49 protein-coding genes (1 of these 49 cut by a window edge) are annotated in these 57,671 nt (G+C 58.2%); 21 read left to right on the top strand and 28 right to left on the bottom strand.

All coding sequences use genetic code 11. The features are described from left to right. On the top strand, positions 1 to 1,405 hold the 3' portion of the coding sequence (locus tag ACQR3R_RS15870) for a LuxR C-terminal-related transcriptional regulator (RefSeq protein ID WP_428273225.1). It extends 1,151 nt beyond the left edge of the window; 1,405 of the gene's 2,556 nt are visible here — the last part of the coding sequence; the start codon falls outside the window, past its left edge; the stop codon is at positions 1,403 to 1,405. On the opposite strand, the gene ACQR3R_RS15865 is transcribed toward ACQR3R_RS15870, so the two are convergent. Further along, a complete protein-coding gene (locus ACQR3R_RS15865; RefSeq protein ID WP_428273224.1) occupies positions 1,394 to 2,206 on the bottom strand; it encodes an IclR family transcriptional regulator domain-containing protein in 813 nt (270 codons plus the stop codon). The genes ACQR3R_RS15870 and ACQR3R_RS15865 overlap by 12 nt on opposite strands. Positions 2,207 to 2,371: 165 nt before the next feature. On the opposite strand from ACQR3R_RS15865, the gene hmgA reads away from it, so the two are divergent. The 4 genes from hmgA to ACQR3R_RS15845 are packed head-to-tail and all read left to right on the top strand — an operon-like array spanning position 2,372 to position 7,042. Beyond that, complete coding sequence (gene hmgA / locus ACQR3R_RS15860; protein WP_428273223.1) at positions 2,372 to 3,676, top strand: homogentisate 1,2-dioxygenase; 1,305 nt, start codon at positions 2,372 to 2,374, stop codon at positions 3,674 to 3,676. 3 nt (positions 3,677 to 3,679) lie between these two features. After that, entirely contained in the window at positions 3,680 to 4,984 is a 1,305-nt protein-coding gene (fahA, locus tag ACQR3R_RS15855; RefSeq protein WP_428273222.1) for a fumarylacetoacetase, read from the top strand. A gap of 12 nt (positions 4,985 to 4,996) precedes the next feature. Continuing rightward, entirely contained in the window at positions 4,997 to 5,632 is a 636-nt protein-coding gene (maiA, locus tag ACQR3R_RS15850) for a maleylacetoacetate isomerase (RefSeq protein WP_428273221.1), read from the top strand. Positions 5,633 to 5,686: 54 nt separating this feature from the next. Beyond that, on the top strand, positions 5,687 to 7,042 hold the full coding sequence (locus ACQR3R_RS15845) for an MFS transporter (protein WP_428273220.1): 1,356 nt from the start codon (positions 5,687 to 5,689) through the stop codon (positions 7,040 to 7,042). Between the two features lie 9 nt (positions 7,043 to 7,051). Here ACQR3R_RS15845 and ACQR3R_RS15840 read toward each other — a convergent pair whose 3' ends face one another. After that, positions 7,052 to 7,855 carry a transglutaminase family protein gene (locus ACQR3R_RS15840; protein ID WP_428273219.1) on the bottom strand — a complete coding sequence of 268 codons (804 nt, stop codon included), beginning with the start codon at positions 7,853 to 7,855 and terminating at the stop codon, positions 7,052 to 7,054. Between the two features lie 183 nt (positions 7,856 to 8,038). On the opposite strand from ACQR3R_RS15840, the gene ACQR3R_RS15835 reads away from it, so the two are divergent. Next, positions 8,039 to 9,058 carry a Glu/Leu/Phe/Val dehydrogenase dimerization domain-containing protein gene (locus tag ACQR3R_RS15835; protein WP_428273218.1) on the top strand — a complete coding sequence of 340 codons (1,020 nt, stop codon included), beginning with the start codon at positions 8,039 to 8,041 and terminating at the stop codon, positions 9,056 to 9,058. Positions 9,059 to 9,130: 72 nt separating this feature from the next. On the opposite strand, the gene ACQR3R_RS15830 is transcribed toward ACQR3R_RS15835, so the two are convergent. Then, positions 9,131 to 9,478, bottom strand: a complete 348-nt coding sequence (locus tag ACQR3R_RS15830) for a YebG family protein (protein ID WP_428273217.1) — start codon at positions 9,476 to 9,478, stop codon at positions 9,131 to 9,133. Between the two features lie 277 nt (positions 9,479 to 9,755). Between ACQR3R_RS15830 and ACQR3R_RS15825 the strand changes: the two genes are divergently transcribed. Then, the gene (locus ACQR3R_RS15825) at positions 9,756 to 10,256 is read left to right on the top strand and encodes a phosphate-starvation-inducible PsiE family protein (protein ID WP_428273216.1); all 501 of its coding nucleotides are present in this window, start codon (positions 9,756 to 9,758) and stop codon (positions 10,254 to 10,256) included. Here ACQR3R_RS15825 and ACQR3R_RS15820 read toward each other — a convergent pair. Next, the gene (locus tag ACQR3R_RS15820; RefSeq protein ID WP_428273215.1) at positions 10,253 to 10,570 is read right to left on the bottom strand and encodes a DUF3509 domain-containing protein; all 318 of its coding nucleotides are present in this window, start codon (positions 10,568 to 10,570) and stop codon (positions 10,253 to 10,255) included. The genes ACQR3R_RS15825 and ACQR3R_RS15820 overlap by 4 nt on opposite strands. Before the next feature lie 506 nt (positions 10,571 to 11,076). On the opposite strand from ACQR3R_RS15820, the gene ACQR3R_RS15815 reads away from it, so the two are divergent. After that, complete coding sequence (locus ACQR3R_RS15815) at positions 11,077 to 11,484, top strand: HPF/RaiA family ribosome-associated protein (RefSeq protein WP_054049780.1); 408 nt, start codon at positions 11,077 to 11,079, stop codon at positions 11,482 to 11,484. A 121-nt stretch (positions 11,485 to 11,605) separates the two neighbouring features. Here the strand turns inward: ACQR3R_RS15815 and fecA are convergent, their stop codons facing one another. From fecA to ACQR3R_RS15800, 3 genes are all read right to left on the bottom strand, one after another. After that, entirely contained in the window at positions 11,606 to 13,939 is a 2,334-nt protein-coding gene (gene fecA, locus ACQR3R_RS15810) for a TonB-dependent Fe(3+) dicitrate receptor FecA (protein WP_428273214.1), read from the bottom strand. Positions 13,940 to 14,029: 90 nt separating this feature from the next. Next, complete coding sequence (locus tag ACQR3R_RS15805; RefSeq protein ID WP_428273213.1) at positions 14,030 to 14,968, bottom strand: FecR domain-containing protein; 939 nt, start codon at positions 14,966 to 14,968, stop codon at positions 14,030 to 14,032. Next, positions 14,965 to 15,453 carry a sigma-70 family RNA polymerase sigma factor gene (locus ACQR3R_RS15800; RefSeq protein ID WP_428273212.1) on the bottom strand — a complete coding sequence of 163 codons (489 nt, stop codon included), beginning with the start codon at positions 15,451 to 15,453 and terminating at the stop codon, positions 14,965 to 14,967. The genes ACQR3R_RS15805 and ACQR3R_RS15800 overlap by 4 nt, the downstream gene beginning before the upstream one ends. Positions 15,454 to 15,640: 187 nt before the next feature. On the opposite strand from ACQR3R_RS15800, the gene ACQR3R_RS15795 reads away from it, so the two are divergent. From ACQR3R_RS15795 to ACQR3R_RS15770, 6 genes are all read left to right on the top strand, one after another. Further along, positions 15,641 to 15,946, top strand: coding sequence for a DUF3649 domain-containing protein (locus tag ACQR3R_RS15795; protein ID WP_428273211.1), 306 nt, complete (start codon positions 15,641 to 15,643; stop codon positions 15,944 to 15,946). Continuing rightward, positions 15,943 to 17,523, top strand: a complete 1,581-nt coding sequence (locus ACQR3R_RS15790; RefSeq protein WP_428273210.1) for a PepSY domain-containing protein — start codon at positions 15,943 to 15,945, stop codon at positions 17,521 to 17,523. The genes ACQR3R_RS15795 and ACQR3R_RS15790 overlap by 4 nt, the downstream gene beginning before the upstream one ends. Further along, positions 17,524 to 17,850, top strand: a complete 327-nt coding sequence (locus ACQR3R_RS15785) for a DUF3325 family protein (RefSeq protein WP_428273209.1) — start codon at positions 17,524 to 17,526, stop codon at positions 17,848 to 17,850. A 1-nt stretch (position 17,851) separates the two neighbouring features. Next, positions 17,852 to 18,418: a sigma-70 family RNA polymerase sigma factor gene (locus ACQR3R_RS15780; RefSeq protein WP_428273208.1), complete on the top strand. Its 567-nt coding sequence runs from the start codon at positions 17,852 to 17,854 to the stop codon at positions 18,416 to 18,418. After that, complete coding sequence (locus ACQR3R_RS15775; RefSeq protein ID WP_428273207.1) at positions 18,415 to 19,404, top strand: FecR domain-containing protein; 990 nt, start codon at positions 18,415 to 18,417, stop codon at positions 19,402 to 19,404. Before ACQR3R_RS15780 ends, ACQR3R_RS15775 begins: the two co-directional genes overlap by 4 nt. Before the next feature lie 114 nt (positions 19,405 to 19,518). Then, a complete protein-coding gene (locus ACQR3R_RS15770) occupies positions 19,519 to 21,948 on the top strand; it encodes a TonB-dependent siderophore receptor (protein WP_428273206.1) in 2,430 nt (809 codons plus the stop codon). A gap of 55 nt (positions 21,949 to 22,003) precedes the next feature. Here ACQR3R_RS15770 and ACQR3R_RS15765 read toward each other — a convergent pair whose 3' ends face one another. After that, positions 22,004 to 22,879, bottom strand: a complete 876-nt coding sequence (locus tag ACQR3R_RS15765) for a helix-turn-helix domain-containing protein (protein WP_428273205.1) — start codon at positions 22,877 to 22,879, stop codon at positions 22,004 to 22,006. Between the two features lie 138 nt (positions 22,880 to 23,017). Between ACQR3R_RS15765 and ACQR3R_RS15760 the strand changes: the two genes are divergently transcribed. After that, positions 23,018 to 23,920 carry an EamA family transporter gene (locus ACQR3R_RS15760; RefSeq protein WP_428273204.1) on the top strand — a complete coding sequence of 301 codons (903 nt, stop codon included), beginning with the start codon at positions 23,018 to 23,020 and terminating at the stop codon, positions 23,918 to 23,920. Between the two features lie 39 nt (positions 23,921 to 23,959). Here the strand turns inward: ACQR3R_RS15760 and ACQR3R_RS15755 are convergent, their stop codons facing one another. Together ACQR3R_RS15755 and ACQR3R_RS15750 are read right to left on the bottom strand one after the other, a co-directional pair. Next, positions 23,960 to 24,934 carry an NAD(P)-dependent oxidoreductase gene (locus tag ACQR3R_RS15755; protein WP_428273203.1) on the bottom strand — a complete coding sequence of 325 codons (975 nt, stop codon included), beginning with the start codon at positions 24,932 to 24,934 and terminating at the stop codon, positions 23,960 to 23,962. A gap of 512 nt (positions 24,935 to 25,446) precedes the next feature. Then, positions 25,447 to 26,415 carry a LysR substrate-binding domain-containing protein gene (locus ACQR3R_RS15750; RefSeq protein ID WP_428273202.1) on the bottom strand — a complete coding sequence of 323 codons (969 nt, stop codon included), beginning with the start codon at positions 26,413 to 26,415 and terminating at the stop codon, positions 25,447 to 25,449. Between the two features lie 182 nt (positions 26,416 to 26,597). Here ACQR3R_RS15750 and ACQR3R_RS15745 point away from each other — a divergent pair, with 182 nt between their 5' ends. The 4 genes from ACQR3R_RS15745 (at position 26,598) to ACQR3R_RS15730 (ending at position 31,553) form a co-directional block, all read left to right on the top strand. Beyond that, on the top strand, positions 26,598 to 28,097 hold the full coding sequence (locus tag ACQR3R_RS15745) for an efflux transporter outer membrane subunit (RefSeq protein ID WP_428273201.1): 1,500 nt from the start codon (positions 26,598 to 26,600) through the stop codon (positions 28,095 to 28,097). Positions 28,098 to 28,281: 184 nt separating this feature from the next. Continuing rightward, positions 28,282 to 30,474 (top strand): FUSC family protein, encoded by a 2,193-nt coding sequence (locus ACQR3R_RS15740; protein ID WP_428273200.1) that lies wholly within the window; start codon positions 28,282 to 28,284, stop codon positions 30,472 to 30,474. Further along, a complete protein-coding gene (locus ACQR3R_RS15735) occupies positions 30,464 to 30,664 on the top strand; it encodes a DUF1656 domain-containing protein (protein ID WP_007896379.1) in 201 nt (66 codons plus the stop codon). The genes ACQR3R_RS15740 and ACQR3R_RS15735 overlap by 11 nt, the downstream gene beginning before the upstream one ends. 25 nt (positions 30,665 to 30,689) lie before the next feature. Then, positions 30,690 to 31,553: an efflux RND transporter periplasmic adaptor subunit gene (locus ACQR3R_RS15730; RefSeq protein ID WP_428273199.1), complete on the top strand. Its 864-nt coding sequence runs from the start codon at positions 30,690 to 30,692 to the stop codon at positions 31,551 to 31,553. 130 nt (positions 31,554 to 31,683) lie between these two features. On the opposite strand, the gene ACQR3R_RS15725 is transcribed toward ACQR3R_RS15730, so the two are convergent. The 18 genes from ACQR3R_RS15725 to yaaA all read right to left on the bottom strand — a co-directional run bounded on the left by ACQR3R_RS15725 (position 31,684) and on the right by yaaA (position 53,985). Next, on the bottom strand, positions 31,684 to 32,082 hold the full coding sequence (locus tag ACQR3R_RS15725) for a hypothetical protein (RefSeq protein ID WP_428273198.1): 399 nt from the start codon (positions 32,080 to 32,082) through the stop codon (positions 31,684 to 31,686). Next, positions 32,083 to 32,733, bottom strand: coding sequence for a retron system putative HNH endonuclease (locus ACQR3R_RS15720; RefSeq protein ID WP_428273197.1), 651 nt, complete (start codon positions 32,731 to 32,733; stop codon positions 32,083 to 32,085). It lies immediately after the preceding gene. Continuing rightward, positions 32,726 to 34,081: an AAA family ATPase gene (locus ACQR3R_RS15715; protein WP_428273196.1), complete on the bottom strand. Its 1,356-nt coding sequence runs from the start codon at positions 34,079 to 34,081 to the stop codon at positions 32,726 to 32,728. The genes ACQR3R_RS15720 and ACQR3R_RS15715 overlap by 8 nt, the downstream gene beginning before the upstream one ends. 87 nt (positions 34,082 to 34,168) lie before the next feature. Then, positions 34,169 to 34,993, bottom strand: coding sequence for an SDR family oxidoreductase (locus tag ACQR3R_RS15710; protein WP_428273195.1), 825 nt, complete (start codon positions 34,991 to 34,993; stop codon positions 34,169 to 34,171). Positions 34,994 to 35,026: 33 nt separating this feature from the next. Continuing rightward, entirely contained in the window at positions 35,027 to 35,491 is a 465-nt protein-coding gene (locus ACQR3R_RS15705) for a hypothetical protein (RefSeq protein WP_428273194.1), read from the bottom strand. Positions 35,492 to 35,741: 250 nt separating this feature from the next. Next, positions 35,742 to 37,193 carry a mannose-1-phosphate guanylyltransferase/mannose-6-phosphate isomerase gene (locus ACQR3R_RS15700; RefSeq protein ID WP_428273193.1) on the bottom strand — a complete coding sequence of 484 codons (1,452 nt, stop codon included), beginning with the start codon at positions 37,191 to 37,193 and terminating at the stop codon, positions 35,742 to 35,744. 189 nt (positions 37,194 to 37,382) lie between these two features. Beyond that, positions 37,383 to 38,039, bottom strand: coding sequence for an alginate O-acetyltransferase AlgF (locus ACQR3R_RS15695; RefSeq protein ID WP_428273192.1), 657 nt, complete (start codon positions 38,037 to 38,039; stop codon positions 37,383 to 37,385). Positions 38,040 to 38,053: 14 nt separating this feature from the next. Next, a complete protein-coding gene (locus ACQR3R_RS15690; protein ID WP_428273191.1) occupies positions 38,054 to 39,229 on the bottom strand; it encodes an alginate O-acetyltransferase AlgX-related protein in 1,176 nt (391 codons plus the stop codon). Between the two features lie 11 nt (positions 39,230 to 39,240). Next, positions 39,241 to 40,806 carry an MBOAT family O-acyltransferase gene (locus tag ACQR3R_RS15685; protein ID WP_428273190.1) on the bottom strand — a complete coding sequence of 522 codons (1,566 nt, stop codon included), beginning with the start codon at positions 40,804 to 40,806 and terminating at the stop codon, positions 39,241 to 39,243. A 211-nt stretch (positions 40,807 to 41,017) separates the two neighbouring features. Beyond that, positions 41,018 to 42,142 carry a mannuronate-specific alginate lyase gene (locus ACQR3R_RS15680; protein ID WP_428273189.1) on the bottom strand — a complete coding sequence of 375 codons (1,125 nt, stop codon included), beginning with the start codon at positions 42,140 to 42,142 and terminating at the stop codon, positions 41,018 to 41,020. A 20-nt stretch (positions 42,143 to 42,162) separates the two neighbouring features. Beyond that, complete coding sequence (locus ACQR3R_RS15675) at positions 42,163 to 43,611, bottom strand: alginate O-acetyltransferase AlgX-related protein (protein ID WP_428273188.1); 1,449 nt, start codon at positions 43,609 to 43,611, stop codon at positions 42,163 to 42,165. 10 nt (positions 43,612 to 43,621) lie between these two features. Beyond that, entirely contained in the window at positions 43,622 to 45,199 is a 1,578-nt protein-coding gene (algG, locus tag ACQR3R_RS15670) for a mannuronan 5-epimerase AlgG (protein ID WP_428273187.1), read from the bottom strand. A 26-nt stretch (positions 45,200 to 45,225) separates the two neighbouring features. Continuing rightward, positions 45,226 to 46,713 carry an alginate export family protein gene (locus tag ACQR3R_RS15665; RefSeq protein WP_428273186.1) on the bottom strand — a complete coding sequence of 496 codons (1,488 nt, stop codon included), beginning with the start codon at positions 46,711 to 46,713 and terminating at the stop codon, positions 45,226 to 45,228. Further along, positions 46,710 to 48,227, bottom strand: a complete 1,518-nt coding sequence (gene algK, locus ACQR3R_RS15660; protein ID WP_428273185.1) for an alginate biosynthesis TPR repeat lipoprotein AlgK — start codon at positions 48,225 to 48,227, stop codon at positions 46,710 to 46,712. Before algK ends, ACQR3R_RS15665 begins: the two co-directional genes overlap by 4 nt. 9 nt (positions 48,228 to 48,236) lie before the next feature. After that, positions 48,237 to 49,406: a PilZ domain-containing protein gene (locus ACQR3R_RS15655; protein ID WP_428273184.1), complete on the bottom strand. Its 1,170-nt coding sequence runs from the start codon at positions 49,404 to 49,406 to the stop codon at positions 48,237 to 48,239. A gap of 36 nt (positions 49,407 to 49,442) precedes the next feature. Then, positions 49,443 to 50,924 carry a mannuronan synthase gene (alg8, locus tag ACQR3R_RS15650; RefSeq protein WP_428273183.1) on the bottom strand — a complete coding sequence of 494 codons (1,482 nt, stop codon included), beginning with the start codon at positions 50,922 to 50,924 and terminating at the stop codon, positions 49,443 to 49,445. Positions 50,925 to 51,075: 151 nt separating this feature from the next. After that, positions 51,076 to 52,392, bottom strand: a complete 1,317-nt coding sequence (locus ACQR3R_RS15645) for a nucleotide sugar dehydrogenase (RefSeq protein ID WP_428273182.1) — start codon at positions 52,390 to 52,392, stop codon at positions 51,076 to 51,078. Positions 52,393 to 53,205: 813 nt separating this feature from the next. Continuing rightward, the gene (gene yaaA / locus ACQR3R_RS15640) at positions 53,206 to 53,985 is read right to left on the bottom strand and encodes a peroxide stress protein YaaA (protein ID WP_428273181.1); all 780 of its coding nucleotides are present in this window, start codon (positions 53,983 to 53,985) and stop codon (positions 53,206 to 53,208) included. Positions 53,986 to 54,246: 261 nt separating this feature from the next. Here yaaA and ACQR3R_RS15635 point away from each other — a divergent pair, with 261 nt between their 5' ends. Both ACQR3R_RS15635 and ACQR3R_RS15630 read left to right on the top strand, forming a co-directional pair. Continuing rightward, complete coding sequence (locus tag ACQR3R_RS15635; protein ID WP_428273180.1) at positions 54,247 to 55,371, top strand: polysaccharide deacetylase family protein; 1,125 nt, start codon at positions 54,247 to 54,249, stop codon at positions 55,369 to 55,371. Positions 55,372 to 55,708: 337 nt separating this feature from the next. Next, a complete protein-coding gene (locus tag ACQR3R_RS15630; RefSeq protein WP_428273179.1) occupies positions 55,709 to 57,103 on the top strand; it encodes a PhoH family protein in 1,395 nt (464 codons plus the stop codon). Positions 57,104 to 57,671: the final 568 nt, after the last annotated feature.

Here is a 57,671-nt window from a genome sequence, read left to right as displayed (position 1 = left end):
CTCGCCGCAGTTAGTCGGATTGATCACGGGAGCATTGTTGTTTGCCGGCCGGTTCGAGCAGGCGGGCGATTGCATCAAACATTTGTCGCGCTTCATGCCTCAGCCATCGGCGTTTCTGCAACGGCAACTGATCGCACGTTGGCAAGCGCAACAAGGTTGGCTGTTGCATTTGCAGGGCAGAATGGAGGCTTCACGGGCACTCTTTCTGGAGGCGCTTGGCGAACTCGGGCAGGCATGTTGGACCGCGCGCCTGATGTGTTTGTCAGGGCTGACGCAACAAGCGTTGCTTGTAGGTGAACTCGATGTTGCGCAAGGCACAAATCGCGAAGCCTTGTGCCTGGCGCGGGCACAAGGCTCGTTGGTTTTTGAGAGCCTGATGGAGCTTGATCACGCGCAATTGCTGGAGCAGCGTGGGGCATCCGCCAGGGCTGAATATCTACTGGCCAATATGCATGAGTTGCTTGCCCTACAAAAAAATATCGCTCAGCCGCTGATGGGGCGGATCGCCTTGCACCGTGGCCGCCTTAGCGTGTGCATGGGCAACGAAACGCAAGCGACCGCGCATTTCGAGTATGGCCTGCAGGTATGCCTGCGCAATCACGACAAACGCGTGCTGTATGGCTATCTCGGTCTGGCGCAACTGGCGGCCAATCGGCGCGATTACGCTCAAGCGTTTGTCCTGCTGCGTGACGCCGAGCGTTTGATGCAGCAACGGCGTATTCCAGACACGGTCTACCGTGGAGTCTTGCTGCACATCAGCAGTCATTTCTGGCTACAGCAAGGTCGCCCGGAGTTGGCGCACGAAGCACTGAGCCGAGTGTTGCGCCATTACCATGGGCCGCATGCGCGGCAGGCACCGCCAGCAACACTGGAACTGATCCCCAGCCTGGAATATCTGTTGGTGTTGGCCGAGGTCCAACTGGGGCGGGCGCAATCACCGATAGCGCAACTTGAAAGTCGCCTGCAATGGAGCCGGGAGCGGGGCATGACCAGGCTGCAAACGCAATTGCTGTTGGCGTTGGCAGAAGTCGCCTGGTTGGCGGGTGACGTTGCACAGGCCCGGCAGAGGTTGCAGGAGGGATTGATTCTGGTGGAGCGCAGCAGCCTGCAGCAGATACTGCGCGAACTTCAGTTGCGCCAGCCGCGTTTACTGGAGGCTATCGGGTCGGGCAAAGCCTCGGGCGATACAGCGCTGAGCACCGGCACTCAACATTGCCTGAGCCTGCGTGAAATAGAAGTACTGACGTTGGTGGCTCATGGCAACTCAAACCAGCAAATTGCCGACCTGCTGTTTATCTCGCTGCATACCGTGAAAACCCACGCCAGACGTATTAACGGCAAATTGGGGGTTGAGCGAAGAACCCAAGCGGTCGCGCATGCGAAGTTGCTGGGTTTATTGGGTTGAGGTACTGGTCGCTGGCTCAAACCCCATCCGCCAGCTGACGGCCCGCGTTGCCGCCAGCAATCGCTGCGCTGCCGGGCCATTTTCGTCGGCATGAAACAACGAGGTCGGCCCGACAATCGTCATCACCGCCGCCACGTGCCCGACAGCGTTGAACACCGGTGCCGACAGGGCATCAACGCCGGGCATCAGCAAACCATGCACATGGTGCAGGCCGCGTTCGCGGATCTGCTCACACAAGGTCACATAGGCCTGATCGTCCGCCAGGGCATGGGCATTGCTCGAGTGCAGTTCGTGAGCGCGCAGGTCCACGGTTTCACGGTTGGGCAGGAAGGCGCCGAACACCAGGCCGGTGGACGAGCTGAGCAATGGCAATACCGAACCCAATTGGGTGACTACGGTCACAGCGCGCACCGCCGGTTCGATGTGCACCACGGTCGCGCCCTGATTGCCCCACACCGCCAAAAAACAGGTCTCGTTCAGTTCATCGCGTAATTCCGCCAAGGGCAGGGCAGCCACCTTCAGCACGTCCATACTGTTGAGTGCCGCCAAGCCCACGCGCAAGGCTTCGCGGCCCAGGCCGTAATGGTTAGTGACGGTGTTTTGTTCGGCAAAACCACTGGCGATCAATGCCTGAAGATAGCGGTGCACCTTGCTGGCCGGCATCTGCACGTGTTCGGCCAGACGCGACAGTGAGGTCGAGGGCGACAACTGGGCCAGCGCCTTGAGTATGTCGGTGCCGACCTCGGCTGAGCGGACTTTCTGCTTACCGTTGCTTTCTGCGGTGCTGCGCGGCTTTTCCATGGAGGCGATGTGATCCCGGGATGAATGGCGGTCTTTATAGCTTGACGGTCGGTACCAATCAAATTACGTTATGCGTAATTGAATTACGATAAAAATAACCCCGGCGTGCCAAGACCTCTTAAACAGAGTGACAGGCCATTGCCTACTCCCTGTTCAGGAGGCTCCATGAACCTCGATTCGACGTCGCCAGCGTTGGCTTATCAGTCAGGCTTTGGCAACGAATTCAGCAGCGAAGCACTGCCTGGCGCGCTGCCCATCGGCCAGAACTCCCCGCAAAAAGCCCCGTACGGCCTCTACACCGAATTGTTCTCCGGCACCGCGTTTACCATGGTCCGCAGCGAAGCGCGCCGTACCTGGATGTACCGGATTCAGCCGTCGGCCAATCACCCGGCGTTCGTCAAACTGGATCGACAACTCGATGGCGGTCCGCTGGGTGAAGTGACCCCCAACCGCCTGCGCTGGAACCCTTTGGATATCCCTGCCGAGCCCACCGATTTCATCGACGGCCTGGTCAGCATGGCCGCCAATTCGAGTGCGGAAAAACCGTCCGGGATCAGCATTTACAACTATCGCGCCAACCGTTCCATGGAGCGTGTGTTCTTCAACGCTGACGGTGAACTGCTGCTGGTGCCGGAGTTGGGTCGCCTGCGCATCGTCACTGAGTTGGGTGTGCTGGAAATCGAACCACTGGAAATCGCCGTCCTGCCGCGCGGGTTGAAATTTCGGGTTGAGTTGCTTGATCCACAAGCGCGCGGCTACGTTGCCGAAAATCATGGCGCGCCGCTGCGGCTACCGGATCTTGGGCCGATTGGCAGTAATGGCCTGGCCAATCCGCGAGACTTCCTGACCCCGGTTGCGCACTACGAAAACCTCAAGCAAGCCACAACGCTGGTGCAAAAATTCCTCGGCCAGTTGTGGGCCTGCGAGCTGGATCATTCGCCGCTGAACGTGGTGGCCTGGCACGGCAATAACGTGCCGTACAAATATGACCTGCGCCGCTTCAACACGATTGGTACGGTCAGTTTCGATCACCCGGACCCCTCGATTTTCACCGTACTGACCTCGCCGACGAGTGTGCATGGGTTGGCCAACCTCGACTTCGTGATCTTCCCGCCACGCTGGATGGTGGCGGAGAACACCTTCCGGCCGCCGTGGTTTCACCGCAATTTGATGAACGAGTTCATGGGCCTGATCCAGGGCGCGTACGACGCCAAGGCAGAAGGGTTCGTGCCCGGCGGTGCTTCGCTGCACAGCTGCATGAGCGCCCACGGGCCGGACGGCGACACCTGCACCAAGGCGATCAACGCGCAGCTTGCGCCGGCGAAAATCGACAACACCATGGCCTTTATGTTCGAAACCAGCCAAGTGTTGCGACCCAGTCGTTTCGCGCTGGACTGCCCTCAACTGCAAAACAATTACGACGCTTGCTGGGCCACGCTGCCAGCCACTTTCGACCCGACCCGGAGATAACCCATGACTCAGACTTCCATCACTCGTAGCTGGGTCGCCTCCGCCAATGGCCATACCGATTTCCCGCTGCAAAACCTGCCGCTGGGTATCTTCAGCGTCAACGGGAGCCTGCCGCGCAGTGGCGTTGCCATTGGTGAACATATTTTCGATCTGCAAGCCGCACTCGACGCCGGGCTGTTTGACGGTGCTGCGCGTGTTGCCGTGGAGGCCACGCGTGGCGGTCAGTTGAATGCTTATTTCGAACTCGGCCGCGATGCGCGCATAGCGTTACGTGAGCGCCTGTTGGCGCTGTTCGCCGAAGGCAGCACGCTGCACGGTAAGATCGAAGCTCAGGGCGCAAAATTGCTGCCATTGGCGGCAGATTGCGATCTGCACCTGCCCGCAAAGATCAACGATTACACCGACTTCTACGTCGGCATAGAACACGCGCAAAACGTTGGGAAACTGTTCCGTCCCGATAATCCGCTATTGCCAAACTACAAGTACGTGCCCATCGGTTATCACGGCCGTGCTTCGACGATTCGTCCGTCTGGCACCGAGGTTCGTCGCCCGAAAGGCCAAACCCTGCCGGCCGGCCAGACTGAACCGACTTTCGGCCCTTGTGCGCGCCTGGATTACGAACTGGAACTGGGCATCTGGATTGGCCAGGGCAACGCGATGGGCGATTCGATCGCCATCGGCGATGCCGCTGATCACATCGCCGGTTTTTGCCTGCTGAATGACTGGTCTGCCCGCGACATCCAGGCCTGGGAATACCAGCCTCTGGGCCCGTTTTTGTCGAAGAGTTTCATCACCAGCATTTCGCCGTGGGTGGTGACGGCCGAAGCACTGGAGCCGTTCCGTCGCGCTCAACCGGCTCGGCCTGAAGGCGATCCGCAGCCGCTTGCGTACCTGTTCGACAAGCGCGACCAGGCCGCGGGTGCCTTTGACATCGAACTGGAGGTGCTGCTGACCACCGAGACCATGCGCGAGCAGAACCTGCCGGCTCATCGCCTGACCCTCAGCAACACCCAGCACATGTACTGGACCGTGGCGCAAATGGTCGCGCACCACAGCGTCAATGGCTGCCAGTTGCAGGCCGGTGACCTGTTTGGCTCGGGCACCTTGTCGGGCCCTGAAAGCGGCCAGTTTGGCAGCCTGCTGGAAATCACCGAAGGCGGCAAAAAGCCCATTGAACTGGCTTCGGGCGAGGTGCGTAAATTCCTGGAGGACGGTGATGAAATTATCCTGCGCGCACGTTGCGTCCGCGAAGGTTTTGCCTCGATCGGCTTCGGTGAATGCCGCGGTAAAGTCCTGGCCGCGCGTTAAGAGGATCGGGTGATGGAACTCTATACCTACTACCGTTCGACATCGTCTTATCGGGTGCGGATCGCGTTGGCGCTCAAGGGGCTGGATTACCGGGCGTTGCCGATCAATCTGATCGCACCGCCAGGTGGCGAGCACCGACAGCCAGCGTATTTGAGCATCAACCCACAGGGACGAGTGCCTGCGTTACGCACAGACGATGGGGATGTGCTGGTGCAGTCACCGGCCATCATCGAGTACCTCGAAGAACGTTACCCGCAGGTGCCGTTGCTGTCCCAAGACCTGATTGTGCGTGCTCAAGAGCGCGGTGTGGCGGCGGTGATCGGCTGCGACGTGCATCCGCTGCACAACGTCAGCGTGCTCAATAAACTGCGACAGTTGGGCCACGATGAACCGCAAGTGATGGCGTGGATAGGGCACTGGATCAGCCAGGGGCTGGCGACGGTGGAGCAGTTGATTGGCAATGAGGGGTATTGCTTTGGCGCCGAGCCGGGGCTGGCGGATACTTACCTGATCCCGCAGCTGTATGCAGCCGAGCGCTTCAATATTTCGCTGCAAGAATATCCACGCATTCGTCGTGTGGCGGCGCTTGCCGCAACGCATCCAGCCTTCATCACGGCACATCCGGCCAACCAGCCCGATACACCCTGAAAAAACTGAAACCTTGTTCCTATAAAAACTAAAAAATAAAGCAGGTACCTTGCGATGCACAATCAGATTGCCAGCTTTCGGACGGCACTCGACGCCCGTCCTGTGTCCCGATATCAGTGGCTGGTCCTTTTATTGTTGGCTTTGCTGCTAGTCACCGATGGTTACGATGCGCAAGTACTGGGTTACGTAGTGCCTGCTCTCGCCCAGGATTGGGGGTTGGAAAAAGCCGCTTTTGGTCCGGTGTTCAGCGCCAACCTGTTGGGCCTGACGCTGGGTTCCCTGGCGGTTACGCCGCTGGCGGACCGCTTTGGTGTCAGGCGAATTCTGCTTGGCTGCGTATTGATCTACGCGACGCTGACGGTGTTGATGGTGTTCGCCAACTCCCTGAACACACTGATGGCCGCACGCTTCATCTGTGGGATCGGCATGGGCGGCGCGATGCCCAGCGCCATGGCGTTGATGTCGGAATATTCGCCACCACGTCTGCGCACGTTGATGGTGACCCTGGCGGCTTGTGGGTTCTCATTGGGGGGGGCCGCGGGCGGGTTCGTGGCGGCAGGCTTCATCGACAGTTTTGGTTGGCAAGCGGTGTTCCTCGCCGGCGGTGTGACGCCATTGTTGCTGTTCCCATTCCTGGTTTTGTTTCTCCCTGAATCCCTGCCGCGCCTGCTTCGCGATGCACCGCCCTATGCACGTCTGCGCAAAGTCACGGCGCGCATGCTGCCGGATTGGCAGCCGCCTGCCGCGTCGGTTGCACAAAACGAGCGGGAGCAGGGCAGCAAACTGACGGTCGTCGAGTTGTTTCGCAATGGCTATGCGCGTCCGACCTTGCTGATTTGGGCCACGTTTTTCGTCAGCCTGATCCTGCTGTATTTCATGATCAGCTGGTTGCCTTCCCTGTTGCTGGAAAGCGGTTTGGCACTTAGCGAAGCTAACCTCGTGACGTCGATGTTCTTGTTCGCTGGCACGATTGGCGCCATTGGTATGGCCTGGTTTGCCGATCGGCTGAAAAGCAAAGTTCGTCTGTTGTCGGGTGTGCTGGCAGCGGCCGCGGTGTGCACGATTCTGCTGGGGCTGAACCATGACAACCCGCGCTATCTGGTCGCCAGCGTGTTTGCCGCCGGGTTCTGCATCATCGGTGGGCAACTGACACTGAATGCGTTCGCCAGTAACTTCTATCCTGCTCACGTGCGCGCCACGGGCACCGGTTGGGCTCTGGGCGTAGGTCGCTTCGGGTCTATTCTGGGGCCGTTGTTTGGCAGCATGTTGCTGGCCATGCACATTCCGGTGCAGCAAATTTTCTTCTTCTGCGCGATACCGGCAGTGATTGCGGCGTTGCTCATCATCCAGGTGCGTTCACCCGCAGGTCCAACCCCGAACCCTCAAGGCGTGAAGCTTGTTCGCGATTAACGCCGCCAGTCAGTGAACAACGGAGTTAGGCGGCAGATGCCCCAGCCGCTCCGTTAACCGCAGCCGCTGGATAGGGTCGTCACTGAGCAGCAGTGCGTGCTCCAGGTCGAAACGCTCGGCGTTTGGACAATCCAGGCGCTGATAAAGGCTGGCCCGGGCCAGATAATCGGCGGCGCTGGCGTTACCCAGTTCCAACACACGTTCGGCGTCGATCAAGGCGCCGATGTAATCGTCGTGGGAAAGGTGTAACTGGCGCAGGTTGCGCGACAGTCGTTGCAGCATGTTTACCGGCGTTGCGGTGACAAGGTGCTCTGCGGCAAGTTTCAGGTTCGGACCGTATTGCCGGTGCAGCAGCTCGCGGCAATCGTTGGGGTACAGGCGCCGACCGCCACAAGGGTCCAGCAAGTGATCGGCGCCCGGTACACGCAGCAGGAAGTGCCCGGGGAAATTGACTCCGACCAGCGGGATCTCGAGTTTTCTGGCCAACTCCAGCGCTATCAAACCAAGGGCCAGCGGTTGCCCACGGCGCTGCTCCAGCACCTTGTGCAGCAACGCCGCTTGTGGGCGTAACGGTGTGAAGTCGTCCTGGGCGAACCCCATATCGTTCATGCGGCGCAACAACGGTTGCGCGAGTTCGGCCACCGGCAACATCGGCAGTCCTGCGCTGACCCGTTGCTGCAGGTCGATGAAGTCTGCCAGCACGGTTTCGGGGCTTAATTCCTTATCGTGTTCTGCACCGATCCACAGCGCGGCTTCGAACAGCGCAGGCGGGGATCGTTGCAGGCATTCGAAGAAGCGTTGGCGCGGGGTCATTAAAATCTCCGTTCAATGCCCTGTTTTATCCCCGTCGTCATCATTCGTCCAGTGCCGCGCGGCCCATCGACAGGTTATTTCTTAATGTAAGAAAAGCGACGGCGCTTATGCCGGTGCGCTTCAGCAATTTTTGGGCGCACGCCTATACTGGCGACTACAAGAAGTGATTTCGGGAGCCTTACGATGTTCGCTCTCATGCAAAGCACACGCCTTGAATCGCTGCACCTCAGCGTCGACCCGGTCACCGGGTTGAAGGCGGTCATTGCCATTCATAACAGCCGTCTCGGTCCCGCTCTGGGTGGCTGTCGTTACCTTGCCTACCCCAGCGACGAATCTGCCGTCGAGGATGCGGTGCGCCTGGCCCAAGGCATGAGCTACAAGGCTGCGTTGGCCGGGCTGGCACAAGGAGGAGGTGTGGCCGTCATCGTTCGGCCGGTGCACGTGGAAAACCGCGCCGCGTTGTTCGAAGCCTTCGGCCGTTGCATCAATCAACTGGACGGTCGCTACATCACCGCCATCGACAGCGGTACCTCCGTGGCGGACATGGACTGTATCGCGCAACAAACCCGGCATGTCACCAGCACCACGTCGGCGGGCGATCCTGCGCCACATGCGGCGATGGGGGTTTTTGCCGGCATACGCAGCACCGCCATGGCGCGGTTGGGTAGCGACAATCTCGAAGGCCTGCGAGTGGCCATTCAAGGCTTGGGCAACGTCGGTTACGCGTTGGCTGAGCAGCTGCATGCCGTTGGCGCCGAACTGCTGGTAAGCGATATCGACCACGGCAAAGTGCAACTGGCGATGGAGCAGCTCGGTGCTCACCCGATTGCCAACGATGCATTGCTCAGCACCCCGTGCGACATACTCGCACCCTGCGGCTTGGGCGGCGTGCTCAATAGTCACAGCGTGACGCAACTGCGCTGCGCGGCCGTGGCCGGCTCGGCGAACAATCAATTGACCCATTTGGAAGTAGCCGATCAGCTTGAGCGGCGCGGCATTTTGTACGCGCCGGACTACGTGATCAATTCCGGCGGGTTGATCTATGTTTCGCTCAAACACCGGGGCGAAGAGTTGTCGACCATTACCGCGTACCTGTCGAAAATCAGCTCACGGCTGACCGAAGTGTTCGGTCATGCCCAGGCAGAAAAACGTTCGCCGGCTCGGGTCGCCGACGAGTTGGCGGAAAAAACACTTTATCGCTGAGCATCACTTTTTCCCGGACATGAAAAAGGCCCTGAGTCGTTGGACTCAGGGCCTATTCAATTCGATCGCTGCTTACTTGGGTGTTTTAGACGCTTTGGCAGGCTTCGCCACCGGCGCAACTTCAACCTCGTCCGCTTCTACGGATGCAGGCTTTTCCACGACTTCAGCGGGCGCATTGATCAGCTCGGACAACGCGTCCGGCTGGCTCTTGAACGCCTTGGCAAACACATCGCGGTTTTTCGCCATGTAGATGCCGGCTTCTTCCACTTGCTGTTCGCTCAGCGACGGAACAGCTTTTTGCAACACTTCGGCCAGCAATTCGGCCAGTTCGAGCATTTTGTCATGACGGTCAGCTTCGGCTTTATCCATGAACAAGCGCTCCAGATCTCGGCTGCTGCGGTATACCACTTCGACGGCCATTCACCACCTCACATGCCTTCACAATAGTTGTCTGTTTCGACCACTGTATTTATATACAGCGAAAAGGATAAGCGAATCCCTGCGCTTTGGGTAGTGGCTTTTTAATGTAGACCGAATTCAGCGTTTGTCAGGGCCGGGTGCGACCAAACGCCACGGAGCGAGTTTTCGAGCACATTGCCATCATGTGTTCAGCGTCTATGGCCTTCTTTCTGCATGCAGAACAACCGTCACGTCAAACCCGCATCATCCGGTCGAGCCGACCTAAGGAAGAATCATCGTGAAAATCAACTGGGCCGAAAACCTGCGGCAGAACGTGCATCAACTGGCCGAATCACTCGGCAACCTGTTCGTGGAGACCTTCCACTACCTGGCGCTGTTTGCCATTGGCGCGGTAACCGCGTGGGCGGCGGTGATGGAATTTTTGCAGATGATCGAAGCGGGGCACATCAAGATCGATGACATCTTGCTGCTGTTCATCTATCTGGAACTGGGGGCGATGGTCGGGATTTATTTCAAGACCAACCACATGCCGGTGCGCTTCCTGATCTATGTGGCGATCACAGCGCTCACGCGCCTGCTGATTTCCAACGTCTCGCACCACAATCCGCCGGATCTCGGCATCATCTACCTGTGCGGCGGCATCTTGTTGCTGGCGTTTTCGATTCTGGTGGTGCGTTACGCTTCGTCGCAATTTCCTTCGGTGAAAATCGAGAACCCGCAACGCAAAATCGGCACGGGTTCCAGTGAGCATCCTGAAGTGGAAAAAGGCGAACTTTAAAGCCCCATGGCGACGTGGGGTCGGTTTTTGTTTAAGGGCGGCGGCAAGGCGCGATTGTCGCCGTCAGTCATGGCTTCAAGGATGGCCACGGCACTGTGGCCTTGCTCGATGGCGATGCCGAACTGAATGCTTTGCACCAGGCGCTTCAGGCGCTTGGGATCATTGCGTTGCTCGGTGCTGATCATTCGCTTGGCGACCACGCGGCCACTGTTGGACAAAGTCAGCATGATGCTGCCGTCCAGACCCTGAATGCTCAGGTTGATCTGATAATCCGGTGCAAAGGCATCGGTAATGAGCTGAAAAGGGTTGTCCATAATGCGTCACCGCCTGATTGAACGTGCAGTTGTTGACCGGCCAGGATCGGGTTGGTTCGCAATACCGGATCATTGGCACGCCTTGTTCATGCGCCTTCATCCGTGTGCACTGGGGACGTAGCAAGGTATATGCCGTAAAAATCGTCGAACAATGATTAGGGGCAAAACCCGGCGCGCGCATACGCCCGCCGGGTGTTCGGCTGCCCGATTCAGGGCATGAATGAAGAGATGGTCGCGGACAGTGCAGATAAGCCGATCGATAAGTTCATTCGAAACGAGCGGGATAAATGTGAGCAATTGTGACTGAAGAGCAGGGCGACCTAACTCCCGACCTTAACAGCGCTTTTGCCCCTTGTCCGGCTTTTTCTGCGAATCAAAATTTATCTTTTTTTAGGGGTTGAAATGTTCTTCGCACAGACCGATTGTGTAAGTAAGAGGTCACGGCGATGACGCCCAAGGGCTAGCCGAAAGGCCTCTCGCGAGCTAGCTGAAATAAGGGAAGAACTATGCAAATCCAAGTCAACAGTGATAACCATATTCAAAGCAGCATCCGACTGGAGGAGTGGGTACGTACTACCATTGAGAGCACGCTCGAACGTTATGAAGAGGACCTGACACGCGTTGAGGTTCACCTGCGGGACGAGAACGGCGACAAGCCCGGTCCCCATGACATGCGCTGCCAGCTGGAGGCGCGGCCTAAAGGCCATCAACCGATTTCCGTCACCCATAAAGCCGATACCCTGGAACAGGCTATCGACGGGGCGGCCGAAAAACTCGAACATGCGCTAGAGCATCTGTTCGGCAAACTGCGGGGCAAACCACGTGCCGCGGTGGTGCCGTTCGAACGAGTAGCTGCCGACGCGCTGCTCGAAGACGAGTTTCTTGAGAACGAACAGGCTGCACAAAACGGCTGACGCCTGATTCACTTTTTACCTTCCCACTGAAAACGGGCCTGCTGATGCAGGCCCGTTCTTGTTTGTGCCGTTCGCAATTTTACCGTTCCCACACAGAGCGCAGGAACGATCAGCGGTGAAGTCAGAATGCTACCGACGTTTGCACATAAAGCGTACGCGGCTCACCCACGTATTTGCCTTTGTTGTTGTCATCGAACGAGCGCGTGAAGTACTGATGGTTGAAGATGTTTTTTACCCCGACCGCAACGTTCAAATCCGACAGTTTTGGCCCGAAGTCGTAAGCCGCGCGGCTGCTGAACAACATATAACCAGGAATTTTGCCGGTGCTGCCATCAGCGCTTTCGGTCGAGGTGTTGGCGTTGTCGGCGAACTGGTCGCTCTGATAACTGCTGTCCAGGTTCAGCTTCCACGCGCCTTCGGTGTAACCGACACCCAGCGTGCCTTTGTGTTTCGAGGAGAACGGTACGCGATTGCCCTTGTTCGTCCCGTCTTCGCGGATTTTAGCGTCAATATAGGCATACGTTGCATACACGTCGAAGCCTGAGAGCGAGGGGCTCAAAGCATCCAGCGAATAGTTGATGCTGCTCTCGATGCCCTGATGGCGGGTTTCGCCACGCGCGATCACCGAATCGTTGGTCTGGTTACTCTCGTATTGGTTGTCGAAGTTGATCAGGAACGCACCGATTTCCGCGCGCAATGCGCCGTTGTCGTAACGGGTGCCAAGCTCCCATGTCCGTGCTTTCTCTGGTTTTACTTCGCCACTGGTGACCCGGTTTGGCATCTGGCTGTACTGCATGCTGCCAAAAGAGCCTTCGGTGTTGGCGTAGAGATTCCAGGTGTCGGTGAGGTGATAAAGGACATTAAGCGCCGGCAGCGCGGTGTTGTAGTCACCCTTGTACTTCACGTTTGTCAGGTTGTTGTTTTGTTGCGATTCAATCATTTCATAACGAATGCCTGGCGTGAGCGTCCACTTGCCGATATCAATCCGATCGTCGACGAAGAATGCGTTGGCTTCGGTGCCACCACGGGTGTCGCGGTCATTGCGGCTGTCGCTGGTCGGGTAGGTATTGCTGGCGATAGGGTTGCGATAGCGCAACTCATGCCCCGCCTCGTTGATGTAGCGATAACCGACACCGACTTCGTGGCTGGTCGGGCCCAGGTCGAAGCCTTGGGCGAAACGGGTTTCGAGGCCACGTACCCAATATTCGCGAGGCGACAGTGACAGGAACGAGCCTTGATCCAGATAACCGCTGCGCAAGGTTTTGGTGAAGAAGGTGTTGGCGGTGAATTCCCGGCGATCTTCCTGATAGCGATAGCCGACGTTGAACATCGTGCGGCGGCCCCAGAACTGATCTTTCGGACGGGTGGACTGGTACGGATTAGCGTCATAGTCGGCAACGTTCAGACCGCCGGGCATGTCCGCCTTGCCTTCGTAATATTGAGCCATCGCATTGAAGCTGTTGGCGTCATCGAGTTGGTATTTGCCTTTGAGAATAAGGTCGTCGATTTCGGTATCGCTGTGTTCGCGCCAGTCCCCACCACGGGTGCCTGCGTACAACAGCGCACCGCCCAAGCCGTTGTCTGCCGTACCGCCGGCTAATAGATTACCGGTGGTTTTGAAGCCGTCGTGGCTGGAAGAAGGACTGGTTTCGGTCTGGAAACCGCCTTTCACGGTCGGCTGATCGGGAATCGCCCGGGTCACGAAGTTGACCACACCACCGACGTTTTGCGGGCCGTAACGCACTGCACCGCCACCGCGCACCACGTCAACCGCGTCCATGTTGCCCATGCTGATCGGGGCAAATGACAACTGCGGCTGGCCATAAGGGGCGAAGGGCACCGGGATGCCATCCATCAACACGGTCGAGCGCGAGGCCAAACGCGGGTTGAGGCCACGAATGCCGAAGTTCAGTGCCATGTCGTGGCTGCCGGTGCCGTTGTTGTCGGGGGCGTTGACGCCGGGAATGCGGTTAAGCACGTCCTTGGCCTGTGTTGCGCCTTGGCGTTCGAACTCCTCACGGCGGATCACGTCGCGCGCGCCGGGATGCTCGAAGACATTGATTTGCTGCGCATCCCCCAGCCAGTCGCCGACGACTTTGGAGGTGTCCAGTTCCAGCGCGGCTTCGCTCACCGGTTGCAGGCTGAACGCATTGTTGCCTTCGTGACGGGCTTGCAGGCCGGTGCCTTCAAGTAATGCGTTCAAGCCTTGTTCTGCGGTGTAGTTGCCGTCAAGACCATGGCTTTGCATCCCGCTGGTCGCCTGCGAACCGAATGAAATCAATACGCCGGCTTCGCGTCCGAATTGGTTCAAGGCATTTTCCAGCGATGACGGCGCTATCTGATATGGCCGGGCGTCGGCGGCTTGCACGAGCGTTAGCGTGCCAAAGCTCAGGCTGGCGCCCAGTAACAGTTGACGCAGTGTTCGGGCCAGCGGGGTGAGGCGGGAGGGTTGCATGGGGGATGTTCCTGAGAAGGTTGAATCAAGGTGGCTTTCCTTCTCTGTCACGCCAGATATGAAAAACGGCTCACGGTGTACCAATGTTTTTTAAACCTTCGCCTCCACCGTGACCCAATACCGGGTAAAGCGCCTGACCTTGACCGGCAAGCTTATTTCCAGCAAGTCCAGGATCCGCTCGCTGTCGTCCAGTGGATAAGTGCCTGAGATCAGTAAGTCAGCGACGTTCGCGTCGCAATTGAGTTGCCCGCGACGGTAGCGGCCCAATTCGTCGAGGAAGTCTGCCAGGCGCAGGTGCGCGGCCACCAACATGCCATCCGCCCAGGCGCCGCTGTTGGCATCCAGCGCCGTTGTATGGCTGACGCCGTGAGCGTCAAAACTCACTTGCCGGGCGCTTTGCAGCATCAGCGGCGCGCCCAGTTCTGGCGTTAACTCGACGTTGCCCTCGAACACGGCGACGCGGGTGTGATCAGCGAACTGGCGCACGTTCAGTCGGGCACCTTGAATCTTCAACACGCCTTGAGCGGTTCGCACCTGAAACGCCTGAGCGGTGGTCAGCAGCATCTCCCCTTCGAGCAAGCGAATCAGTCGTTGCTGGCCATCAACGCGCACATCCGCCGAGCTCGCGGTGTTGAGCTGCAACTGGCTGTCGGCGCCGAGTGAGATCTTGCGGCGCTGGCCAATCGGGCTACGGTAGTCCGCGAGCAGCGGAGTGAGCGGGTTGTGGTCGCGCAAGCCCCAGGTGGCAGCGGAACCAGCCCCCAGAATCAACAATAATTTGAGTGCCTGACGACGGCTGCCTGACTTCGGTGCATTCAATGCCGCGTGCGCCAGCGGCGAAGATAAACCACGCAAACGCTGGTTGACCCGTTGGATATGCTCCCACGCCCGTTGGTGTTCGCTGTGGGCGTCCAGCCATTGTTGCCAGGCCTGTTGCTGGCGCGGGTTCAATGGCCCTTGCTGCATTTCCAGCAGCCATTGCACGGCCTGTTCGGCCACTTGGGATGAAAAATCCGGCGCGCCGTTCATCGTGCGAAGTAGCAGCGCATGGCCGCTTTGTTGAGATGGCGTTTGACGGTGGCGATCGAAATGCCCAACTCGGCAGCGATCTGTGGATAAGTCAGGCCATCGACTTGGGCCAGCAAAAAGGCGCGTTTAACCGGGCGCGGCAATCCCTCAAGCAACTCGTCGAGTTCCATCAGGGTTTGCAGGATGATCGCCCGTTCTTCCTCGGAGGGCGCGTACACCTCTGGCATCTGCGCCAAGGCTTGCGCGTACGCCCGCTCCAGATCCTGGCGACGGTAGTGGTTGAACAACACGCGTTTGGCGATGGTCGTGAGGAATGCCCGGGGCTCGATAATCTGCGGCGTTTCGCGTGCGCTCAGCACGCGTACGAAAGTGTCCTGCGCCAGGTCGGCGGCACTGTGCGGGCAGCCGAGTTTGTGCCGCAACCAACCGGTAAGCCAGTTGTGATGGGCGTGGTAAAGCAATTCGACGGGATTGGTTGGCTGCAACGGGACGACTCCGACCGCATATTGATGCGTTAGAGAACAAGAATTGTTCGCATTGTAGGGGCGTATGCAGGCTGCGGCAAATCAACGCTCATCGCGCGCCTTTGCGTATGAGAATATTTATCATTAATATTACGCCCTTGCTGGCCTCGTGATGCTCGCGAGGCTCCCCCCGTTTCAAGGTCGAAACATGAAAGGCAAAATCAGAACGCTCCCCGTTTCCTACCGACTGGCAGTCACCTCGCGGGTGTTGGCCGCCGTGGTGGGCGGTTACGTCGTCGCGGCTTTGGCCAGCGTCAGCCTGACACTGTGGTTGCCCCTGCCTCGCGCTGAAGCGGTGGTGACCGGAATGATGTCCTCGTTTCTGGCTTATTTGTGCGCCGTGCTCTGGTGCTTTGCCTGTCGCACTGCGTGGCAGGCCTGGCTCGGGTTAATGGTGCCGAGTGCAGTATTGGCGGCTGTATCGGGCGTTGCCTATTGGATGGGCCACTCATGAAAGAAGGTTTCCGTCAGGCGATGGCCTGGCTGCACACCTGGGCCGGACTGATTTTCGGCTGGTTGCTGTTCGCGATATTCCTGACCGGCACGCTCGCCTACTTCAAGGACGAGATCACTCACTGGATGCAGCCGGAAATTCCTGCGCGGTCGGTGTCGTCCGAAGCCAGTCTGGCGGTGGCGCAGAATTATCTGCAGCAGCACGCAACCGGTGCATCGCGCTGGCTGATTGACTTGCCGAGTGTCCGTGAGCCTGCGCTGTCGGTGCGCTGGCAGCAGGCACCGGCCAAACGCGGGGAGCGCGGTCAGTTCACCGAAAAACTGCTGGACCCACAGACCGGCACCGAAGTGCAGGCTCGCGAAACCATGGGCGGCGACTTTTTCTATCGCTTCCATTTCCAGTTGCAGATGCCTTATCCGTGGGGCCGCTGGTTGGCAACGCTGGCAGCGATGGTGATGTTTGTCGGCCTGATCACCGGGATCATCACGCACAAGAAAATCTTCAAGGACTTCTTCACCTTCCGCCCGCGCAAAGGGCAGCGTTCGTGGCTGGACGGGCACAATGCGGTGGGTGTTCTGGTGTTGCCGTTTCATTTGATGATCACCTACAGCAGCCTGGTTATTTTCATGTCGATGGTGATGCCTGCGAGCATTCTTGCTTCGTACAACGGTGATGTCCGGGCGTTTTACGATGACGTCTTTCCTGCCTCCAGCACCCCAGAAATAGCGGGTAAACCGGGTGAGTTGATGCCGCTGGCGCCGTTGCTGGAGCGTGCGCGCGAGCAGTGGTCGGGCGGGCGCGTGGATCGCCTGGCGGTGAATAATCCGGGGGATGCCAATGCCTCCGTTGTCGTCTCAAGGGATGACGCTGACCGTGTGGTGTACGACGCGAGCAGCGCGGTGACCTTCAGCGGCGTCACCGGCCAGCAACTCAGTGCCACCGTGCAACAGACGCTTCCGTTGGCGATTGCGGGCAGCTTCTATGGCTTGCACATGGGCCACTTCGCGAGCCCTGTGTTGCGCTGGTTGTACTTCATTTGCGGCTTGGCGAGCACGGCCATGATCGGCACCGGGTTGGTGATCTGGCTGGGCAAGCGTCAGCTCAAACACGCCAGGAGCGGCGTGATGCCGTTCGAGTTGCGCTTGGTTGAAGTGCTGAACATCGCCAGCATGTCCGGGCTGATGGTGGCGATAGCTGCGTTCTTTTGGGGCAACCGGTTGTTGCCAATCGAGATGGCCGATCGGTCGGACTGGGAAGTGAACAACTTCTTTATTGTCTGGGGCCTGAGCGTGGTTCATGCGGTGATCCGTCGTGGTCGAGCGGCGTGGGTTGAGCAGTTGGCACTCGCCGCGTTGTTGTTGTGCGGCTTGCCGTTGCTGAACGCGCTGACCACGCCGTACCACTTGGGCGTAACGCTGCTGCAAGGTGACTGGACACTCGCCGGTTTTGACTTGGCGTGCCTCGCCAGCGGTGTTTTCCTGGCATGGGCTGCCTGGAAAATGCAGCGCGGCGGGCAGGTGGTCATCGTCAAGCGCCAGCGGGCGCAACCGGTTTCACTTGAGCAGGAGGTGAACTGAATGTTGCTGGCCTTGTTACTTTGCTACGGCGGTTTTACCGCGTTATGCCTGTCGATGGACCGGCATCACGCCGAGCTGCTCGGTCGTAAGCCGACTCTTCGTCGCCGCCAGAGTCTGAAACTCGCAGGCGGGTTGCTGTTGGCTGTTTCGCTTTGGCCGGCGGTGGCTGCAACCGGATGGGGGCTTGGGTTGGTCCAGTGGTTCGCGGTGTTGATGCTCAGTGCATTGTTGCTGGTCCTATTGCTGCCGTATCGGCCGCGTCTGGCTTTATCGCTCGCTGGGTTTAGCCTGTTGGCGAGCCCTGTCGCCGCGTTTGCGCAGTACTGACATGGTGATCGCCAGCCCTCCGGAATCCGGCGACGAAGAACACCCTGGGACGCGTGCGCATTTCCTGCACGTGTTCCTTTCCCAGCGTTCGCAAATGGAAGCACTGGTCAGCCGCCGTGTCGGTTGCAAGGCGACCGCTGCCGACCTGGTGCAGGATTTGTTTTTGCGTTTTTGGCGCCGGCCATTGGTACAGGTCGAGGAACTCAGTACGTACTTGTTGCGTTGCGCCGGCAATATCGCCATTGACCATTTGCGCAGCGAAGGTACGCGGATGCGCGTCAATGAAGGCTGGATGCCGGATCAGCAATATAGCTTGGGCAGCGAACCGCAAGCGGCGCTCGAAGCAGGCAACGATTTGCGCCATGTCGAGGCGGCGTTGCGTGCACTGCCTGCGCGCACACGTCAGATTTTCTTGCTCAACCGTATCCATGGCCGCAAGTACGCCGAGATCGCCAAGGCCATGGGCTTGTCCCAAAGTGCTGTGGAAAAACATATGATGCGCGCCCTCGAAGCCTGCAAGGCCAGCCTTCGCGAGTCCGATTCGCACACGCTAAGGAAAGCACCTTGAAGCCCATTGATCGCGCCACTCCGACGCCCGCTCAGGAACAGGCAGCCTTCGCCTGGCTGGGCCTGTTGCACGACCGGCCGAGCAGTGGCGATCAGGCAACATTCAGCGATTGGCTGCAGTCCGATCCCGCGCACGCCGAAGCCTATGCCCAGGCGCAAGTGGTGTGGGAGTTGACCGAAACACCCGCGCGAAAACTGGCCAGCGAAGATGCGTTGGCGTTGCAAGGTTATCTACAGGCCATGGACACTTCGCGCAGTGCTCGGGTTTGGCGTTGGTCCGGTGCGCTGGCAATGGCCGCTTGTCTGATGCTGATGATCTGCCTGGGCGCGGGCTGGCAGCCGTCGCGATGGATTGATGACCTGGGCGCTGACTACGTCTCGGCGCCAGGAGAAATTCGCACTGTCACCCTGGCTGACCAATCGCAAGTCACGCTGGATGCCGACAGCGCCATTGCCGTGGATTTCAGTCACGGCGAGCGGCATGTCCGGCTACGTCGCGGCGCCGGTTTCTTCAGCGTGACCCACACCGGCGAGCCGTTTGTGGTCGATGCCGAGCAAGGTCAGGCGCGGGTACTGGGCACGCAATTCGAAGTGCGCCTGCTACCGCAGGGTGCGAAGGTCACAGTGTTGTCCGGTCGTGTCGGTGTGACGGCGGATAAAAACGCCGCGCAGCACATCCTCACCGCGGGTCAGCAAGTGGTGTATGGCAAAGGCAGTGCTGCAAAGTTGCAGGCTGTCGATAGCGAAGCGCAACTGGCCTGGCGCCAAGGCTGGCTCAATTACTACAAGGCCTCGCTGGCCGAGGTGGTGCAGGATCTGCGGCGTTATTACCCGGGGCGTATTGTGCTGTTGAACGATGAACTGGCATCGCGACGGGTCAGTGGCAGTTTCCCTGGCAAGGACCCGCAGGCAGTCTTGACTTCGTTGCAGGGCGTGTTGGGGTTCGAACAGCACAGCGTGTTGGGGCATTTGATTATTCTGCGCTGAGGCTTTTACAACTATTTTCAGATTTTTGATGAGGTAAACCCGAGCGCCATCCGTGTAGTGACTGAAACTGCGAGTCATTCGCATTCCGTAGCGGCACTACACAGGTCATGAGCAATGAAGTCCAGGGCAAAATCCGGTTCGGTCAAACAGTGGTTGGGGGCTTCGGCGCTCAGTATTTTTGCAATGGCAATGTTGCCTTTGAGCGTTGCATTGGCCGCTGAGGCAGGGGCGGCGCAACAGCTTACGCCGTTCAACTTTTCGATTTCGTCCAAACCACTGCCCCAAGCCTTGAGCGACTTCAGCCGCATCACCGGCATCAGCGTGGTCTACACCGACGATGCGCCGTATGGCATCACCGCGCCGGCGGTCAGTGGGCAGATGAGCGCGGAACAAGCCCTGCAACGCTTGCTGGGTAATTCGGGGTTCACCTTTCGCCGCACCGATGCACATACCCTGACGTTGGAACCGGTGCCCACCGCTGGCACGCTAAACCTCGGTGCCACCAACATCACCTCGGTCATGGATCAATCCATGAGCTACCAGCCGCCACCGACCAGTTCGGTGATGCGTTCTTCGGCGCTGCTCCAGGAAATTCCCCAGACCATCAACGTCATCCCGGCTCAGGTGATTCGCGATCAGGCGCCGCGCAATCTCGACGATGCGCTGGCCAACGTCAGCGGCATCACTCAGGGCAATACATTGGCGAGTACCCAGGACTCGGTCATGACCCGAGGTTTTGGCGACAACCGTAACGGCTCGATCATGCGCGACGGCATGCCCATCGTGCAGGGCCGAGGCATGAACGAGACCGTGGACAGGGTTGAAGTGCTCAAGGGCCCGGCCTCGTTGCTGTATGGCATTCAGGACCCGGGCGGCGTGGTTAACATGGTCAGCAAGAAGCCTGAGCTTGAACAATACAACGCGCTGACGTTGCGCGGTTCGACCTATGGTGACGGCAAAAATGGCAGCGGCGGCAGCCTCAACAGCACGGGTGCGCTGGGTACTTCGGGTCTCGCGTATCGCATGGTGCTGGACCACGAAGATGAAGACTACTGGCGTAACTTCGGCACTCATCGCGAGACCTTGGTAGCGCCATCGCTGGCCTGGTCTGGTGAAAACACCACACTGTTGTTCTCCTATGAACACCGCGAGTTTCTGACCCCGTTCGACCGTGGCACGATCATCGATCCGCGCACCAATCACCCATTGGATATTTCTCGCAATGAACGCCTCGACGAGCCGTTCAATAATATGGAGGGTCGCTCGGACCTCTACCATTTCGAGGCCGATCACGAACTCAACGACAACTGGAAAGCACACGTTGGCTATAGCTGGAACCGCGAAACCTACGACGCCAGCCAGGTCCGCGTAACGGCCATCGATACCAAAAAAGGCACCTTGACCCGCAGCATGGACGGCACGCAAAACGCGATCAGCACCGACCGCTTCGCTACCGCCAGTCTTGAGGGCAAAGTTGATGTACTGGGCATGCAACATGACCTGTTGTTCGGCGTCGATGACGAGTACCGCAAAATCTACCGCGAAGACCTGATTCGCCAGAAAAGCCTGAGCACCTTCAGCTACGTCAATCCGCTGTACGGTCGCGAGGTCGCCGGCACCACGGTCAGTCCTGCCGACAGCGCGCAGACCGATTTGCTGCGCAGCGATTCGTTGTTCCTGCAAGACTCCATTCACCTCACCGATCAGTGGATTCTGGTGGCGGGTGGGCGCTTCCAGTCCTACGATCAATACGCTGGCAAAGGCGTGCCATTCCAGGCCAACACCGACAACAGCGGTCAAAAATGGGTGCCGCGCGCCGGGTTGGTGTACCGCTACACCGACGCGTTGTCGTTCTACGGCAGCTACACCGAATCGTTTAAACCCAACTCGACCATTGCGCCTTTAAGTGGCAGCAGCACCGTGCTCGACGGCAGCATCGCGCCGGAAGAAGCGAAGTCTTGGGAGATCGGCGCGAAATTTGATATGCCGGGGCGCATCACGGGTGATATCGCGTTGTTCGACATCAAAAAACGTAATGTGCTGGTGGCTAACTCCGAAGGTCCGGTGACGCTATACAGCGCCGCTGGCGAGGTACGCTCGCGTGGACTTGAGATGGATTTGACCGGTCAGCTCAGCGATCGTTGGAGCATGATCGGCAGCTATGCCTACACCGATGCTGAAGTCACCGAAGACCCGACGTACAAAGGCAAGCAACTGCAAAACGTCGCCAAAAACAGTGGTTCCCTGTCAGCGGTGTATGACGTTGGCTCCATCATCGGCGGTGATCAGCTACGCGTCGGTGCGGGTGCGCGGTATGTGGGTGAACGAGCGGGCAACGCGGTGAATGATTTCGACCTGCCGAGCTACACCGTGGCCGATGCATTCGCCACCTACGACACCCACGTCGAGGGGCAGAAAGTCAAGTTCCAGCTCAACGTGAAAAACCTGTTTGACCGCACGTATTACACCTCGGCGGCCAGTCGCTTCTTCGTGTCGATGGGTGATTCGCGGCAAGTCACGTTGTCCAGCACGCTGGAGTTCTGATCGTAGACCGCGTCATCGTTTTTCGTGACCTGACAGGCGTCGAAAATCCTCGGGACTAGCGCACAAACGCCTGCCGATATTCGCCAGGCGTTCCCCCCAGGACTTGTCGAAACCGGTTGGTGAAATGGCTGGCACTGGCAAACCCGCACGCCAGGGCAATCTCGCCCAACGGCTTTGATGTTGTACGCAGCAACGCTTGCGCACGGCTCAGGCGTCTCGCCAATACGTATTGATGCGGCGGCAGTCCGAAGCTTTCCCGGAACATCCGCGCAAAATGGTATTCCGACAATGCGCACAAGGCGGCGAGTTGTCCGAGGCTGATCGCTTCGGCCAATTGATGATCGATGTGCTCCACCAATTGGCGCCGTTGATGCGCGGCCAATCCACCTTTCAATCGCAGACCCTCGCGCATGCCGACCTGGCCTAGCAACACGTGGCTGAGCATTTCGTGAGCCAGGCTGCTGGTGAGCAGGCGTTCGCCAGGCTCGTGCCAGTTGAGTGTGAGCATGTGTCGAAAGCGCCTGGCTTGCTGTGGGTCGTCGAGGAACGTCGCCTCGTGCAGCTGCAGCTCACGCGGTTCGCGGTCCAGCAGCGTGACGCAGCCGAGGGCGAATTGTTCCGGGCTGAAATACACGTGGGCCAAGCGAATGTCACCATTGATCACCCAACCGGACTGATGCTCGGCCGGCAAAATGCACAGTTTGTCGGGTCCGCCCTTGGTGCCTGGCTGGTCACGCCGAAAAGTCCCCGTGCCGCCGGCGATGTAACACGAAAGCGTGTGGTGGCTTGGCGCTTCGTAGTCCTGTGCATCGTGATGGTTGCTCCACAACGCTGCAGCCATGCCGTCACCGAGCTCGGCGCTGTGCTCGAGGCGAGCATTGGGCGAGCGGTTGAGGGCTTGAAAAACTTGCAGGGTTTCCAGTGCGGGCATGATCGTTTTCTCTCCAACGCCTTGCATCCTACTCCGTAGACGTTGGCGTGCCAGCCTGTGGACCGACAAAAGCGCAAGTTTTTGCAAGTGCGATGGCGTCTGGCGCTAGACACTGGGTACCTATTGAGGAGCGTTGCCATGAACCTATCGCTGTATCTGCTGACCGTGCTGATCTGGGGCACGACCTGGATCGCCCTGAAGTGGCAACTGGGTGTCGTCGCCATACCGGTGTCGATTGTTTATCGGTTTGGCCTCGCCGCGCTGGTGCTGTTTGTGATGTTGCTGCTCAGTCGAAGACTGCAAGTGATGAACCGCCGTGGGCACCTGATTTGCCTGGCGCAAGGGCTGTGCCTGTTCTGCGTCAACTTCATGTGTTTTCTGACGGCCAGCCAATGGATCCCCAGCGGTCTGGTGGCGGTGGTGTTTTCCACCGCAACACTGTGGAACGCCTTGAATGCGCGAGTGTTCTTCGGCCAGAAAATCGCCCGTAACGTGTTGATGGGGGGCGCACTCGGTTTGTTCGGGCTGGGCCTGTTGTTCTGGCCGGAACTGGTGGGCCATACCGCGAGCCCGCAAACCTTGCTCGGCCTCGGTTTGGCGCTTTGCGGAACGTTGTGCTTCTCGGCCGGCAACATGCTCTCGAGTCTGCAGCAGAAGGCCGGTCTGAAACCGCTGACAACCAACGCCTGGGGCATGGCTTATGGCGCGGCGATGCTGTCGGTGTGGTGCCTGGTCAAAGGTATTCCCTTTGATATGGAATGGAACGCCCGCTACATCGGATCGCTGCTGTACCTGGTGATTCCAGGCTCGGTCATCGGCTTCACCGCTTACCTGACGTTGGTGGGGCGAATGGGACCGGAGCGCGCGGCGTATTGCACCGTGTTGTTCCCGGTGGTGGCGCTAAACGTGTCAGCGTTTGCAGAAGGTTACCAATGGACCGCACCGGCGCTGGTGGGCCTGGTTTTGGTGATGCTGGGTAACGTCCTGGTATTTCGTAAGCCCAAGACGCCGATGATTCAGGGTTCGGGCAAATTGGCTTGAAGGTTCGGGCAGGCGTTCAATAGCGCCTGCCCGTTTTCGTCAGCCCTTCCAGACTTGCGGGTTTACCAGGTCTTGCGGGCGCTGACCCAGCAGGGCGCTGCGCAAATTCGCCAACGCACGGTTGGCCATTGCCTCCCGGGTTTCATGGGTAGCGGAGCCAATGTGCGGCAAGGTCACAGCGTTTTTCAGCTGAAACAGCGGCGATTCAGCCAGCGGCTCTTTCTCGTAGACATCCAGGCCCGCGCCACGAATCTGGTTGTTCTGCAGTGCTTCGATCAGTGCTGGCTCGTCGACTACCGGGCCGCGGGAAATATTCACCAGGATCGCGCTCGGCTTCATCAGGGCCAGTTCGCGATGGCTGATCAGGTGTTTGGTTTTTTCGCTGAGCGGCACCACAAGGCACACGAAGTCGGCTTCGGCCAACAATTGGTCGAGGCTGCGAAACTGTGCGCCCAGCTCTTTTTCGAATTCGGTCTTGCGGCTGTTGCCGCTGTAGATGATCGGCATATTGAAACCGAGATGGCCACGTCGGGCCACGGCCGCACCGATGTTGCCCATGCCGACGATGCCCAGGGTTTTGCCATGCACATCACAACCGAATAACGGGGCGCCGACGCTGGCCTGCCATTGGCCAGCCTTGGTCCATGCGTCCAGTTCGGCAACGCGGCGGGCGCTGCTCATGATCAGCGCGAAAGCGAGGTCGGCGGTACTTTCGGTGAGGACGTCGGGGGTGTTGGTGAGCATGATCCCGCGTTCGTTGAAGTAGTCGACGTCGTAGTTGTCATAACCGACCGAGACGCTGGACACCACTTCAAGTTTGCTGGCGTTCTCAAGCTGTGCCCGACCCAGTTTGCGACCGACGCCGATCAGGCCGTGGGCGTGGGGCAGGGCTTCGTTGAATTGGGCGTTGATGTCGCCGTTTTTCGGGTTGGGCACGATGACGTCGAAATCTTGCTTCAGGCTTTCAATCATCTCGGGCGAAACGCGGCTGAAGGCTAGGACGGTTTTTTTCATGGGAGGTGGGCTCGTCGGGCATTGGAGAATGCCAAGCAAGCTAACATTCTTTGCTGCTGTTGCGCGAGTCCACGGATTGAATGGGCGACTAACGCAAATCCCGTAGGAAACCGGCTTGCCGGTGATGGCGATTCCGGAATCGCCATCGCTGGCAAGCCAGACTCCTACGGATCGTTGGTGATTCAGGAATGTGTGGTGCTGACGCAAATCCCGTAGGAAACCGGCTTGCCGGTGATGGCGATTCCGGAATCGCCATCGCTGGCAAGCCAGACGCCTACGGATCGGTGGTGATTCAGGAATGTGTGGTGCTGACGCAAATCCCGTAGGAAACCGGCTTGCCGGTGATGACGATTCCAAAGGCGCCATCGCTGGCAAGCCAGACTCCTACGGATCGGTGGTGAGCCCCGGATTTATGTCGTTAACGCAAATCCCGTAGGAAACCGGCTTGCCGGTGATGGCGATTCCGAAGACGCCATCGCTGGCAAGCCAGACTCCAATAGGTCGTTACGTGATTAATTGGCCAGGCGCGCGCCGGCCAGGGTGCCACTTGTTTCATACGCGGCCAGTTCTGCCTGGTGCGCCGCCAAGATTTCCGGCAGCGATCCGCGCAAGTATTCGACCCATGTTTTGATCTTCGCATCCAGGTATTGGCGCGAAGGGTAGATGGCGTACAGGTTCAGTTCCTGCGAGCGGTAGTTGGGCATCACTCGCACCAGCGTGCCATTGCGCAACCCTTCAATCGCTGCGTACACCGGCAATACCCCCACGCCCATGCCGCTGGTGATGGCAGTTTTCATGGCGTCGGCAGAGTTCACCAAAAACGGTGAACTGTTGATGGTGACCATTTCCTGGCCTTCAGGGCCGTCGAAGGTCCATTTTTCCAGCGGAATCACCGGGCTCACCAGGCGCAGGCAGGCGTGGTTCAGCAGGTCGCTGGGCTTTTGCGCGCACCCGTTGGCTTTCACATAGGCCGGCGAAGCGCAGACGATGCTGTAGGTAATGCCCAGGCGTTGCGAGACGAAGCCTGAATCCGGCAATTCGCTGGCCAGCACGATGGACACGTCGTAGCCCTCGTCCAGCAGGTCTGGCACGCGGTTGGCCATGGTCAGGTCGAAGGTGACATCGGGGTGGGTTTTGCGATAGCGGGCGATGGCGTCGATCACAAAGTGTTGGCCGATGCCGGTCATGGTGTGCACCTTGAGCTGCCCGGCCGGGCGCGCATGGGCGTCGCTGGCCTCGGCTTCGGCTTCTTCGACGTAGGCCAGAATCTGCTCGCAGCGCAGTAAATAGCGCTTGCCGGCCTCGGTCAGGGCAATGCGGCGGGTGGTCCGGTTGAGCAAGCGGGTTTGCAGGTGGGCTTCCAGATTGGAGACCGCGCGCGAGACGTTCGCTGTCGTGGTGTCGAGTTGCACGGCGGCAGCGGTGAAGCTGCCTGCCTCGGCCACGTAACTGAAGGCGCGCATGTTTTGCAAAGTGTCCATGGTGTGCTCTCGGGTGCGATGGCAAATTGTGACACGAAGTTGCGAGGTGCGGAGACCCCGACCAAGGGATTATCGCGTTAACGGTAACAAAGATTCACAAGAATCTCGGCTTATCGCCATTCCGGTCGCCCCATAGAATTGCGCACATCTCCTACCTCCCTCTCTTTCAGGAAATCGCAGCAGTGCCGCCTCGCATCATCAGAGCGCTTCAGACGCTCAGTGTTTTGGCTTTAACCCTGGCAATCAGCGGCTGCATCGGTACCGGAGGTATTGCCCCGCAGGGCAAGGCGCTGGAGGCCAATTCACTGGCCACCGACGAAGCCATTCAGCACGCCGCACAGGACGCTCATTGGCCGACTGCGCAATGGTGGCAGGCCTACAACGATCCCCAACTTAACCACTGGATTGATCTAGCCGTGCGAGGCAGTCCCACCATGGCCATGGCCGCCGCGCGGGTGCGTCAGGCTAAATCCATGGCCGGCATTGCCGAATCTGCCGAGTCGCTGCAAGTCAATGCTGAATCCACGCTCAAGCGCCATAATTGGCCGACCGACCCGTTCTATGGGCCCGGCGAGTTGTCCAACACCACCACGTGGGACAACAACGCAGCGTTGGGTTTCAGCTATGCGCTTGACCTGTGGGGCCGGGAAAGTAACGCCAGCGAACGCGCCGTGGACATGGCGCACATGAGTGCAGCTGAAGCGCGTTTGGCTCAGCTCGAATTGCAGAACAACATCGTCCGTGCCTACATCGAGCTGTCGTTGCACTACGCACAGCGTGATATCGCTGCCGCGACACTGGCACAGCAACAGCAAATTCTCGACCTGGCACAAAAGCGTTTGAACGGCGGCATCGGTACGCATTTTGAAGTCAGCCAAGCCGAGACGCCGCTGCCGGAAACCCATCGTCAGATCGATGCCCTCGACGAAGAAATCGCCCTCAGCCGCAACCAGCTCGCAGCGCTGGCAGGGTTTGGCCCAGGGGCGGGGGCGCAGTTGCAGCGGCCCACATTGGCACTCGGCGCGGCGCTGAAGTTACCGTCATCGCTGCCCGCGCAGTTGCTCGGTCAGCGCCCGGACGTCGTCGCCAGCCGTTGGCAAGTCGCCGCACAAGCACGAGGAATTGACGTGGCGCACGCCGGGTTTTACCCCAACGTGGACCTGGTCGGCAGCCTCGGCTACATGGCAACCGGCGGTGGGGCGCTGGAATTCCTGACTGGCAAGAAGCTCAACTACAGCGTTGGACCGGCGATCTCGCTGCCTATATTCGACGGCGGACGTTTGCGTGCCGAGTTGGGTGAAGCCTCGGCGGGGTATGACATCGCCGTTGCCCACTACAACCAGACACTGGTCAATGCGCTGAAGAACATTTCCGATCAGTTGATCCGCCGTGAATCGATGGACAAGCAGCAAGGCTTTGCCGCCGAGTCGGTGGCCACTGCGCAGAAAACCTACGACATCGCGCTGATCGCTTACCAACGCGGGCTGACCGATTACCTGAATGTACTGAACGCCCAGACGTTGTTGTTCAAGCAACAGCAGGTTCAGCAGCAGGTTCAGGCGGCACGCCTCAGTGCCCACGCCGAACTGGTAACCGCCCTGGGTGGCGGCCTCGGTGCGGGCAACGATGTGCCAACAGACAGCCAGACCCAAGCCCCGAAAACTCCGAGCCTTTTGAAGTGAGCAGGATGTGTCAGGCAAGACCACCTGTGTGGCGAGGGAGCTTGCTCCCGTTTGAGTGCACAGCACTCACAAGATCAGCAATGGTCGCCAGCATTTCGGGTCCGCTACGCAGCCCGGCGCGAGCAAGCTCGCTCGCCACAGGGTTTCGATTGTTATCAGGCTTTCCTAAAATGAGCAGGATTTCATGACGCCCTTGCCCGCACCTTTGCGCTGGTTGTACTCCCTTGAATGGCGCCGGGGTTTCTTCGACTGGGCGCGCAGCGACGGCGTGACCTGGGTCTACATTTTCAAGGTGTTGTTCGCAGCGTTCCTGACGTTGTGGCTGGCCATGCGCCTGGAATTGCCACAACCGCGTACGGCGATGATCACTGTGTTTATCGTGATGCAGCCGCAAAGCGGTCAGGTGTTTGCCAAGAGTTTTTATCGATTTCTGGGCACCCTGACGGGTTCGGCGGTGATGGTCGCGCTGATTGCCTTGTTCGCGCAAAACACAGAACTGTTTCTCGGATCACTGGCGATCTGGGTGGGTATCTGTTCGGCAGGCGCGGCGCGTTATCGCAATTTTCGCGCCTACGGTTTTGTGCTGGCCGGCTACACCGCAGCGATGGTTGGCTTGCCGGCATTGGCACACCCGGATGGCGCCTTCATGGCCGCGGTGTGGCGTGTACTGGAGATCTCGCTGGGGATTCTCTGTTCGACGCTAGTCAGCGCCGCGATCTTGCCGCAAACCGCCAGCGCCGCGATGCGCAACGCCTTGTATCAACGCTTTGGCGTGTTTGCGCTGTTCGTGACCGATGGTCTGCGCGGACGCAGCAAACGGGAGGCCTTCGAGGCCAGCAACGTACGCTTTATTGCCGAAGCAGTCGGCCTGGAGGGTTTGCGCAGCGTCACAGTGTTCGAAGACCCGCACATGCGTCGACGCAATGGACGATTGAGCCGTTTGAACAGCGAGTTCATGGGCATCACCACGCGTTTCAACGCCTTGCATCAATTGCTTGAGCGTTTGCGCAGCAGCGGTGCCGACGCGGTGGTTGCCGCCATCAAACCGGGCTTGCAAGACCTGGCCGAAGTGCTCGACGGTTTCAGCGGTCGCGCATTGACCAGCCCGGATGCGGCGCGACTGTGCAACGCGTTGGCGGCCTACAAAGAAGATTTACCGGCACGCGTTCGTCGCTTGCGGGCAACCTTCCAGGAAAGTGAGCCAAGCGATGCCGAGCAACTGGATTTTCATACGGCGTATGAGTTGCTCTATCGCTTTGTCGATGACTTGCACGGTTATGCACAGACCCACGCTTCGCTGGCCGATCACCGCCACGCGCGAGAACTGTGGGATGAACCGTTTACGCCGCAAACCAACTGGATGGCGTCGGCCGCTTCGGGCCTCCGTGCGGCGTTCATCCTGGTAGTGCTCGGCAGCTATTGGGTGGCCACCGCGTGGCCGAGCGGGGCGACGATGACCCTGATCGCAGCGGCAACTGTGGGCCTGTCTGCAGCGACGCCGAACCCCAAGCGCATGGCGTTCCAGATGGCGTGCGGCACGTTGCTCGGGGCGCTGATCGGCTTCGTCGAGATGTTTTTCATCTTCCCGTGGATCGACGGTTTTCCGCTGCTCTGCGTGATGCTCGCGCCGGTGATTGTGCTGGGTTCATTCCTGACATCGCGCCCGCAATACGCCGGTATTGGCCTCGGTTTGTTGATTTTCTTCAGCACCGGTTCGGTGCCCGACAACCTCACCGTTTACAACCCTTACACCTTCATCAACGACTACATCGCCATGGTGCTCGGCATGCTGGTGTGTGCGGCGGCCGGGGCGATCATTCTGCCACCCAACAGCCGTTGGTTGTGGCGCCGGCTGGAGCAGGACCTGCGTGAGCAAGTGGTGTTTGCCATCAGCGGCAAACTCAAGGGGCTGGCGTCGAGTTTTGAAAGTCGCACCCGAGACTTGCTGCATCAGGCTTATGGGCTCGCGGCAGGGCAACCGCAGGTGCAGCGTGATTTGTTGCGCTGGATGTTCGTGGTGCTGGAGGTCGGCCACGCGATCATCGAGTTACGCAAGGAACAAGCCATTTTGCCGGTGCACCCAGCCTATGCCGAATCGCAACCATGGCGCCAATCGATCAGGGTCATGGGGCGCTCGTTGGTACGGCTGTTTTTGCAACCCAGCCAAAGCAATCTGGAGCGCGCGCTGATTGCCGTCGACCACGCGATCAGCCGCGTGCAGGCGACTGACGAACCCTTTGCGCCGCATTTCGACACCTCGGCATTGCGTCGGGTGAAGAGTTACCTGCACTTCATCCGCACTTCTTTGCTGGACCCGCAATCACCGCTAGCAGCCTACACCAAAACCCCGTCCCAAGGACTTGCACATGCCTCGTGAAATCGCCTTCCACGGCGTGTACATGCCGACCATGACGCTGATGTTTTTCATCGCTGCGGCGTTGGCCTGGGCGCTTGACCGGTTTTTGTCCGGGTTCGATCTGTACCGTTTTTTCTGGCACCCGGCGCTGCTGCGCCTGAGTCTGTTTACCTGTTTGTTCGGCGCCCTGGCGCTGACTGTTTACCGTTGACCCTCTATCCCTGAAGAAGGCCTTGATGAAAAAGTTTTTCAGCCTGTTCGCTACCCTGCTGGTATTGGCCCTCGCGATCTGGATCGGCCGAACCCTTTGGGTGCATTACATGGACACACCGTGGACCCGCGACGGCCGGGTGCGTGCCGACATCATCAATGTCGCGGCGGATGTTACTGGCGAAGTAGTGAATGTGCCGGTGCGCGACAACCAATTGGTGAAAAAGGGTGATTTGCTGATGCAGATCGACCCCGAGCACTACCGCATCGCGGTCAAGCAGGCGCAGTCATTGGTGGCCTCGCGCAAATCGACGTGGGAGATGCGCAAGGTCAACGCGCATCGGCGTGCCGACATGGATGCAATGGTGATTTCGAAGGAAAACCGCGACGATGCCAGCAACATCGCTGACTCGGCGCTGGCGGATTACCAACATGCCCAAGCCCAACTCGAAGCCGCTGAGCTGAACCTCAAACGCACCGAAGTGCGCGCGGCAGTGGACGGCTACGTGACCAACCTCAACGTGCATCGTGGCGACTACGCGCGCATCGGCGAGGCGAAAATGGCCGTGGTCGATATGAATTCGTTCTGGGTGTACGGCTTCTTCGAAGAAACCAAACTGCCGCACGTACGGGTGGGCGACAAGGCTGATATGCAGTTGATGAGCGGTGAAGTGCTGAAGGGGCACGTGGAGAGTATTTCTCGCGGTATCTACGACCGTGACAACCCGGAAAGTCGCGAACTGATCGCCGATGTAAACCCGACATTCAACTGGGTGCGCCTGGCGCAGCGAGTGCCGGTGCGCATTCACATCGATGAAGTGCCGGAGGGTGTGTTATTGGCGGCGGGGATTACCTGCACCGTCGTGGTGAAGCAGGCTAACGGGGCATAACCGATGGACCGAGCCGATTGCTTTCGCGAGCAAACCCGCTCCCACACTGAATCTGCGTCATGCAAAAATAACGTGCGCACTGAAGATCAAATGTGGGAGCGGGCTTGCTCGCGAAGGTAGCGCCTCGGTCTTAATCCTTGCAAAAAGTCTCGTGCAAATGCCGCCAGATTATTTTGCCGTCTACCTGCTGTTCAAACACGACGGTGGAGCGCCGATCAGTCTTCAAACCGCTCGCTTCGCGCTGTTGCTCGCGGTAACTGACGGTCGCGCCACCGTCGTGTAGCGCAATGCCTTGGAACTCGCCAAGTTCAATCCTGAACCCGAGCTTCTTGCCGCCAGCCATCTGAAACAATTCGCTCAACGCGTCGAAATCCAGCACCCGACCCAACGGCGATACCATGGAAAACTGCGGTGAAAATCGCGCGAGTAGTCGCGTAAGTTCGGCCGGGTCTCGCTCTTCCGCCAGCCATTGCTCGATGGCCACGTGGGCCTGGATCACTTCATCAAAATAGTCGGTGTAGTCGGTCATTTAATTTTCCCGAGAGGCGCTGGGTTGCAGGTTCTGACGTAAGACGTTGACAAGAACCGGTGCAAAGGGAAGCAATCGATTGTGTCTGTCAGGTTGTTGCAACTCTTCAAGCAGTAGTGTCAGGACTTCTTCACTTTCGAGCGTGAGCCCCGACGGGTCGATACTGTGTGTAAAAAGAAGCGACTCAATCATCGTCTTGCGGGCATTGTACAGCGCCAGATTGTTTGCACGTGTATCACCGAGGTTGAGCACTTTTATAGCAGTGTCTGCTCTGGGAGTAAGACCTTTCACTGCACCGGAAAGGAAGAACTTAAACTCGGTTTCGCATTCATCCATCAGGGCTGTCAGCGGCAGAGCCCTAGACTTGTGAGCAGCGCCGCACTGGTCCGGATGATTGCAACTGGCAACAATGTTGGAGAAGTCGAGGGTGCGGGCAGGGGCCAAACTTTGCGAGTCTACGTGCTCGTTATGTGCAGAATCGATGGTGATGGCATGACAGCAGTAAGCACACAGTCCCGACTGCTCTTCGATACAGGCTGCCCGGATAGCCCGCCTTTGTTCGTGGGGGAGTTCGTTGTAGCGTTTTCCAGAGTTGCTGCGTATCCAGTGATCGAATGATTCGGGTTGCCGTCCTTTTTGAATCTTACGCACTACGCAGCTCCATTTTGCGAATCAACAACGCAGCCTTGGCCAATTCAATGTGACCGGATGGCAGTTCGCTGGACAGTTCTTCAAACAGCGCTTTGGCCTCGTTCAGCTTATTGCCATGCAGTAAATCGAGCAGTAGATCAAGACGTCCTTGAACGTCGCTGTTACGCACTTCGGTATTCATGACGCTCATCAGAACCTGATTTGCATCCAGCCCATACAAGCCGTTTTGTTCCTTCAATTGGCCCTCGTCGAGGACGTAGCACAGGACATTTTTTGTGTCGCTGATAACCAATGGCGAGTGCGTGGTGAGGATGAACTGACATTGTGGGAACGTTTCGGTCAACTGATGAATCAAGCGACGCTGCCATTGAGGATGCAAGTGCATGTCGACTTCATCTATCAACACCACTCCGTTCCCCATCAACGGATTATCCAATCCCGGATTCATCATCGCGAGTCGGCGCGCTATATCACCTACCAGCGCCATCATCGACTTTTCACCTTGCGACAGTTGAGCGACGTTGAGGGTTTGTCCACCTTTGTCGATCGCCATGAGCAATCGAGGTTTGCGCTGTACGCGAAGGTTGTCGAAACCAGGCATGAATGTCGAAATGGCCGTTCGCACGGCGTTCAACTGCTTGTCTCGAGATGAAGCAACCATGCGCTCAATTTCTCGTATGACTTTTTTGTCCGGGTTCGCGATAGCTTTCTTGATGTCACTTAGCAGTACGCTTGATACGCCAGACTCGTTCTCGATATCTTCGCGCTGCCTGAACCACTCGAAGAAACGCTTGAAATCAACTCCTTGCCCCAGTGCGTTTTCGTACCCCTCTAATTGATTGAAATCAGTGCGTGAGGTCAACTCCAGAGGGATGTCGAGTACTGATCGTTCTACCGGGTAGTAAACGATCAAGGGTAACGAGGCGTCGACTTCAACGAGTGATAACATTTCGCCGTAACAGCGGGCCAGATCCGAAGCCCCCAATAAGGTGCCTTTATCTAACGTAATGTGGCCTGGGCGTGATCGAACTACTGTCCAGCTGAAGTCTTGTTCGTGAGGCAGATTAAAATAATCAGGCTCGTGAATATCGATGGTAATTGACGCGCTGTTGGCGGCAGTGTTGATGTTGTCCTGATCAATCAGCACGCCTTTGCTGTGCTGTGAACGAATTCTGGCCACCAACCAACTTAGCGATGTCGCCAATGATTTTAGAATCGTTGTTTTACCGCAGCCGTTATTACCGACAAACACCGTTACTTTCGAGGCGTGTGTGTCTGTGGGTGCAAAGGCAACTACCAGATCGGTAAAAGGACCGACATCACTCAGTCGGATTTTCTTGATTTCCATCACGTTGCCCTTTTGGGGTCAGTCGGTTGATTCGAAGTCGTGGATTATGGCATCACCTCAGCGATTTATCAGGTGCAGTGGCGCCGCTTACAGCCGCTGCGTCAACCCGAACCGCTTCATCAGCCCCATTTCCAACAACCCTTTGGGCAATAACGCCGCCAACAAGGGCAATGCCCGGCAGCCATTGCCCAGGCGAATCAGGCGCGGCGGTTTGGTGTGCTGCACCGCTTTGAGCACATCTGCGGCGAGTTCAGTGGCCGGGGTCGGGTTGTCCTGGGAGGCTTTTGCCCGCGCTCGAATGCCTTCGCGCAGTGGCCACCAAGGCGATTGCTCGGTAATCAACTGTTCGGCTTGCTGTCCGGCATTCCTGGCGAAACTGGACGCGATAGCCCCGGGCTGCACTTCCATGACGCGGATACCAAACGGCGCCAACTCCATGCGCAACGCATCGCTCAGCGCATGCACTGCCGCTTTGGAAGCGCAATAAGCGCCGGCGAATGGGGTCACCAATACCCCGGAAACACTGCCGATGTTCACCACCAACCCTTTGGATTGGCGCAGCAACGCAAACATCGCTCGCGTGACGCCGACAATGGCGAACACATTGGTTTCGAACTGACGTTGCATGGCTGATACGCCGCCATCCAGTAGCGGGCCCATCGCGCCATATCCGGCGTTGTTGATCAGCACGTCGAGACCGCCATGCTGTTGGCTGATCTGCGCGCTTAACTGTTCGAGCGCAGGGCCATCGTTGACATCCAGTTGCACGGCGGTGAAACCGGCGGCCGCCAGTGCGGCGACATCTTCAACCTTGCGAGCGCTGGCCCAGACCTGGTAACCGGCACCTTTGAACGCATCGGCCAAGGCACGGCCAATGCCGCTGGAACAACCGGTAATCAACGCAACGGGCATGGCGCGGTCCTTGTGCAAAAGAGGAATGGGGGATCAGTCGGAGAAACTACCCTGCAAACGCTCTGCGCGAAACTCCAGGGTTTGCGGGCGATAACCGGGGCGCAGCGGCGGCAGTGGCAAACAGTCTTCCCAATTGGCGCCGGGTTGAAGTTCTCCAGGGCCGCGATAACGCGGTGCGGTGTATTGATTGTCGGCAAGGTTAACCGTGTCGCCCGGTGCGTACGCTGCGACACGCCAGCGCAGCTCGGTCAGCGGCACGTCGTTGCCGTTGTTCATCTTCAACTGTAGCGGGCGATCAGCCGGGCATTCTTGCGGCATATAGGCAATGCGCAGCTCCAGGCGCTCCAGTTGTTTGGCCTCGCGACTGTCCATCCAGATCACCCAGGTGGCCACCACCGCCAATCCCACGGCGGCCGCCAATGAGACCGGCAAGGCCTTGGTGGGGTATCGCAGCAACAGGATTAACCAGGTAATGACCAGCAGGATGCCGATGAACATGACGCGAAACCTCGGGGAGAGAGAAGGTCATCCTACCTAAGCGTAGATGAGGTGGCGATGGGCATGTGGTGGCGCCTTCGCGAGCGGGCTCGCGCCCACAGGCAATGCATTTCAACAGTGGGAGCGAGCCTGCTCGCGATGGGGCCGGCCAAGGCAACCAAAGCCTGGATCCAAAGAAAAGCCCCCGACCAACCCACTGCGGATGGGGATCGCAATGGAATCGACGAGGGCTTTTTGTTGGGTTGAACGCTTACTGAGCGATGGTTTTCACCGACACGCCACGCTCGATCGGTGTCGACCGGCCGTAGATATCTTCAAAGCGCTCGATGTCGTCCTCACCCAAATAGCTACCCGATTGCACTTCGATGATCTCGAGTGGAATCTTGCCCGGGTTGCGCAACCGGTGAACCGAAGCAATCGGAATGTAAGTCGATTGGTTTTCGCACAGCAGGAACACGTTGTCGTCGCAGGTCACTTCAGCCGTGCCGCTGACGACAATCCAGTGTTCGGCGCGGTGGTGGTGCATTTGCAGCGACAGGCACGCGCCCGGTTTGACCGAGATGTGCTTGACCTGGAAACGGCCGCCCATGTCTACCGAGTCGTAGGAGCCCCACGGGCGATAGACTTCGCAGTGGTTCTGGGTTTCGCTGCGGCCCTGCTCGTTGAGGGTGTTGACCATTTGTTTGACGCCTTGGACCTTGTCCTTGTGGGCGATCATCATGGCGTCCTTGGTTTCGACGACCACGATGTTTTCCAGGCCGATCACCGACACCAATTTGCCGTTGCCGTGAATCATGCAGTTCTTGCTGTCCTGAATGACCACATCGCCTTTGGTGACGTTGCCGTTTTCATCTTTCGCATTCACTTCCCACAGCGACGACCAGCAGCCGACGTCGCTCCAGCCGGCACTTAATGGCACGACGCAGGCGCGTTGGGTTTTTTCCATTACCGAGTAGTCGATGGAATTGTCCGGGCAGCAGGCGAAGGTGGACTCATCGAAAATGATGGTGTCGGCATCCTGTTCGCTGCGTTCCAGGGTCAGCAGGCACGTGTCGTAAATGTCCGGATCGTGCTTTTTCAGTTCTTCGAGGAAGCGGCTGGCGCGGAACAGGAACATGCCGCTGTTCCAGAAATAGCCGCCGGACTGGACGAACTCGGTGGCGCGTTTCACGTCTGGCTTTTCAACGAAATGCGATACACGGCTGACGCCTTCCGGCAGCAGCGAGTCGTTGGTCGACTTGATGTAGCCGTAGCCGGTTTCCGGTTTGGTGGCCGGTACGCCGAACAACACCATTTCGCCGTTTTCAGCCGCCACGGTGGCCAGTGCCAGTGCGCGTTGCAGGGCTTTCTGGTCATCCAGCACGTGGTCGGCCGGCAGCACCAGCATCAACTCGTCGCGACCTTCATTGATCAGCATCATCGCGGTCAACGCGACTGCCGGTGCAGTGTTGCGACCGAACGGTTCCATCAGGATGCGCTGCACGTCCAGTTTGCGGGCGCTCAGTTGTTCGTTGACGATGAAACGGTGATCTTTGTTGCAGACCACAATCGGGGTGTCCATGCCTTCGAATACCAGGCGTTCCAGGGTCTGCTGGAACAGCGTGTGTTCGCCAGTCAGGGCCAGGAATTGTTTAGGGAATTGCTTACGCGAAAGCGGCCAAAGACGTGAGCCGCTACCACCTGACAAGATCACCGGAATCATGTTGTTACTCCTTTAAAATCGAATGGGTCAGAGCTACTGCGTTCTGTCGTTTCACTCTTGTTTTTGTTTCGTAGCCCAACTGACACCTCGGTCCCTTATAGGAGCCTGGCTCGCCAGCGAAGGCGGTCTCAAGGGCCTCTTCGCCGGCAAGCCGGGCTCCTACAGGGGCGGGTCAACCGGACAAATGTGTTAGCGCGTCGAGACCGGGCGTTTTACCCAGACTGGCGACAGGTTGCTTCCGGTGCCGGTGACGTATAGCACGGCGGCTTCGCCACGTTCCAGAGCGACTGGTTTCACGTCGCCGACCTTCGTTGCACCGTCATACAGTGCCAGGCTGACTTTCACTGGATTGATTTCACGCTCGCCGCGACCTTTTGCGGCCACGCTTGGAACCACTTCGGTTTTGCCGTCAGCGGTTTTCAGGGTCAGCGACTTATCGCTGAGGTTCTGTACGCGAACCAGGGATTTTTGTTTGTTCTTGAACGGCGGTTCTTCAATCAGCTGCGGAGCGCCACTGGCGTTGTTGACCAGGGTGTAATAGTGATCGCCCGCCAGTTTTACCGGCAGGCTCTGGCTGCCGACCTTGGCGCTGTAATCGCCGCCGGGCATGAAGCTGAAGTCACTGCTGGACAGCGGCGCAACGTCGCTCAAATTGGTGGTGCCGACGGTGGCGCTGACTTCAGCGTTACCGGCGTTGTAGACGCGCACAAAGCTTGAGCCCTTGGGTGCGGTAGGGCCATAGAGCGCGGCGTCACCACCGGCGAACGCATTCATGGAAAGCACGCTGAAGGTCGCTGCCATTGCAATAGTCTTGGCGAGACGACGAGGAGTAGTAGTGAAAGTCATGGTGTACCTCTCTTTCAGTTTTGCGCCCGGTCGGGCGTCTCGGATTTTGTGTTTACGGCTACGTTTTGTTGGCGAGCGCCGGCTTGCTTAAGCTCTGCGACCCACTTTGGGTCGGCGTCGCCGATTTCGTTGTTTACAGGCAGATATCGTTCAGGAAACTCCCAGATCAACACCTGTGGCGGGCTGTTCTTGAAGGCCTCGCTTTCCAGGTAACTGAGCATTGGCAGAATCGGTCCGTGGCCATCTTCGGCGTAATTCACCACGTCGCTGTGCAGGGCTTGTTTCAGCGCACCGACGAAGTTCCAGTTAGGGTTGGCGCTGTAGCTGGTACCAATCAGGGCCACCGGCACTTCGGTGTTGGCGAACAGGGCGTCGTCACCTGCTGGTTGGTCGTCCGCCGCCACGGTGTTGCGCTTTTGCAGTGGTTCTTGCGGCGGCATCATGTTTTCAAACAGTGGGTCCAGCGGCAGGAACAACCGCAGGTCACCCTTGTGGCTGACATTCTCTGCCGCAGTGGTGACGAAGCGTTGTGGCTCGCCGCTGAGCGGAAACTTGTCGGCGATGGTTTTAGCCAGGGTTTCGGCGGCGATCTGTGCGCCTTCCGGAGTCCAGTGGGTGTCGGTGCGCAGGAACACTTGTTGACCGTTTTGCTTGGCCTTTTGCAGCGGGCCGAGCAGGTCCGGGGCAAGGATCTTGTCGGCCGCAACCCGCGCATGGAAGTCCTGGTAAAGGTTGGCGTGAATGCTCGAAGGCTTCACTTCACCCAGATGTTCCGGGTACAGGCGAGTCTTGGCCGGCACAATCGCCATCACCAATTTGATGCCTTTGGCTTTCAGGGTCTGGCGCACGCCTTCAACCAGCGCGTAGTTGCCTTGCAGGTTCAGCTCTTCGTTGACGATCGGGTTGAACTCTTCATCGCTGAACAGCCATTGATCGCGCCCCAGCACTACGCCCGGACGGCCTTCGTTGAACAGTTTGAAATCCAGCGCAGCCCACAGGTTGGTGCCCAGGCGCTTGATAGGAAACTCGGCGTCGTAGTGGGTCTCCACCGCTTTGGTCCAGCGACCGTTCAGCACCGTCGCGTCTGCGTGGGTGTTAAAGCCGAAAAAGCTGCGCGTCGACCACAGGCCCAGTGCCAACAAGGTCACCAGGAACAGGGCGATGTACACAATGCGTAATGAGCGGGTCATGGTCAGATCCCTCAGAACTGGAAGTAAAGGAACGGCGAGAAGCTTTGCGCCGAGAGTTTGAAAATGGAGGCGATGAACAACAGCAGGATCAAGCCGCGCATCACGTAGCGCGACCAGTCAGCGGTCCAGTAGGCCGGTTGCACGGTGGCTTCAACGCCAACGGTGTAGCCAGGCTCGTGGATGCTGGCCGGGTTGTCGCCCGGCACCGCTTTGATCATTCCAGGCGTTGCAGTCGCGGGGCCATCGGCCTCGACGTTTACCGCAGGAGTGGTCTTGAGCGGCGGACGGTTGCTGTAGAAATCACGGATACCGAAGAACGCCAGGGTTGCGTACGCCACCACCAGCGTCGCGACTTGCAGGCCGGTGAGACTGGCCTGATTGAGTTCCGACAACGACCATTCGCCGAAGCTGAACATCGCGCCGTACATGCGACCGGCAACGTGCAGGTTCTCTGAGCGGAAGATCACCCAGCCCATCACCACCAGCAGGAATGTCAGCGCCCAGCGGATCGGGTTGATGCTGCGTGGCGAAGTGTTCAAGCCCAGCGCTTTTTCGATCGCCAGCCACATGCCGTGCCAGGCGCCCCAAACGATGTAAGTGATGTTCGCGCCGTGCCACAGACCGCCCAGCAGCATGGTCAGGAACAGGTTGCGATAGGTCATCAGCGTGCCTTTACGGTTACCGCCGAGGGTGATGTACAGGTAGTCACGCAACCAGGTGGACAGGCTGATGTGCCAGCGGCGCCAGAACTCGGTGATCGACTGGCTGATGTACGGCTGCTTGAAGTTTTCCATGAAGCGGAAACCCATCATCAAGCCCAGGCCGATGGCCATGTCGCTGTAACCGGAGAAGTCGAAATACAGTTGCGCGGTGTAGGCCAGCGCGCCGAGCCAGGCGTCACCGGTGGTCGGGTTTTGCAAGGCGAAGCAATGGTCCGCCACCACCGCGAGGGTGTCGGCGATAAAAACCTTTTTGATGAAACCCTGCATGAATCGCGTGCAGCCCTCGGAAAATTTATCGAGGGTGTGCGTGCGGTTATTGAACTGGTCGGCCAGGTCGCGAAAGCGCAATACCGGGCCGGCAATCAGGTGCGGGAAGATCGCAACGAAGGCCGCAAAGTCGATCAGGTTGCGCGTTGCCGGAGTGTCACCACGGTAAACGTCGATGATGTAACTGATGGACTCGAAGATGTAGAACGAGATACCGATCGGCAACAACACGTGGGTGAGGATAAACGGCGACAGTCCGACCGAGGTCATCATCGCGTTGATGCTGTCGACGCCGAAGTTGGCGTACTTGAAGTAGCCCAGAATGCACAAGTCAACGGCTACGCCGAGCAGCAGCCAGCGCTGTGCCGGTTTGGTGCGCACGCCTGCTGCGCCGACTTTAAGGCCAATCCAGTAGTTCCACAGCGTAACGGCTGCGAACAGCGCAAGAAAGTCCACGCGCCACCAGGCATAGAACACATAACTGGCGAGCAATAGCAGCAGGTTGCGATAGCGTATTCCGCTTAAGTAATACAAGCCGAGAAAGATCGGCAAGAATAAAAACAGGAACACGTTGGATGAAAATACCATCCCGGTCTCTCCACTTTAACCAACAGTCAAGGGCCAACGGCCACCCCAAACCCCCACCGAAAACTGGGGGGGAAAACACTCAACACTTGCCTGACACTGATCCCTGTGGGAGCGAGCCTGCTCGCGATTGCAATCTGACATTCAGCATCAATGTCGACTGACACTCAGTCATCGCGAGCAGGCTCGCTCCCACATGGGTACTGCAGTGTTCCTAAGAGCCTTTGTTGCCTTTTTCATTGGCCGGGTCGTAGACCTTGGTCAGGTCACCCCCGAGGCGGAACGTCTTGAAGGGCTGCATCTTGTGCTTCTGTTCCAGCACATCGGCCGGGCAGGTGTAGAGCGAGCAGAACGGTTCGAGCCAGGCGAATTTCGAGTCGACTTTAAGGTCGGTCATGTCCTGTTCTTTTCCGTTCTTCTTCTCGAATTCGTCCGGGTCTTTAACCCCGGCCAGCACTCGATCACCCAGGCGTTTCAGCGCGCCGTTGTTTTCCTGACGCAAATCCACACCGTTGACCTGAGCAAAACTGGCGATCATCGCCAGTGGCGGCAGCGCATAGTTGTGATAGGCGAGGGCGCGTTGTTGGCGTTTGAGTTCGTTAGGCAGGAAGCCTTGCGCGTCGACTTGATTGGCGCCGACCTTGTATTCCTTCACGGCCCAGTCAAACAGGTCGCGGCGGTTAGTGGCGACGGATGTTGCCATCACCGACCAGGCTGCCCAATACGAATGGTTGTTGGTTTTTTCCAGCGGCAGGTTGTCCCAGTCGCTGACCACCTGATCCGCCATTTTGCTGAACCAGGCTTCGATCAACTGTGATTCCTGCTGATGGTTCGCCAACGGATGCGAGTCGGAGAACTTCAAGCGGATATAGGACGATGCCATGCTGCCCAGCGCCCATTTGCGCATGGACTTGCCGGTGTGGTTGAAGTCCTTGGACATCAAGGCATCAGACTTGGCCCATGCGGTCAGCCAGTTGAGCGTGCATTCGAGTTGCTCTGGACGACCATCACGCATGAATTGCATCACGCGCTTGCTGGTGCCGCGTTCCATTTTGGTGATGTCGGCGGTGGTGTCGCGGAAGGCTTTTTCCGATTGCACGTTCAGCGTCGAGCGTGCCTTGTCGGAGCCTTCGTATTTGCTGCGAAATTGCAGCGAGCCGGTGTAAGGCTGCGGCATCGCATCACAGCCTTCGCTGTTGTCGCCGGTTTTCATTTTTTCAATCGGCGCGAAGTAGCCCTGAGGCGGGCGCAATGGCGCGGCGGCCTGAGTGGCGCCAGCGAACATGGCCAGCGTCAGCAGTGAAGGCGCGAGCAGTCTTTTCAAAGTTCGGGTTTGCATGCATGTCATAAGAGGTAGCCTCATTGCCCTGCCTGAGCGGTACGTTGCTCAGCGCCGGGGAACACGTTGCGTTTGCAGATTTTCGCTTCGACTTTTTGCGGCGCGGCACCTGCTTCAGGGCCTTGGACTTCGACCGCCAGCAGATTCTGCGAGGCCCAGTCTTCGTCCGTGCGCAACTCAAAGGCGAAACGCCCGTCGGTGTCGGAGGTTTCCGGTTTTTCGATCTTGATGTCCTCGTGGCGACCGTTCATGTACCAGAGGGTGGCTTGCAGGGTTTTCACCGAGGTATCGGCGAAGCGAATGTCAACCTGGTGACTGCTGTTTTGCAGGTTCAGGTTCTTGCTGTTGACCATCAATTCGTTCTTGCCTGGTTTCAACGTGGTGCTGCCAGTCATCTGTGCATCTTTGCCTTCGCAGCCGTTGTCCAGCAGCGCCATCATCTGGCGGTAGATGGTTTCCTGGTCCAGGCGATAGAGCGGCGAAAATTCCCAGATCAAAATCTTCGGTGGCTTGGTCTGGAACTCTTCGCTGCCCAGGTACTGCAGCATCGAACCTTCCAGGCCACCGCCGGGGAACGCCACGTTGAGGATGTCGGCGCCGATGGCCTCTTCGAGGAACCCGGCGAAGTTGTAGTTCTTACCGCTGTGACTGGTACCGACCAGGGTGATCTCCGGATTTCCCGAGTCACCGAACAAGTCGCCATCGGCTGCTTCGCCTTTTGGTTCGGTGGTGAATTGATCCATGTACTGGATCGCGTAGCTAGTGCCACAGAGTTGACCGGCCATGTTGTGCAATGTTCCGGTCTTGCCCATGCGACCCGACCTGTGGCTCTCGAATTCGCGTTTCGGAATGTCAGCAAATTCAGGCATTTGCTTGATTTTCTCGCCAACGATTTTCGCCGTGCGCTGAGCGCCATATGGCGTCCAGTGCTGGTCGCCGCGGAAGTAGAAGTCGTGCGCGGGCAGGGTATCGGGCAACGACTCGTTGGTCAGCGGCGACAGGTCTGGCACCACGTAACCCATCTGCGCGAAACGACCGAGCATGGTCTTGTAATTCTTCAAAGCCTTGTCGAAATCGAACTTGGCTTTGTCTTCAGGATTGAGTTTGTTGCGGTTCACCAGGCCCCGGGTCGGTTGGTAAACCACCACCAGCTCCACGCCTTTGCTCTTGAACGCATCGTGCAGTTGTTTCATGCGTTTGTAGCCGGCCGGCGAGGTGTCGAATTCGGTGCGCAAGTCTTCCTGGGTACGGAACAGCCAGTCGCCCTGAGCCTGCACCAGCGTGGTGAAGTTCTGCTGATAACGCGTGGTGTAATTCTTCGCGTCATGCGCTTCCGGGCACAGGTTGCAGCACGGATCAGCGGTAAACGTTGGTGCTTGAACCTCGTCCGCACGAACACCGGCGCTGGCGGCAAGAATGCCGGCGGTCAGGGCCGACAGGCTGAGTAATTTGATCAAGTGTGGGGGCATAAAATTATCCTCAGTCCTGCATTTCGGTCTGGCGTTCGACAGGGTCGATCAGCACGGCTTTCTGCTGGCGCACCAGCAGGTCGAGAATTTCATCCTGACGCTCACCCAGAATTCCGTTGAAGCTGATGCCGCTGGATTTGGTCGGGGCGAGCATGGACACGCGATACAACTCGACGCTCAATGGCGAATCGATGGACAGCGGGCCGCTACCATTGCCGGCCAGTTCGCCGCCGACGATGATCAACGACACCTGGGCATCGAACGGGTCGAGCTTGATGTCGCGGTCGGTGTCGCTCAGGTCCTTGATGTGGCCGTAAACGCCGGTCAGGCCGTTGGCCATCGACAGGTTTTCGTAAAGGCGGATGTTCACGCTGTTACGAATACGAATGCCGTGGCGACGGTTGCTGATCACCTTGTTGGCGTACAACAAATTGTCGGCACTCTCGTAGAGGGTGATGCCGTCGGTGTGGTTCTTGTAGATCTCGTTGTAGGCAATGATGTTGTTCACACTGTTACGGTCGATCACCAGCCCCGACAGCTTGTTGTCGTAGCTGCGGTTGTTGAAGATGAAGCTGTCGTTGACCTCACGGGAAATAATGATCCCGTGCTTCTTCTTCGTGCCGTGCACCGTGTTGTCGGCGATGATCAAACCGTGGGAACGGTCATGCGGGTCGATGCCGTACACGATGTTGTCTTTGTAGGTGTTGCCCTTGACCACAAAGTCACGGGTTTCATAGCAGTAGAAGCCGTACCACATGTCCGAGAACTCGGAATCGATGATCCAGCCAGTCGGCTCGGGACGCTTCAGTACCTTGGCCATGTTTGGCGTGTACTGCGAAATACTCACCCCGTAGGACTTACTGTTGGCGTAGCCGAAGCTGGCCATTTTGCTGTTGACGATGTACGTCTCGGTGCCGCCCCACGCCAGCAGGAACGGGCGGAATTCCTTGGGCGAGGTGAACGTCGCCGGGCCGTTGGTTTTCTCGCGCCAACCCGTGATTTTCGTGTCGCGCACAAACAGCTGGCCGTCGTTGACCAGGAACGAACCGGCCTCTTGCGACAAGCGCAGCTCTTGGGTTTGCTTGTCGATTTCGAGGATGCCGTGGCGGCCGACCACAATCGGCAACTTCGCCAGGTACACACCCGGCGAGGTTTCGCTGAAGTATTGCTTGGGCAGCTTCTTGGCCAGGTCCTTGAGGTTCATGTAACCGTCGTCGACGAAGATCGCCTGCGGGATGCCGTGTTGACGCACCACCCATTCAGCCATCTTGTTGTCGCCGCCAATGAAATCCTTCAGCGCGTCTTCCTGCATCATTCGGCGCACGCTGATCTTGCCCGGTTTGCTGCGCACGATTTTCGCCGCGGCCGCTTCAGCGGTGTAGCCAGACAGGTCGGGCAATGTCGGCTTGGCCATTTCCAGCGGCGCAGTTGGCGCACTGCTGACGGTGTAGGTTTTGGCCTGTTGCAGTTCCTTGGCCACGGTGACCGGTTTGTTAGCCGGCTCAACGTTGGCGAAGGCTGCCGAACTCGCCAGCAGCATCGCGCCGGCCAGCAGGCTGATCGAGCCTCTTATGGCTTGATGATTCATCTGGGGGACTCCCTTCGCGGTTCGCATCAGAAGCGCCAGATCACGTCGATAAACGCGCGGTGCATGTACGAGTCGACTTGTTTGCCGTAGGCATCGCCCGGTTTGAACACCCCGCCACGAAAGCGCACGAGGGCCGAAGGCTCATCGATCGACTGGCTCAACGCGGCTGGCAACAAGCCTTGCTTGAAGTACTTGGTGACGACCAGGTCCATTTCCTGACCCAGGTCTTTATTGCCATCTTCGAGCGGCAACGAGGTGCTGGAGAGAATCGCGCCGGTTGCATCGTCGGTGTTGTTTTCCACCGCGTTGATGCCGTTGCTGCCAACAGGCTTGTTGCCGTCCACGCGCCAGAACTTGTGGTAGATCAGGCTGGCGTCGTATTCATCGTTGAGCATCCAGGAGCCGAACAATGTAGCGGTTTGCATGTTGTTCATTTCGCCTCGGAACGCCTCACCAAAACGGTGAACCCGCGAGCGAGTACCGGTGTAGTTCGAGCGGTTGCTTTCCAAGCCGTTCTGTTCGTATTCGGCGCTGGCACGGGCATACGCTGCGCCGACTTGCCATTGCGGATCGAGGCGCAGGCGCACACCGACATCGGTTGCCCAGCCATTGAGGTCTTCACCGTGTTTGGCTTCGGCAGGGCGTGTGCCGTCGGCGTTCAGCGGGTTGACCGTATCGGTATCGCCGCTCATGCCGGTGATGCTGCCCCAATAGTTGAGCGTGTTGGTGTTGCGGTAGTTGTAGGCATCGCTGTCGGCAGTCAGGCCGAGCCAGCTGATGTCGCCGTTCTGTTTCTTGTCCAGCGAATCGGCAGGCACGCCAGGTTCGGAATAGTCGAGCTTGCCGTCATCGTGCGTGTGGTGACCGCGAATCCCGACCCAGTTGCCCGGTGTCCACTGATACGCCGCATCGGCGTAAGCGTGCAGGCGATCCTTGTCTTTCGGCGCCAGCTCCTTGAGGTCGGTACGGTATTCGCTGAAACGTTCGGCGACACCGACGTTGGCACGCAACAGGGTGGTGTCGAAGGTCCAGTTCAAGGCTTCGATGTTGGTGTCGCGCCATTGGCCGTCGTCGTTGCGCAGGCGTTGGCGACCGAGCTTCAGCTGCTCGCCCGGGTACGGCGTGAGGCCGCTGTAGCCGATCCAGAACTCACGCATGGCCAAGTAGTTTTTCTTGGTCTTGCGGTCACCGTTATCGGTGGCCTGGGTACCGTCGCTGTCCGAGGCCTGCAAGGTATCGGTTTCGATGATGTCGGTGGACGTCACGGCCTGGCCCATGGCGTAGGCGCTCCACGCGCCGCTTTCGCCGTAGACCCATGGACGCAAGTCGAGGCCGACACCGTTGACGTCGCCACCGGGTGCGGTGCCCAGGTCACGGTCGTCTTCAGACTGGCCGGTGATTTTGACTTCGAGGCCGAAATTCTTGGCGTCGGTCAATGCCGCCAAGGTCGGGCAAGACCACAGCAAAGCGCATGTCAGGCCAATACCGGCCTTGACGAATGGATTCAACTTCATAGGGATTCCTCGCCGTCTTCTTCTTGCAGGGCATGCAGGTCCAGCGTGTTCTGGCTCAAGGCTCCGCGAACGGTCTGTTCTTGTTTCAACAGGCGTTGGGCCTCGGCGAGCTGGGCAGGCGGCAGTTGGGCTTCGAGTGTTTGCGCAAGCTCAGTGGCTTGCGGGGTGTCCTGAGCCTTGGCCAACTGGCTGAAGACATACGCGTTGAGCGGGTTGGGCTTGGTGCCGCGGCCTTGGGAAAACAGTTGAGCGATGGCGAAGTCAGCGCTGTTCTGGCCGTTGCGCGCAGCGGTCAGCAAGTGATCCAGGGCTTTTTGCGAGTAGACCTTGCCCAGGTAGCCGCGACGGTAGATCTGGCCGAGGTAGTAATCGGCGGCGACTTCGCGACCGACCGCTTTCTGGAAATGTTCCTCAGCGACCTTGGCGTCGGCGGGTACCCACTTGCCTTCGTAATAGAGTTTGCCCAACAACAGTTCAGCGCGCGGTTGATCAGCGGCGCGACCGTTGTCCAGGTATTTCATCATCGTGTCGACATCGCCCAGTTCCGGGAAGTCGTACAGCAACTGCGCGAGGCTGACCCAGGAAGCGGGGTAACCCGGAGCGATGCCTTCGAGCAGCGACTGAGCGGTTTTTTCGTCGGTCTTGCCCAAGGTTGCATCGCCCAATACGCGAGCGACGCTGTCTACGCGCTGAGCAGAAACGGTGCCGCGCGCATGAGCCGCTTGCATCTGCTTGATCAGCTCGGCTTGCTGTTCCGGTTTGGCTTGCTTTTGATAAACCGTGGCCAGCTCGACGTAGCAGATGTCGGTGGTGTTCAGCGCCGCTTTGCAGATGCTTTCAACTTCGTCCAGGTGCTGGTCGTAAGTCCCTTGGGTGCGATACAGCAGCACTTGAGCCAGGCCTGCTTCCGGCTTGCCTTCGGCGCGCCATTGGCTGATCTGTTTCTGAGCGTTGATGTTCGGAAAACTGTGCGGGTATTGCAGGTACAGCATGGCCAGCGGAATCAAGGTGTTGCCTTCGCCATTGGCCGAGGCTTTTTTCAGCAGGCCTTCGGCTTCGTGTTGTTCGGCTTCGGTAGAGCCAGGTTTAGCCACCAGCAAGCGACCCAAACGAGCCTGAGCTCGTGGCGACACATCGGCCGCGGCGCGGTAAGTCGCCTCGGCTTGCCTGATCTGCGCCGGGTCGCGGCTGTCGACCTGAATATCAGCCAGGCCTACTTGCGCTTCGCTGTAGCCCAGGTCGGCCAGTTGCTTGTAGTTCTGCTGAGCCAGCGCCGTGTCGCCGCGCTTCAGGGCTTCATTGGCCAAGCGCTGGTCGGGCAGACCGGCGCAACCGGCGAGACTCACTGCCAATGCCAAGGCGCACATCGCACCCCTGTGGGAGCCAGCCTGCTGGCGATTCCGGCAACTCGGTACATCAGACAAACCGCATTGGTCGAGCGCGACCCCGGCCCATCGCGAGCAGGCTCGCTCCCATAGGGATTGCGGTGTTTTGAGGAAAAGAGTCACAGGCATGTCCTCCGCTTACAGGCCAGAAGCCATGGCTTTGTCGATCAGCCAGTTGAGGTTCGGACCACGGTCGCTGTTCACTTCAACCGGGCGACCGGCGAACTTGCTGTCCAGCGGCTCGTCTGGCTGGATCAACACGCGAATGTCGGAAGACAGGTCGGCGCTTTTCAGGCTCGTGCTGCTGACGATTTTGCCGGTGCGGGTTTTGTCTTCGCCAGCAATCTGGAAGTTGACCGAAGTGCCTGGGCGAACGTCGCTGAACTGGCGATACGAGAAGCGCGCTTCAACATTGGCTTCGCTGTTACGCGGCACCAGCGAGAAGATGACGTCGCCCTTGCTGGCGTATTGACCGTTGGCCACCAGTTGCTGCGCCACGGTGCAATCGCACGGCGAGGTCAGGGTGCCGGTCATTTGCTTGCCGAACAGCTCTTCAACCTTGGCCGGTTGCAGTTGATCTTCGTCCAGATGGCCCTTGAGTACATCGAGCATGCTGGTGCTGAACGTGGCGAGCGGGGCGCCTTTGGCCGCGATGCCGTCAGCTTTGATCAGGCTCTGCACGGTGCCGTCACGCGGCATGGTGATGTTCATGCCCGGCACGCTGACCAGGCCAGCCTGTGCGTGGCTGACGAAGTACATGCCGTACACCGATTTGAAAATGAAACCGAACGCCGCCAGGCCGACGAGGAAAATCGCCAGGCTGAACGTCACTGCTCGCAAACGCCCGAACGGGGTCATGCCGTGGCCGCCGTCCTTGACCTTGCGCGCCTTGGTGAAGTTATCGCGCTGCAGCGTGGCCAGCACTTCACCCATGCTGACGATGTCGCCGGCCAGGTGCGAGGTGATCAGGTGACGCAGCGTCGAGATGTCTTGTGGTTCCAGGTTTTGGAACTGGCAACCGGCGCGACCGGTCTGGCGGTCGAAGGAGCGGATTTGCAGCTCCACGTCCATCGCCAGGCCGAGGTTATCGATCACAAATTGCAGGCGAGCCTTGTGCACATCGCCGATTTTCAGCGGCAGCTGACCGGCGTTGAACGCCAGGCCACCTGCCGAGAGGTCGATCACTCGCGCTTCTACCGGAGTCCGGTCAGGACCGAAAAAGCGCAGCTTGGCCGGGATTTTCACCCGGGCGTGTTGGCGCTGGGCTTCGGATTCATGCACTACGTTAGCGTTGACGGCGGTATTCATAGGGGCGATTTCCTGGTTAATTCAATAAGGGGGCGGTCAGACCATCATCAGCAGCACGGCGACAAAAATGCTGCCGGCGGAGAAGGTCATGGTCCGAGACGACCAGGTGTTGAACCAACGTTGAAAGCTGGCGAGATCACGGGTCAATTTGGTGTCTTGGCGAGTCCAGGATTGTTGGTCGAGGCGGAAGAACACGTAGATCTTCACCAGCGCGCCGACGATCTGGTTGTAATAGAGAATCACCGGGTAAGCAGGGCCAATGCGGTGACCGGAACACGACAACAGCAGGGTCAGGATCAGGCGGGTGATGCCGATCCACAGCAGGTAAACCAGGATGAACGCGGTGCCGTATTTGAAGCTGGCGATGATCGCCACGGTCAGGCCCAGCAGGGATGTCCACATCGATACGCGTTGATCGAACAGCACCACCGAGGTGAACAGACCGAGGCGTTTCATCCCAAGGCCCAAGGCGCGTGAGTTCTGGCGCAGGTTGTTGCCGTACCAGCGGAACATCAATTTGCGACTGGCCTTGATGAAGCTCTTTTCCGGTGGATGTTCCACGGTGTGGATCGCGGCATCAGGCACGTAGAAAGTGTCGTAGCCGAGGCGCATCAGGCTGAACCAGCTCGACTTGTCATCACCGGTCAGAAACTTGAAGCGGCCCAGGCGCCAGTGTTGCAGCGAGTCGCTTTCGACGTCGGCGATAAAGTCCGGGTCGGTCACGACACTGGCGCGGAACACTGACATACGGCCGGTCATGGTCAGTACGCGTTTGGACAAAGCCATCGAGCACATGTTGATGTGGCGCTGGGCGAAACGCAGCTTGTGCCACTCGCTCATGATGTAGCCGCCGCGCACTTCGCAGAACTCGTTGGTGGTCAGGCCGCCGACGTTGCCGAACAGCTGGAACCACGGCACGGTCTTGAGCACTACGCCTTCGGCCAGCACGGTGTCGCCATCGATCACTGCAACCACGGCGCGGTCGTCCGGCAAGTGGCGGGAGATGGCGCGAAAACCGTAAGCCAGGCCATCGCGTTTGCCGGTGCCGGGAATGCGCACGAAGTCGAGCTTGACCCGGTCCGGCGGATTCATCCGCGCCCACAGGCTTTTCACCAGTAGCTCATCGGACATTTCAACGATCGAGCAGACCATTGTGGCGGGCAGGCCGCAGTCAATCGCTTCGCGGATCACCGAGCTGTAAACCTGCGCGGTGGTCAACGCGTCGATACGAAAACTGGTGACCATCAAGTACACATGCGAGGGATCTGCCGCTTTACCCAACTTGCGCACTTTGCGCCGAAGGTGCGGATAGACGATGTACAAAAAAATCATGCCGCGCACAAAGTGCGTGGCGCCCATCGAGTAACGCCAGATCCCGATGAAGCCAATCAAAAAGATAAAGTCCTTCGACTCGGAGTCGAACGTGGACGTAGGCAACACCATGGCGATGCCCATCAACAAACTGAGGTAAAACAGCCAACCGGCGGCCTGAAGCAGGCCGTGCTTTAGCCTGTGCATAATCGGAATCCTAAAGTCAGTTACAAGCCCCGCGCCCCTGTAGGCGTGCGGCTTGCCGGCGATGGCGAGATCAAGTACGCCATCGCCGGCAAGCCAGGCTTCTACAGGTGTTTCATCCGCGAAAGCGCGGTGTCAGAGACGGGATTCCGTATTACCAGCAGATGCCTTCGGTGCGACCGCTGACGCTGGTGGCTTTGGACATGAAGCCGACCAGGTCGACCACTTGCTTGCCGTGCGGAGCGTTCTGCGCCAGGGCGCGGAATTTTTCGTCACGGTTGCCGAGGATGATCACGTCGGAGTTGTTGATCACGTCGTCGAAGTCCGAGTTGAGCAAGGACGACACGTGCGGAATCTTCGATTCGATGTAGTCCTTGTTCGCGCCGTGAACACGGGCGTACTCGACGTTGCTGTCGTAGATGCTCAGGTCGTAGCCCTTGCCGATCAGCATTTCTGCCAGATCAACCAGCGGACTTTCGCGCAGGTCGTCGGTGCCGGCCTTGAAGCTCAGGCCCAGCAAGGCGACTTTGCGTTTGTCATGGCTGGAAACGATGTCGAAGGCGTTCTGTACCTGGGACTCGTTACTGCGCATCAGCGAGTTGAGCAGCGGTGCATCGACGTCCAGCGAACCTGCGCGGAAGGTCAGGGCACGCACGTCTTTGGGCAGGCAAGAGCCGCCGAACGCAAAGCCTGGGCGCATGTAGTACTGGGACAGGTTCAGCGTTTTGTCCTGGCAGACCACTTCCATCACTTCGCGACCATCGACACCGACAGCCTTGGCGATGTTGCCGATCTCGTTGGCGAAGGTCACTTTGGTGGCGTGCCACACGTTGCAGGTGTACTTGATCATTTCGGCAACAGCGATGTCCTTGCGGATAATCGGTGCGTCGAGTTCTTCGTACAGTGCTTGCAGTACGTCGCCGGAAGCCTTGTCGAACTCGCCGATAACGGTCATTGGCGGCTGGTCGTAGTCGGCGATCGCGGTGCTTTCACGCAGGAATTCAGGGTTTACCGCGACACCGAAGTCAACGCCTGCTTTTTTGCCGGAGCAGTCTTCGAGGATCGGGATCACTACGTTGGCCACGGTGCCCGGCAGTACGGTGCTGCGAACGACGATGGTGTGACGGGTGGTTTTATCGCGCAGGACAAAACCGATCTCGCGGCACACTGCTTCGATGTAATTCAGTTCCAGGTCGCCGTTCTTCTTGCTGGGCGTACCCACGCAGATCATCGACAGGTCGGTATCGCGAATCGCCTCGGCGAAGTTGGTCGTACCGCGCAGACGACCGGTCTCGATACCTTTCTGCAGAAGTTCGCCCAGGCCCGGCTCAACGATCGGTGATTTACCGGCATTGATCATATCGATCTTGTCTTTGGCGACATCAACGCCAACGACGTCATGGCCCCGTGCAGACAGGCAACCGGCACAGACTGCGCCAACGTAACCCAAACCAAATATGCTGATGCGCATCGCAATTACCTCAGTGTTTATCGAGCCATTAGATGGCCGGAGTTAATGGTGTTCAGCGGTAGTAGTGCACTCAGAAGTGCGACGCACAGGCGCCACAATGCCGTGAGCAGGCAACTAAAGTTTCGAGTGTCTAAATAAGTGCACTCAAGGTGTGCGCAACGAGGCCTTATTGTTATGGCTTGCCCTGTTATGCAGCCTTTCGTCTAATCACACGACGTGGGTGCAATGGTCTTGCGCGCTCAATGTCAGGCGAGAAGCCCGTGGATCAAGCGGTTGAGTGCTCAGGTGAGCACGTTTATAGGGGCGCTGCCTTGGCCTTGTAGGGGATAGTTATGATGCGTTATCTCCTGTCCTTCAAATGTTGCTTACATCAGGGATTAGTCAGCGCAAGTTAATGTGACAACTTCGCTACGTGAATCTCTTATCTGCGTAAGTTATCTCGTACATACACGGTGAGAATCGTTACCGGTGGTATGAGCGACGCATTTGGACATAGTTCCAGCCCGCCCATCGCGAATTATGGAATTTCTTGAAATATTGAGAAAGATGGCACTGCTTTCATATTGATAGCACTTACGGTTTCGCCCTTTATATATAGGGTGATTATCGGCTTAGATAGTTTTGTGCCACTACCGTGAAAATTTTTCAGTGCCACTACTGAAAAAAATCACAAATGTCGAGTGAAAGAATAGTTAGAAATTGAGGTGTTGTTTTTTTGGCGCCAATAACATGGCGAATGTGGCGGGGGATTGTTGGACGATCATGCAAGGCGCACGACGCGAGTTACACGCCGTGCGCGCACAAAAGGTGCAATTACTCCGGGGCGTGATCACGCAGGAACACAAAATTATCCGGTTTAGAGAGTTCGGCGCTGAATCGATAGCCTTGAACATCGAATTGCTTGAGGTGTTTCGGGTCCTTGATGCGTTCTTCAATGACGAAACGGCTCATCATGCCGCGCGCCTTTTTTGCGTAGAAACTGATGATTTTGTACTGGCCGTTTTTCAGGTCCTTGAAATCGGCATTGATGATGCGCGCGTTCAATGCGCTGCGTTTGACCGCCGAAAAGTACTCGTTGGACGCCAGGTTCAACAGCACATCATCGCCTTGCTCGACCAGCGCTTCGTTGAGCCATTCGCTGATGCGCGTGCCCCAGAACGCATACAAGTCCTTGCCACGGGCATTTGCCAGTTTGGTGCCCATTTCCAGGCGATACGGTTGCATCAGGTCCAATGGGCGCAACAAGCCATATAAGCCGGACAGCATGCGCAAATGTTGTTGGGCGTAATCAAAATCGGCTTCGCTGAAGGTTTGCGCGTTGAGCCCGGTATAAACATCGCCCTTGAAGGCGAGCAAGGCCTGCTTGGCGTTTTGCGGTGTGAACGCCGGCGTCCAGCTGCCGAAACGCGCGGCGTTCAGACCGCCAATCTTGTCGGAGACGTGCATCAGCTCGCTGATTTGCGCCGGCGTCAGGTCGCGCAACTGCATGATCAACTCCTGGGAGTGGTCCAGGTATTGCGGTTGAGTAAAGCGCTGGGTCGCCGGCGGTGTTTCGTAATCGAGGGTCTTGGCGGGGGAAATCACCATCAGCATGAAGTCGTCTCCTTTAATCGTGGGGGCGATTCTAGGGGGTTGGGCCGGTTGACTCCAGCTATCAAGTTCATAGGTGATCGGTGGCAATCCACAAACTTGTGGGAGCGAGCCTGCTCGCGATCACGGCGGCATTGTCGACATACATGTCGCCTGAAACGCCGCATCGCGAGCAGGCTCGCTCCCACAGTGGTTCGCGTGGCTGCAGGAATATCGGCAGGATCAGCTATAGTGCCGCGCGGGTTTTGTTATGGAGACATCCCATTGCGTATCGTTTTTCTATTCTCTGCCTTGCTGTTGAGTTTCGGCGCCTTGGCGGCACCGGGTGATGTAGCGACGCTTGATCGCGGCACATGGCCTGAACAGCTCAATACCCCGACCCTGTTCGACGTTGCCTCGCGGGCCGAGATTTTGATGTTTGCCCGCGTGTTGCTGGCCAGCGAATCGTTAGACGAAGCAAGCCTGGCTCAGCGCCTGGGCCTGCGGACGATCAATCTGGAGTCGGTCAACCAGTTGCGGCAGCGGATGTGGCAACGTTTGCTGGCCAACTACAACTTCGCCCAGCAGAGTTGCGACCAGGACGCGTCCTTTTGCTTCCTTGTCGAAGACATGGACACTTTGCGTCAGCAAGCGGCGAAATTTCAGGTGAGCGATGACAGCTATTACACCAAATGGGCCGAGCCGAGCCGGTTGTTCCACGCGCAATACTTGGATGAGCAATTGCGCAAGGCTGCGCTGTTCCCGCAAACCAGCAGCGAAGTCGATCGTTTTGGCGACTATGAGCGCAACGGCGACGAGATGCATGACCGGTTGTTTTTACTGACTTTCGACAGCGCCGCCAATGCCGCACCGGACAACACTGCATGGGCCACAGGCTATTTGCGCAAAGCAAACATGAGCGGCACGTTCTTCGTGCTTGGCAAAGACATACAGGCGCGATTGGCCGAAGGCTCCGTCGCCAGCCTGCAGGCGAACTATTCAAAGCAGTGCATCGGCGTGCAAGGCTGGGAGTTTCGCTCGCACAGTCATTGGCAAGACTGGCAGGACTCGGTCAAGCGCAGCGTCGAGCTGGTTAAAAGCAAACTGCCAGAGAATTATGTGCCGTTGTTTCGTCCCCCCGACGGTCAGCGGCGTGCAGACGCTGAGGGCTTTTTCAATACCCAGGGCCTGCACGTGGCGCTGTGGGACATTGACGCGCAAGACGGCGCCGGCAAGCTCAAGGGCAACCAGAGCGCGCAACGCGTGCTGACCCTGATGCTGTTATGGCGTCATGGGGTGATCAACTTCAACGTGAAGCAGGATGCGTTGAAAACAGCGATGCCCTGGCTTGTAACGCAAACAGCGCAAAGCGGGATCGGTTGGGAAGATTGTCAGGACGGCTTTCGCTGAACAGCGCAAAGCCAGCAAACATTGAGCTCGGGGCGTTTTTGGAGGGTATTTCGGTGCAGGCGGACTTCCAACTTTAACGGGGTGATGGCAGTACGCCAAGTGCTATTGGTCACTCTGTAAAATAAACTTCAAAAAAATGACAAAGTGCTTTTTCCTGTCACATGTTTTGGAGTATTACGAAGACAGACCGCCGAAACCTGCAACACAGGTGGCGTCTTCCAAGACCCAGTTTGTGTAGGCAGTTCACTTGAGTCCCCGCAGGTGAATTCGGTGGTCACTTCGAGGCGCAGCACTGTCAAGGTATTGCGTCGAATGGCTCCCACAAAGGTGACCGAGTATGGATGATCACGGACGTAGTTCTTCCTCCAACCAGCCAATCCTTTATGTACTCGATACCAACGTATTGATTCACGATCCAAACGCCCTGCTTAACTTCGAAGAACACCACGTCGCCATCCCGATGACCGTGCTTGAAGAGCTGGACAAGCTCAAGAGCGGGCATCACAGCGTTGCTGCCGAATGCCGTCAGGCGATTCGCCTGATCGACAAGACACTGGGCGATGCCAGCCCGGAAGACGTCGAGCTTGGCGTCCCTATCCAGCGTGGCAAAAGCGGCCCTAAGGGTTTGCTGTCAATTCTGATGAGCAAACGTGCCGAACCGAACATCATTCTTCCTGAGCACCTGAACGACAACATCATCATCAATCAGTTGATTGACCTGCATGCGCGCGATAAGGATTTGCGCCTGGTGCTGGTGACCAAAGACATCAACATGCGCCTCAAGGCTCGGGCCTGCGGAATCGCGTCCGAGGATTACAGCACCGACCAGTTGGTGGACGACGTTTCGTTGCTGCCCAACGGTTATCACAACATGACCGGCTCGTTCTGGGACCGTGTGAGCAAGGTCGAAACGCGTCAGGACCACGGTCGCACCTGGCACCAGGTGCAACTGATCGACAACCTGCCGGCTGTGCACATCAACGAGTTCATCATTGACGAACAGGGTTTTGTCGGCTGGATCAAGGAAATTCAGGTCGATAAGTTGCTGATTCTGGACCTGCACCAAGAACCGCTGCTGCACCAGGAGGCGTGGGGCCTGAAACCGCGCGACATCTACCAAAGCCTGGCGCTGTATGCGCTGCTCGACCCGGATATCCACTTGGTGAACCTGTCGGGAGCGGCCGGTTCCGGTAAAACCATTCTGGCGCTGGCGGCTGCAATCGAGCAGACCATGGTCAGCAAGCGCTACCGGCGCATCATCGCCACCCGCAGTGTGCAGGGCCTGGACCAGGAAATTGGTTTCCTGCCCGGCACCGAAGCAGAAAAAATGGAGCCTTGGCTGGGGGCCATCACCGACAACCTCGAAGCCTTGCACATGGATGATGAAAACACCCATGGCAGCGTCGACTACATCCTCAGCAAAGTGCCGTTGCAGTTCAAATCCCTCAACTACATCCGGGGTCGCAGCTTCCAGCAAAGCCTGATTTTGATCGACGAATGCCAGAACCTCACGCCGCACCAGATGAAAACCATCATCACCCGTGCCGGCGCCGGTTCTAAAGTGGTGTGCCTGGGCAACCTGGCGCAGATCGACACCCCTTACCTGTCCGCGACCAGTTCCGGGCTGACGTACCTGACCGAACGCTTCAAGGATTTCCCGAACGGCGTACACATCACCCTGCAAGGCGTACCGCGCTCGATTCTGGCCGAATACGCCGAATCGCATTTGTAACAACCTCACCCAAACCGGGCGACCTCAAAATCGCCCGGTTTTTTATGCGCAACCCAAAACCCCTGTGGGAGCTAGCCTGCTCGCGATGAGGCCCGCCCATCGAACAAGGATTTCTGGCAGACCGAGGTGTGGCCATCGCTGGCAGGCCAGCTCCCACATTGGATCTGGGCAAGACACAGGTTTTGTGAGCAACAAAAATCTACTGTGGGAGCGAGCCTGCTCGCGATCAGGCCCGCCCATTCAACAAGGATTTCTGGCAGACCGAGGTGTGGCCATCGCTGGCAGGCCAGCTCCCACAGGGATCTGGGCAAGGCTCAGGTTTTGTGAAAAACAAAAATCTACTGTGGGAGCGAGGCTGCTGGCGATGAGGCCCGCCCATCGAACAAGGATTTCTGGCAGACCGAGGTGTGGCCATCGCTGGCAGGCCAGCTCCCACATTGGATCTGGGCAAGGCTCAGGTTTTGTGAAAAACAAAAATCTACTGTGGGAGCGAGCCTGCTCGCGATGAGGCCCGCCCATCGAACAAGGATTTCTGGCAGACCGAGGTGTGGCCATCGCTGGCAGGCCA

Source organism: Gordonia sp. IEGM753 (assembly GCF_050321825.1).
GTDB lineage: Bacteria > Pseudomonadota > Gammaproteobacteria > Pseudomonadales > Pseudomonadaceae > Aquipseudomonas.
The sequence above is the reverse complement of the archived record's forward strand: the minus strand, read 5'-3'. Positions and strand labels throughout refer to the sequence as shown.

Coding starts and splice junctions, on each gene's coding strand:
- ACQR3R_RS15865 (WP_428273224.1), bottom strand. CDS start 2,206: ATGGAAAAGCCGCGCAGCACCGCAGAAAGCAACGGTAAGCAGAAAGTC.
- hmgA (WP_428273223.1), top strand. CDS start 2,372: ATGAACCTCGATTCGACGTCGCCAGCGTTGGCTTATCAGTCAGGCTTT.
- fahA (WP_428273222.1), top strand. CDS start 3,680: ATGACTCAGACTTCCATCACTCGTAGCTGGGTCGCCTCCGCCAATGGC.
- maiA (WP_428273221.1), top strand. CDS start 4,997: ATGGAACTCTATACCTACTACCGTTCGACATCGTCTTATCGGGTGCGG.
- ACQR3R_RS15845 (WP_428273220.1), top strand. CDS start 5,687: ATGCACAATCAGATTGCCAGCTTTCGGACGGCACTCGACGCCCGTCCT.
- ACQR3R_RS15840 (WP_428273219.1), bottom strand. CDS start 7,855: ATGACCCCGCGCCAACGCTTCTTCGAATGCCTGCAACGATCCCCGCCT.
- ACQR3R_RS15835 (WP_428273218.1), top strand. CDS start 8,039: ATGTTCGCTCTCATGCAAAGCACACGCCTTGAATCGCTGCACCTCAGC.
- ACQR3R_RS15830 (WP_428273217.1), bottom strand. CDS start 9,478: ATGGCCGTCGAAGTGGTATACCGCAGCAGCCGAGATCTGGAGCGCTTG.
- ACQR3R_RS15820 (WP_428273215.1), bottom strand. CDS start 10,570: ATGGACAACCCTTTTCAGCTCATTACCGATGCCTTTGCACCGGATTAT.
- ACQR3R_RS15815 (WP_054049780.1), top strand. CDS start 11,077: ATGCAAATCCAAGTCAACAGTGATAACCATATTCAAAGCAGCATCCGA.
- fecA (WP_428273214.1), bottom strand. CDS start 13,939: ATGCAACCCTCCCGCCTCACCCCGCTGGCCCGAACACTGCGTCAACTG.
- ACQR3R_RS15805 (WP_428273213.1), bottom strand. CDS start 14,968: ATGAACGGCGCGCCGGATTTTTCATCCCAAGTGGCCGAACAGGCCGTG.
- ACQR3R_RS15795 (WP_428273211.1), top strand. CDS start 15,641: ATGAAAGGCAAAATCAGAACGCTCCCCGTTTCCTACCGACTGGCAGTC.
- ACQR3R_RS15790 (WP_428273210.1), top strand. CDS start 15,943: ATGAAAGAAGGTTTCCGTCAGGCGATGGCCTGGCTGCACACCTGGGCC.
- ACQR3R_RS15785 (WP_428273209.1), top strand. CDS start 17,524: ATGTTGCTGGCCTTGTTACTTTGCTACGGCGGTTTTACCGCGTTATGC.
- ACQR3R_RS15780 (WP_428273208.1), top strand. CDS start 17,852: ATGGTGATCGCCAGCCCTCCGGAATCCGGCGACGAAGAACACCCTGGG.
- ACQR3R_RS15770 (WP_428273206.1), top strand. CDS start 19,519: ATGAAGTCCAGGGCAAAATCCGGTTCGGTCAAACAGTGGTTGGGGGCT.
- ACQR3R_RS15765 (WP_428273205.1), bottom strand. CDS start 22,879: ATGCCCGCACTGGAAACCCTGCAAGTTTTTCAAGCCCTCAACCGCTCG.
- ACQR3R_RS15760 (WP_428273204.1), top strand. CDS start 23,018: ATGAACCTATCGCTGTATCTGCTGACCGTGCTGATCTGGGGCACGACC.
- ACQR3R_RS15755 (WP_428273203.1), bottom strand. CDS start 24,934: ATGAAAAAAACCGTCCTAGCCTTCAGCCGCGTTTCGCCCGAGATGATT.
- ACQR3R_RS15750 (WP_428273202.1), bottom strand. CDS start 26,415: ATGGACACTTTGCAAAACATGCGCGCCTTCAGTTACGTGGCCGAGGCA.
- ACQR3R_RS15740 (WP_428273200.1), top strand. CDS start 28,282: ATGACGCCCTTGCCCGCACCTTTGCGCTGGTTGTACTCCCTTGAATGG.
- ACQR3R_RS15735 (WP_007896379.1), top strand. CDS start 30,464: ATGCCTCGTGAAATCGCCTTCCACGGCGTGTACATGCCGACCATGACG.
- ACQR3R_RS15730 (WP_428273199.1), top strand. CDS start 30,690: ATGAAAAAGTTTTTCAGCCTGTTCGCTACCCTGCTGGTATTGGCCCTC.
- ACQR3R_RS15725 (WP_428273198.1), bottom strand. CDS start 32,082: ATGACCGACTACACCGACTATTTTGATGAAGTGATCCAGGCCCACGTG.
- ACQR3R_RS15715 (WP_428273196.1), bottom strand. CDS start 34,081: ATGGAAATCAAGAAAATCCGACTGAGTGATGTCGGTCCTTTTACCGAT.
- ACQR3R_RS15710 (WP_428273195.1), bottom strand. CDS start 34,993: ATGCCCGTTGCGTTGATTACCGGTTGTTCCAGCGGCATTGGCCGTGCC.
- ACQR3R_RS15705 (WP_428273194.1), bottom strand. CDS start 35,491: ATGTTCATCGGCATCCTGCTGGTCATTACCTGGTTAATCCTGTTGCTG.
- ACQR3R_RS15700 (WP_428273193.1), bottom strand. CDS start 37,193: ATGATTCCGGTGATCTTGTCAGGTGGTAGCGGCTCACGTCTTTGGCCG.
- ACQR3R_RS15695 (WP_428273192.1), bottom strand. CDS start 38,039: ATGACTTTCACTACTACTCCTCGTCGTCTCGCCAAGACTATTGCAATG.
- ACQR3R_RS15690 (WP_428273191.1), bottom strand. CDS start 39,229: ATGACCCGCTCATTACGCATTGTGTACATCGCCCTGTTCCTGGTGACC.
- ACQR3R_RS15685 (WP_428273190.1), bottom strand. CDS start 40,806: ATGGTATTTTCATCCAACGTGTTCCTGTTTTTATTCTTGCCGATCTTT.
- ACQR3R_RS15680 (WP_428273189.1), bottom strand. CDS start 42,142: ATGCAAACCCGAACTTTGAAAAGACTGCTCGCGCCTTCACTGCTGACG.
- ACQR3R_RS15675 (WP_428273188.1), bottom strand. CDS start 43,611: ATGCCCCCACACTTGATCAAATTACTCAGCCTGTCGGCCCTGACCGCC.
- algG (WP_428273187.1), bottom strand. CDS start 45,199: ATGAATCATCAAGCCATAAGAGGCTCGATCAGCCTGCTGGCCGGCGCG.
- ACQR3R_RS15665 (WP_428273186.1), bottom strand. CDS start 46,713: ATGAAGTTGAATCCATTCGTCAAGGCCGGTATTGGCCTGACATGCGCT.
- algK (WP_428273185.1), bottom strand. CDS start 48,227: ATGCCTGTGACTCTTTTCCTCAAAACACCGCAATCCCTATGGGAGCGA.
- ACQR3R_RS15655 (WP_428273184.1), bottom strand. CDS start 49,406: ATGAATACCGCCGTCAACGCTAACGTAGTGCATGAATCCGAAGCCCAG.
- alg8 (WP_428273183.1), bottom strand. CDS start 50,924: ATGCACAGGCTAAAGCACGGCCTGCTTCAGGCCGCCGGTTGGCTGTTT.
- ACQR3R_RS15645 (WP_428273182.1), bottom strand. CDS start 52,392: ATGCGCATCAGCATATTTGGTTTGGGTTACGTTGGCGCAGTCTGTGCC.
- yaaA (WP_428273181.1), bottom strand. CDS start 53,985: ATGCTGATGGTGATTTCCCCCGCCAAGACCCTCGATTACGAAACACCG.
- ACQR3R_RS15630 (WP_428273179.1), top strand. CDS start 55,709: ATGGATGATCACGGACGTAGTTCTTCCTCCAACCAGCCAATCCTTTAT.